This window comes from Pelagibius sp. Alg239-R121 (assembly GCF_947331435.1).
Classification (GTDB): Bacteria; Pseudomonadota; Alphaproteobacteria; order Kiloniellales; family Kiloniellaceae; genus Denitrobaculum.
Genome location: NZ_CAMZOF010000005.1, coordinates 229,560 through 286,465, shown reverse-complemented (window position 1 = coordinate 286,465; position 56,906 = coordinate 229,560). Strand labels below are relative to the sequence as shown.

53 protein-coding genes and 1 tRNA gene (2 of these 54 cut by a window edge) are annotated in these 56,906 nt (G+C 57.1%); 30 read left to right on the top strand and 24 right to left on the bottom strand.

What is annotated here, in order from left to right; genetic code table 11:
- The 3 genes from proC to QMZ18_RS36945 all read right to left on the bottom strand — a co-directional run.
- On the bottom strand, window positions 1-126 hold the beginning of the coding sequence (proC, locus tag QMZ18_RS17695; protein WP_282607655.1) for a pyrroline-5-carboxylate reductase. Its footprint begins 708 nt before the window's first position; the window shows 126 of its 834 coding nt (coding positions 1-126); the start codon lies at window positions 124-126; its stop codon lies beyond the left edge, outside the window.
- Window positions 127-225: 99 nt separating this feature from the next.
- A complete protein-coding gene (locus QMZ18_RS17690; protein WP_282607654.1) occupies window positions 226-726 on the bottom strand; it encodes a YbjN domain-containing protein in 501 nt (166 codons plus the stop codon).
- A gap of 189 nt (window positions 727-915) precedes the next feature.
- Complete coding sequence (locus tag QMZ18_RS36945) at window positions 916-1,314, bottom strand: accessory factor UbiK family protein (RefSeq protein WP_322097227.1); 399 nt, start codon at window positions 1,312-1,314, stop codon at window positions 916-918.
- Window positions 1,315-1,648: 334 nt separating this feature from the next.
- On the opposite strand from QMZ18_RS36945, the gene rfaD reads away from it, so the two are divergent.
- The 10 genes from rfaD (at window position 1,649) to ychF (ending at window position 11,998) form a co-directional block, all read left to right on the top strand.
- Window positions 1,649-2,632 carry an ADP-glyceromanno-heptose 6-epimerase gene (rfaD, locus tag QMZ18_RS17680; RefSeq protein WP_282607653.1) on the top strand — a complete coding sequence of 328 codons (984 nt, stop codon included), beginning with the start codon at window positions 1,649-1,651 and terminating at the stop codon, window positions 2,630-2,632.
- The gene (gene lgt / locus QMZ18_RS17675; RefSeq protein ID WP_282607652.1) at window positions 2,629-3,453 is read left to right on the top strand and encodes a prolipoprotein diacylglyceryl transferase; all 825 of its coding nucleotides are present in this window, start codon (window positions 2,629-2,631) and stop codon (window positions 3,451-3,453) included. Before rfaD ends, lgt begins: the two co-directional genes overlap by 4 nt.
- Complete coding sequence (locus tag QMZ18_RS17670; RefSeq protein ID WP_282607651.1) at window positions 3,437-4,576, top strand: class I SAM-dependent methyltransferase; 1,140 nt, start codon at window positions 3,437-3,439, stop codon at window positions 4,574-4,576. The genes lgt and QMZ18_RS17670 overlap by 17 nt, the downstream gene beginning before the upstream one ends.
- A gap of 78 nt (window positions 4,577-4,654) precedes the next feature.
- Window positions 4,655-5,440 carry a peptidoglycan editing factor PgeF gene (pgeF, locus tag QMZ18_RS17665; protein WP_282607650.1) on the top strand — a complete coding sequence of 262 codons (786 nt, stop codon included), beginning with the start codon at window positions 4,655-4,657 and terminating at the stop codon, window positions 5,438-5,440.
- A 61-nt stretch (window positions 5,441-5,501) separates the two neighbouring features.
- Window positions 5,502-6,653 carry a Xaa-Pro peptidase family protein gene (locus QMZ18_RS17660; protein WP_282607649.1) on the top strand — a complete coding sequence of 384 codons (1,152 nt, stop codon included), beginning with the start codon at window positions 5,502-5,504 and terminating at the stop codon, window positions 6,651-6,653.
- 255 nt (window positions 6,654-6,908) lie between these two features.
- On the top strand, window positions 6,909-7,799 hold the full coding sequence (locus QMZ18_RS17655) for a hypothetical protein (RefSeq protein ID WP_282607648.1): 891 nt from the start codon (window positions 6,909-6,911) through the stop codon (window positions 7,797-7,799).
- 430 nt (window positions 7,800-8,229) lie between these two features.
- On the top strand, window positions 8,230-9,177 hold the full coding sequence (locus QMZ18_RS17650; protein ID WP_282607647.1) for a ribose-phosphate pyrophosphokinase: 948 nt from the start codon (window positions 8,230-8,232) through the stop codon (window positions 9,175-9,177).
- A 124-nt stretch (window positions 9,178-9,301) separates the two neighbouring features.
- A complete protein-coding gene (locus QMZ18_RS17645; protein WP_282607646.1) occupies window positions 9,302-9,970 on the top strand; it encodes a 50S ribosomal protein L25/general stress protein Ctc in 669 nt (222 codons plus the stop codon).
- A gap of 145 nt (window positions 9,971-10,115) precedes the next feature.
- Complete coding sequence (gene pth / locus QMZ18_RS17640) at window positions 10,116-10,811, top strand: aminoacyl-tRNA hydrolase (RefSeq protein ID WP_282607645.1); 696 nt, start codon at window positions 10,116-10,118, stop codon at window positions 10,809-10,811.
- A gap of 89 nt (window positions 10,812-10,900) precedes the next feature.
- Window positions 10,901-11,998, top strand: coding sequence for a redox-regulated ATPase YchF (ychF, locus tag QMZ18_RS17635; RefSeq protein ID WP_282607644.1), 1,098 nt, complete (start codon window positions 10,901-10,903; stop codon window positions 11,996-11,998).
- Window positions 11,999-12,185: 187 nt separating this feature from the next.
- Here ychF and QMZ18_RS17630 read toward each other — a convergent pair whose 3' ends face one another.
- Genes QMZ18_RS17630 through petA form a run of 3 tightly spaced genes read right to left on the bottom strand, consistent with a single transcriptional unit; the run spans window position 12,186 to window position 14,883 of the window.
- Complete coding sequence (locus tag QMZ18_RS17630; protein ID WP_282607643.1) at window positions 12,186-13,049, bottom strand: cytochrome c1; 864 nt, start codon at window positions 13,047-13,049, stop codon at window positions 12,186-12,188.
- A complete protein-coding gene (locus QMZ18_RS17625; RefSeq protein WP_282607642.1) occupies window positions 13,046-14,311 on the bottom strand; it encodes a cytochrome b N-terminal domain-containing protein in 1,266 nt (421 codons plus the stop codon). Before QMZ18_RS17625 ends, QMZ18_RS17630 begins: the two co-directional genes overlap by 4 nt.
- Before the next feature lie 14 nt (window positions 14,312-14,325).
- Entirely contained in the window at window positions 14,326-14,883 is a 558-nt protein-coding gene (petA, locus tag QMZ18_RS17620; protein WP_282607641.1) for a ubiquinol-cytochrome c reductase iron-sulfur subunit, read from the bottom strand.
- Window positions 14,884-15,113: 230 nt separating this feature from the next.
- Here petA and QMZ18_RS17615 point away from each other — a divergent pair, with 230 nt between their 5' ends.
- Complete coding sequence (locus QMZ18_RS17615; protein WP_282607640.1) at window positions 15,114-15,557, top strand: tRNA (cytidine(34)-2'-O)-methyltransferase; 444 nt, start codon at window positions 15,114-15,116, stop codon at window positions 15,555-15,557.
- Between the two features lie 60 nt (window positions 15,558-15,617).
- Entirely contained in the window at window positions 15,618-16,499 is an 882-nt protein-coding gene (gene hemF, locus QMZ18_RS17610) for an oxygen-dependent coproporphyrinogen oxidase (protein WP_282607639.1), read from the top strand.
- A 12-nt stretch (window positions 16,500-16,511) separates the two neighbouring features.
- On the opposite strand, the gene QMZ18_RS17605 is transcribed toward hemF, so the two are convergent.
- The 4 genes from QMZ18_RS17605 to QMZ18_RS17590 all read right to left on the bottom strand — a co-directional run bounded on the left by QMZ18_RS17605 (window position 16,512) and on the right by QMZ18_RS17590 (window position 19,369).
- Window positions 16,512-17,786 carry a CCA tRNA nucleotidyltransferase gene (locus tag QMZ18_RS17605; protein WP_282607638.1) on the bottom strand — a complete coding sequence of 425 codons (1,275 nt, stop codon included), beginning with the start codon at window positions 17,784-17,786 and terminating at the stop codon, window positions 16,512-16,514.
- 56 nt (window positions 17,787-17,842) lie between these two features.
- Window positions 17,843-18,109, bottom strand: a complete 267-nt coding sequence (locus QMZ18_RS17600) for a hypothetical protein (RefSeq protein ID WP_282607637.1) — start codon at window positions 18,107-18,109, stop codon at window positions 17,843-17,845.
- On the bottom strand, window positions 18,099-18,665 hold the full coding sequence (locus QMZ18_RS17595) for a CoA pyrophosphatase (protein WP_322097238.1): 567 nt from the start codon (window positions 18,663-18,665) through the stop codon (window positions 18,099-18,101). Before QMZ18_RS17595 ends, QMZ18_RS17600 begins: the two co-directional genes overlap by 11 nt.
- A 113-nt stretch (window positions 18,666-18,778) precedes the next feature.
- Window positions 18,779-19,369, bottom strand: a complete 591-nt coding sequence (locus tag QMZ18_RS17590) for a DUF1285 domain-containing protein (RefSeq protein WP_282607635.1) — start codon at window positions 19,367-19,369, stop codon at window positions 18,779-18,781.
- A gap of 21 nt (window positions 19,370-19,390) precedes the next feature.
- Here QMZ18_RS17590 and QMZ18_RS17585 point away from each other — a divergent pair, with 21 nt between their 5' ends.
- The 4 genes from QMZ18_RS17585 to QMZ18_RS17570 all read left to right on the top strand — a co-directional run bounded on the left by QMZ18_RS17585 (window position 19,391) and on the right by QMZ18_RS17570 (window position 26,236).
- Window positions 19,391-20,455: a MoxR family ATPase gene (locus QMZ18_RS17585; protein WP_282607634.1), complete on the top strand. Its 1,065-nt coding sequence runs from the start codon at window positions 19,391-19,393 to the stop codon at window positions 20,453-20,455.
- A gap of 123 nt (window positions 20,456-20,578) precedes the next feature.
- Window positions 20,579-21,376 (top strand): DUF58 domain-containing protein, encoded by a 798-nt coding sequence (locus tag QMZ18_RS17580; RefSeq protein WP_282607633.1) that lies wholly within the window; start codon window positions 20,579-20,581, stop codon window positions 21,374-21,376.
- 1 nt (window position 21,377) lies between these two features.
- Window positions 21,378-24,164, top strand: a complete 2,787-nt coding sequence (locus tag QMZ18_RS17575; RefSeq protein ID WP_282607632.1) for a DUF4159 domain-containing protein — start codon at window positions 21,378-21,380, stop codon at window positions 24,162-24,164.
- Window positions 24,161-26,236 carry a hypothetical protein gene (locus tag QMZ18_RS17570; protein ID WP_282607631.1) on the top strand — a complete coding sequence of 692 codons (2,076 nt, stop codon included), beginning with the start codon at window positions 24,161-24,163 and terminating at the stop codon, window positions 26,234-26,236. The genes QMZ18_RS17575 and QMZ18_RS17570 overlap by 4 nt, the downstream gene beginning before the upstream one ends.
- Window positions 26,237-26,251: 15 nt before the next feature.
- On the opposite strand, the gene QMZ18_RS17565 is transcribed toward QMZ18_RS17570, so the two are convergent.
- The 3 genes from QMZ18_RS17565 to QMZ18_RS17555 all read right to left on the bottom strand — a co-directional run bounded on the left by QMZ18_RS17565 (window position 26,252) and on the right by QMZ18_RS17555 (window position 29,034).
- Complete coding sequence (locus QMZ18_RS17565; protein WP_282607630.1) at window positions 26,252-26,737, bottom strand: GNAT family N-acetyltransferase; 486 nt, start codon at window positions 26,735-26,737, stop codon at window positions 26,252-26,254.
- Between the two features lie 489 nt (window positions 26,738-27,226).
- The gene (locus QMZ18_RS17560) at window positions 27,227-28,117 is read right to left on the bottom strand and encodes a DMT family transporter (protein WP_282607629.1); all 891 of its coding nucleotides are present in this window, start codon (window positions 28,115-28,117) and stop codon (window positions 27,227-27,229) included.
- Window positions 28,114-29,034: a LysR family transcriptional regulator gene (locus QMZ18_RS17555; RefSeq protein WP_282607628.1), complete on the bottom strand. Its 921-nt coding sequence runs from the start codon at window positions 29,032-29,034 to the stop codon at window positions 28,114-28,116. Before QMZ18_RS17555 ends, QMZ18_RS17560 begins: the two co-directional genes overlap by 4 nt.
- A 158-nt stretch (window positions 29,035-29,192) precedes the next feature.
- Between QMZ18_RS17555 and QMZ18_RS17550 the strand changes: the two genes are divergently transcribed.
- The 4 genes from QMZ18_RS17550 to QMZ18_RS17535 all read left to right on the top strand — a co-directional run bounded on the left by QMZ18_RS17550 (window position 29,193) and on the right by QMZ18_RS17535 (window position 34,432).
- Window positions 29,193-29,897, top strand: coding sequence for a pirin family protein (locus QMZ18_RS17550; RefSeq protein WP_282607908.1), 705 nt, complete (start codon window positions 29,193-29,195; stop codon window positions 29,895-29,897).
- Window positions 29,898-29,991: 94 nt separating this feature from the next.
- Entirely contained in the window at window positions 29,992-30,975 is a 984-nt protein-coding gene (locus QMZ18_RS17545; protein ID WP_282607627.1) for a glutathione S-transferase family protein, read from the top strand.
- A 212-nt stretch (window positions 30,976-31,187) separates the two neighbouring features.
- Window positions 31,188-33,650, top strand: a complete 2,463-nt coding sequence (locus QMZ18_RS17540) for a mechanosensitive ion channel family protein (RefSeq protein ID WP_282607626.1) — start codon at window positions 31,188-31,190, stop codon at window positions 33,648-33,650.
- 149 nt (window positions 33,651-33,799) lie between these two features.
- Window positions 33,800-34,432, top strand: coding sequence for a pyridoxamine 5'-phosphate oxidase family protein (locus QMZ18_RS17535; protein ID WP_282607625.1), 633 nt, complete (start codon window positions 33,800-33,802; stop codon window positions 34,430-34,432).
- A gap of 176 nt (window positions 34,433-34,608) precedes the next feature.
- On the opposite strand, the gene QMZ18_RS17530 is transcribed toward QMZ18_RS17535, so the two are convergent.
- From QMZ18_RS17530 to QMZ18_RS17520, 3 genes are all read right to left on the bottom strand, one after another.
- Window positions 34,609-34,950, bottom strand: coding sequence for a hypothetical protein (locus tag QMZ18_RS17530; RefSeq protein WP_282607624.1), 342 nt, complete (start codon window positions 34,948-34,950; stop codon window positions 34,609-34,611).
- Window positions 34,951-34,985: 35 nt separating this feature from the next.
- Window positions 34,986-35,531, bottom strand: a complete 546-nt coding sequence (locus tag QMZ18_RS17525; RefSeq protein ID WP_282607623.1) for a DUF924 family protein — start codon at window positions 35,529-35,531, stop codon at window positions 34,986-34,988.
- Window positions 35,532-35,665: 134 nt separating this feature from the next.
- On the bottom strand, window positions 35,666-35,830 hold the full coding sequence (locus QMZ18_RS17520; protein ID WP_282607622.1) for a hypothetical protein: 165 nt from the start codon (window positions 35,828-35,830) through the stop codon (window positions 35,666-35,668).
- 213 nt (window positions 35,831-36,043) lie between these two features.
- Between QMZ18_RS17520 and QMZ18_RS17515 the strand changes: the two genes are divergently transcribed.
- Window positions 36,044-36,370, top strand: a complete 327-nt coding sequence (locus QMZ18_RS17515; protein ID WP_282607621.1) for a hypothetical protein — start codon at window positions 36,044-36,046, stop codon at window positions 36,368-36,370.
- On the opposite strand, the gene QMZ18_RS17510 is transcribed toward QMZ18_RS17515, so the two are convergent.
- Complete coding sequence (locus tag QMZ18_RS17510; RefSeq protein WP_282607620.1) at window positions 36,364-37,278, bottom strand: hydrogen peroxide-inducible genes activator; 915 nt, start codon at window positions 37,276-37,278, stop codon at window positions 36,364-36,366. The two genes, QMZ18_RS17515 and QMZ18_RS17510, sit on opposite strands and share 7 nt — an antisense overlap.
- 151 nt (window positions 37,279-37,429) lie before the next feature.
- Here QMZ18_RS17510 and QMZ18_RS17505 point away from each other — a divergent pair, with 151 nt between their 5' ends.
- The 4 genes from QMZ18_RS17505 (at window position 37,430) to QMZ18_RS17490 (ending at window position 43,458) form a co-directional block, all read left to right on the top strand.
- A complete protein-coding gene (locus QMZ18_RS17505) occupies window positions 37,430-38,887 on the top strand; it encodes a catalase (RefSeq protein ID WP_282607619.1) in 1,458 nt (485 codons plus the stop codon).
- A 241-nt stretch (window positions 38,888-39,128) separates the two neighbouring features.
- Window positions 39,129-39,590: a YtoQ family protein gene (locus tag QMZ18_RS17500; protein WP_282607618.1), complete on the top strand. Its 462-nt coding sequence runs from the start codon at window positions 39,129-39,131 to the stop codon at window positions 39,588-39,590.
- 203 nt (window positions 39,591-39,793) lie between these two features.
- Complete coding sequence (locus QMZ18_RS17495; RefSeq protein ID WP_282607617.1) at window positions 39,794-42,679, top strand: response regulator; 2,886 nt, start codon at window positions 39,794-39,796, stop codon at window positions 42,677-42,679.
- Window positions 42,680-42,786: 107 nt separating this feature from the next.
- The gene (locus tag QMZ18_RS17490) at window positions 42,787-43,458 is read left to right on the top strand and encodes a Fe2+-dependent dioxygenase (RefSeq protein ID WP_282607616.1); all 672 of its coding nucleotides are present in this window, start codon (window positions 42,787-42,789) and stop codon (window positions 43,456-43,458) included.
- Between the two features lie 353 nt (window positions 43,459-43,811).
- Here QMZ18_RS17490 and QMZ18_RS17485 read toward each other — a convergent pair.
- Window positions 43,812-43,886: transfer RNA gene (locus tag QMZ18_RS17485), tRNA-Gln, on the bottom strand.
- 243 nt (window positions 43,887-44,129) lie between these two features.
- Here QMZ18_RS17485 and QMZ18_RS17480 point away from each other — a divergent pair.
- The gene (locus QMZ18_RS17480; protein ID WP_282607615.1) at window positions 44,130-45,689 is read left to right on the top strand and encodes a peptidoglycan-binding domain-containing protein; all 1,560 of its coding nucleotides are present in this window, start codon (window positions 44,130-44,132) and stop codon (window positions 45,687-45,689) included.
- Window positions 45,690-45,745: 56 nt separating this feature from the next.
- Here the strand turns inward: QMZ18_RS17480 and QMZ18_RS17475 are convergent, their stop codons facing one another.
- From QMZ18_RS17475 to QMZ18_RS17465, 3 genes are all read right to left on the bottom strand, one after another.
- On the bottom strand, window positions 45,746-46,621 hold the full coding sequence (locus QMZ18_RS17475) for a 4-(cytidine 5'-diphospho)-2-C-methyl-D-erythritol kinase (protein WP_282607614.1): 876 nt from the start codon (window positions 46,619-46,621) through the stop codon (window positions 45,746-45,748).
- Window positions 46,622-46,704: 83 nt separating this feature from the next.
- Window positions 46,705-48,459: a tetratricopeptide repeat protein gene (locus QMZ18_RS17470; protein ID WP_282607613.1), complete on the bottom strand. Its 1,755-nt coding sequence runs from the start codon at window positions 48,457-48,459 to the stop codon at window positions 46,705-46,707.
- Between the two features lie 536 nt (window positions 48,460-48,995).
- Window positions 48,996-49,835, bottom strand: a complete 840-nt coding sequence (locus QMZ18_RS17465; protein WP_282607612.1) for a phytanoyl-CoA dioxygenase family protein — start codon at window positions 49,833-49,835, stop codon at window positions 48,996-48,998.
- 129 nt (window positions 49,836-49,964) lie between these two features.
- Here QMZ18_RS17465 and QMZ18_RS17460 point away from each other — a divergent pair, with 129 nt between their 5' ends.
- On the top strand, window positions 49,965-50,597 hold the full coding sequence (locus QMZ18_RS17460; RefSeq protein WP_282607611.1) for a TetR family transcriptional regulator C-terminal domain-containing protein: 633 nt from the start codon (window positions 49,965-49,967) through the stop codon (window positions 50,595-50,597).
- Window positions 50,598-50,676: 79 nt separating this feature from the next.
- Here QMZ18_RS17460 and QMZ18_RS17455 read toward each other — a convergent pair whose 3' ends face one another.
- Window positions 50,677-52,338, bottom strand: a complete 1,662-nt coding sequence (locus tag QMZ18_RS17455) for an electron transfer flavoprotein-ubiquinone oxidoreductase (RefSeq protein WP_282607610.1) — start codon at window positions 52,336-52,338, stop codon at window positions 50,677-50,679.
- Between the two features lie 359 nt (window positions 52,339-52,697).
- On the opposite strand from QMZ18_RS17455, the gene QMZ18_RS17450 reads away from it, so the two are divergent.
- The 3 genes from QMZ18_RS17450 (at window position 52,698) to moaB (ending at window position 56,234) form a co-directional block, all read left to right on the top strand.
- On the top strand, window positions 52,698-53,606 hold the full coding sequence (locus tag QMZ18_RS17450) for a uracil-DNA glycosylase family protein (protein ID WP_282607609.1): 909 nt from the start codon (window positions 52,698-52,700) through the stop codon (window positions 53,604-53,606).
- A gap of 91 nt (window positions 53,607-53,697) precedes the next feature.
- Window positions 53,698-55,686, top strand: a complete 1,989-nt coding sequence (locus QMZ18_RS17445; RefSeq protein WP_282607608.1) for a lytic transglycosylase domain-containing protein — start codon at window positions 53,698-53,700, stop codon at window positions 55,684-55,686.
- A 2-nt stretch (window positions 55,687-55,688) separates the two neighbouring features.
- Window positions 55,689-56,234, top strand: coding sequence for a molybdenum cofactor biosynthesis protein B (gene moaB, locus QMZ18_RS17440; RefSeq protein WP_282607607.1), 546 nt, complete (start codon window positions 55,689-55,691; stop codon window positions 56,232-56,234).
- Here moaB and QMZ18_RS17435 read toward each other — a convergent pair.
- Together QMZ18_RS17435 and QMZ18_RS17430 are read right to left on the bottom strand one after the other, a co-directional pair.
- On the bottom strand, window positions 56,206-56,838 hold the full coding sequence (locus QMZ18_RS17435; RefSeq protein ID WP_282607606.1) for a TIGR04282 family arsenosugar biosynthesis glycosyltransferase: 633 nt from the start codon (window positions 56,836-56,838) through the stop codon (window positions 56,206-56,208). The genes moaB and QMZ18_RS17435 overlap by 29 nt on opposite strands.
- A gap of 4 nt (window positions 56,839-56,842) precedes the next feature.
- A protein-coding gene (locus QMZ18_RS17430; protein WP_282607604.1) for a TIGR04283 family arsenosugar biosynthesis glycosyltransferase crosses the window boundary here: on the bottom strand, window positions 56,843-56,906 show its final stretch. It continues 623 nt past the right edge of the window; the window shows 64 of its 687 coding nt (coding positions 624-687); the start codon falls outside the window, past its right edge — the gene reads right to left on this strand; the stop codon is at window positions 56,843-56,845.

Here is a 56,906-nt window from a genome sequence, read left to right as displayed (position 1 = left end):
GCTGGATTCAAAAGGCTCGATGATCGTGACTGCCTCGGGCTTAACACCTTGAGACAACCAACCCTCGAGCAATGCGCCGCCCATTTTGCCGCATCCAACCAGCAGCAGGGATCCGTCAATTTGCATAATTTACGCTCTTAAGCCGTAGATTTCGGACTTTGTATGGACAGCGCAAGCCCATCTCTTGAGAGAAGAACCTGAGATACCGTCTGGCTGTCGTACAGATTAGGCTTCGCCAACCGTTTCCATCAAGGCCGCCGCCAAGGCATTCTGAACCGATTGCCCGCCCCACACGACCATCTGGATAGCCGGGTAGAAACGCTCGCATTCGACAACTGCGGTATCGACCAGATCTTCCAGCTGCTCGACGCTTGCCGCCTGGAGGCCACGCAGTGGAACAGTATGACGGAACATTGCCGTGCCATCGTCGGAGAGCAGGTCGAAATGCCCCAGCCAGAGCTTTTCGTTCACGGAACCGATCAACTCGTAGACCGCAGACCGCTTGGTGTCCGGCACCCGCAGATCGAACTGGCAGGTAAAAATCACGGCGCTGACCTCGTGCTGCCACACAAAATACATGTGATAGTCGCACCAGCGCCCTGCCACCTCGACGGTAAGCTCTGAATCATTATGGCGATCGAAGCTCCAGTCATTCGCAATGACCAGTTCCTCGAGAATATCGAGAGGATTGTGAGAACTACCAATTACAGTCGTATGCGTGTCCATTGCAATGCAGTCCCCTAGCTGATGTGGCGGCTATCTGCCGTCCAGAGGTAGACCGCATTACACGTCTGTTACCGAAATATGGTTAAAGCGCGACTGCAAACTACCAAATGTAGCGTGCCATCTTCGATTCAGCGGCGCAATAGCTGAGTCGGCCTCGTCAGCGATTACATGCGATACTTCTGTGGATAACTATTCTGATTCTGAGGTAACGGCGCCATCTCCGGACGCGGTCGGCTTCGAAGCCGGTTTTTGAGTGGATTTAGCGCCCGGCTTGGCTTTCTGCTTAGCTTTCTTGGCAGAGGATGCACTTTTTTGGCGAACAGATCCGGAAGTCATCTCTTTTTCAGCGAGCAAAGCTTCCAGTTGTGCCAACCGTTCGCTAAGCACCTCCTGTTCGCTGCGCGCTTTGGCAGCCATAGCCTTCACAACTTCAAACTCTTCACGCGGGACAAGATCCATCTGTGCCAAGACGCGTTCGAGCTGCTCGCGCACACGAGCCTCGACTTCACCCCGTACGCCGGCAGCGACACCCATTGCGCCGGAAGTCACACGGGCGAGGTCATCCAAAAAACGGTTCTGAGTTTGCATGTCACAGGCTCACAGCAATAAAAACGATGTTGAATCCGGTTCGCCGCTGCGTACAAGATGTACGCTGGCAGAAAAACGTTATCCGCTTTGCCACAGACAGCGTTCCATCAGCACTATGACCAGTGAAGGCAGCGGGTTCAATTACTTCACAGCGAATGCCACCTTTTGCCGCAGTTTCATTCCCGGTTTTCGCTGGCGTTTTGGCAGAAGTGCCTGCGCAGCCAAAAAGCGCCCTTCTCTCACCCGCCTTGGCCTTATATAAGAGGAGCCGCGATTCTCAGGCCCTCGTGGGATCGCATACCGATCGCTGGCCCAGCAGGAGAAATCTTCAGTTATGATCCTCATTACCGGCGGTGCCGGTTTCATTGGCTCAAACCTCGTCGCAAGCCTCTCCGAACGCGGTGAGGGCGTCATCGTTTGCGACTGGCTTGGTCAAGGCGACAAGTGGCGCAACATTGCCAAAGCCGAAATCGAGGACGTGGTCCCACCGGAGCAGGTCGCCGATTATCTGGAGCAGCTCGACCAGCCCCTAACCGCGGTCATACATCTCGGCGCCATCTCGGCAACCACCGAAACCGACGGCGATGCCCTGATGGCCAATAATTTCCGCCTGTCGAAGTTCTATTGGAACTTCTGCACAGCAAAAAGAATACCTTTGATCTACGCCTCCTCTGCGGCGACTTATGGTGATGGAGCGCTCGGATTCCGCGACGATGCCTCGATCGATTCACTGGCCCGGCTGGAACCCTTGAACGGCTACGGCTGGAGTAAGCATCTTTTCGATCGCTGGGTTGTTCGTCAGTTGACGAACGGAGCCCATCATCCTCCACAATGGGCCGGCCTGAAATTCTTCAATGTCTACGGACCGAACGAATATCATAAGGGCGGTCAGGCCAGTGTCGCCTCTCACCTTTTCCGGCAGCTCAAAGCTGGAGAACCAGCAACACTCTTTCAATCGCACCATCCGGATTACGCCGACGGCGGTCAGCTCAGAGATTTTGTTTGGGTTGGTGATTGCGTCGACGTCATGTTGTGGTTGCTCGATAATCCCGAGGTCAATGGGCTGTTCAACCTGGGGACAGGCGCCGCCCGAAGTTTCGCCGATCTGGCCCGCGCCGTCTTTACCGCGCTCGAACAACCGGAAAACATCCGCTACGTGCCAACCCCTGAAGCGATCCGCGACAAATATCAATATTTCACCGAGGCAGATATGACGCGGTTGCGTTCCGCCGGTTACGACAAGGCCTTCACGACGCTGGAGGCCGGGGTCGAGAGCTATGTCTGTGATTTTCTCGCAACGCCGGATGCTTATCGATGACGCTGGCGCTTGCTTATCCCGATATCGGGCCTATCGCGTTTGAAATTGGGCCCCTTGTCATCCGCTGGTACGCACTGGCCTACATCGTCGGTCTGCTGCTTGCCTGGCGCTATTGCCGCTGGCTGACGGGGAAACCACCTAAGGCAGTCGAAGCCATCGCCTTCGATGACTTTCTCCTCTGGGCGACGTTTGGCGTCATCATCGGTGGTCGTCTGGGCTATGTGCTTTTCTACAAGCCCGCTTATTTCCTCTGGAACCCGGCGGAAATCCTCGTGATTTGGCAGGGAGGGATGAGCTTTCATGGGGGGCTGCTCGGGGTCATCGTCGCGATGTACCTCTTCACCCGCCGCCACGGCATCCGATTTTTCGCACTGACCGATATTGTGGCTTGCGCCGCCCCGATCGGCCTCCTCCTGGGGCGCATTGCAAATTTCGTCAATGGCGAACTCTACGGACGCGCCACGGATGCTGAGATCGGTATGATCTTTCCACAAGATCCGACCCAGTTGCCGCGGCACCCCAGCCAGCTCTATGAAGCCGGACTGGAAGGGCTGGTTCTCTTCCTCGTACTGTTCCTGTTGGTCCAGGGTTCGGCCCTGACACGCAGCGGATTGCTGTCCGGAACGTTTCTTATCGGCTACGGCCTTTCTCGGATCATCGTCGAGTTCTTTCGCGAACCGGACGACCATCTGGGCTTTCTCTTCGCAGGCGCCACCATGGGCCAACTGCTATCTCTTCCGATGATGCTTCTCGGGATCGGCCTCGCCATCTGGTCGCTTCGCCAAACAGGTCCGGTGCCGCGAGATGGCTCGACCGGATAACCTGCTCGCCGAATGGCTTGCCGCACAGATCCGCGAAGACGGCCCGATGACGGTTGCCGACTTTATGTCCGCAGCCCTGACGGCGCCGCAAGGCGGATACTACATGACGGGGGACCCCTTCGGGGCCGCGGGCGACTTCATTACGGCGCCAGAGATCAGTCAGATCTTCGGTGAGTTGATCGGTCTTTGGTGCGCCCAATGCTGGCAGGCCATGGGATCGCCCAAAGCAATCAATCTGGTCGAACTAGGCCCCGGCCGCGGCACACTCATGTCGGATGCTCTGCGCGCAGCAGCGGTTCTACCGGCATTTCGTGGTGCAATCCGCGTCCATCTCGTCGAAGCCAGTCCCAGCCTCAAGGAGAAGCAGCGGGATGTTCTGCACAACGTCGACGTTACCTGGCATCAGGACCTGACATCGCTTCCCGAGGAAGCCATGATCGTGATTGCAAATGAGTTTTTCGATGCTCTGCCGGTCCGACAGTTCGAACGCACCCTGCGGGCATGGCATGAGCGCCTCGTGACCCTTTCGCCGCTCTCGACAAAGAATGCCCCCGCTTTCGCCTTTACGACTGGTGCTGCCAGTAAAGAAGCAGTTGCAATGATCCCGCAAACGCTTCGCGACACACCGGTAGGCACCTTGGTCGAAATCTCGCCGGCCGTGACGCAGGTGGCAGGCAATCTGGCGCACCGCCTGTCCAGGTATGGTGGAGCGGCAGTCATCATCGACTATGGACGCGCGCAGCATCAAGCCGGCTGGTCGCTGCAGGCCTTGCGCAGCCATGAACGTCACGAACCGCTTATTGCACCAGGCGAGGCAGATCTGACGGCACATGTCGATTTTGCCGCCATCTCCAAGGCATCGAAAGAAGCTGGAGCCCGCGTCTGGGGACCGGTGACGCAGGCGGCGTTTCTGAACGCCATAGGTCTCCGCGAACGCGCGGACAGCCTTTGTGCCCAAGGCACGCCGGCGCAAGCGCGCGACATTGAAAACGGCGTTCAGCGCTTGATCGAGTCGACACAAATGGGTGATTTGTTCAAGGTTCTTGCCATCGGACACGCCGATCTTCCCACGCCTGCCGGCCTGCCGATTTCTTCCGCTGACAGAGGCGGGCGGGCATCATAGAGTGGCGTATCGTGGTGACACTTCGTCACCACGCCACCCTGTCGACCGCAATGCCATTCCAGGAGCGACTTTCGAGCCATGCTGACCATTGGGTCCCTGAACGAACAGCCGGGTATCCGGCACGGTTTCTTTACCCGCAACGGCGGTAGCAGCCAGGGAATCTACGCCTCGCTGAATTGCGGCTTCGGCGCGGACGACGACGCTGACAAGGTCGCCAGCAACCGGCAATCCGCCCTTACGATGTTGAATCCGAACGCATCCCACTTGTTATCTGTATATCAATACCACTCGGCCGAGGCGGTGGTGGTCGACACCCCCTGGTCGCCCGAAAACGCCCCGCGCGCCGATGCCATGGTCACCAACAAACCCAATCTTGCTTTGGGGATCCTGACCGCTGACTGTGTACCCGTGCTTTTCGCGGATGCCGAAGGCGGCGTGATCGGCGCAGCACATGCCGGCTGGCGTGGCGCCCTGACCGGCGTACTGGATGCGACAGTTGAAGCCATGGAAAAGCTGGAAGCTCAACGCGGGAGAATCACTGTCGGCATCGGCCCGGCTATTGAACAGCGTTCTTACGAAGTCGGCCCCGAATTTCCAGGCGCCTTTCTCGAAAAAGACAAGGAAAACGAAGCCTTCTTCTGTCCGGCACAGCGCGAAGGGCACTTTTTCTTCGACATTAAAGGCTATGTGGCGCGCAGATTGGCTCAGCTCGGGTTGCGGGACGTTCACGCCCTGCCCTGCGACACCTATGCCGAGGAAGAACGTTTCTTTAGCTATCGGCGCGCATGCCACAAAAATGAAACCGACGGCAGCGGCAAGATCGACTACGGCCGCGGGCTATCGGCCATCTGCCTCGCGCCCTGATCTAAACGGCCCTGTTAGGCAACCTTACCAAAATCATTGAAGTGAAGACGGAACACTCAAGATGCAGATTCATTTTTCAGAAGCCGAACTGTCCGAACGCCGGGCGCGTTGCTGTGAAGTCCTGCAAAAGCAAGGCCTCCACGGCTTACTGATCTTCCGTCAGGAAAGCATGTTCTATCTGACCGGATACGACACCTTCGGATATGTCTTTTTCCAGTGTCTCTACCTTGGGGCCGATGGCAAGATGACCCTGCTGACCCGCGCACCGGATCTGCGCCAGGCGCAGCACACCTCCGTCATCGACGATGTTCGGATCTGGGTTGACGGACCGGATGCAGAACCCGCCGAAGACCTTCGCGATGTTCTTGATGGACACGGCTGCCGCGGTAAGCGTCTTGGCGTCGAATATGAGGCCTACGGCCTAACGGCACGGAACGGAAAGCGCCTGGACTCCGCGTTAGACCAATTCTGTCACCTGAGCGATGCCTCGATGTTGGTCAGCGAACTTCGAGTCGTAAAAAGCGCTGCCGAAATCGAATACGTTAGGCGCGCTGCCGAACTTGCGGACGATGCCTGGGACGAAGCCATCGCTCTGACCCGGCCCGGAGCCGACGAAGCCCATATTCTGGCGGGGATGCAAGGCGCCGTCTTCAAGGGCGGCGGGGACTATCCAGGCAACGAGTTCATTATCGGGTCCGGACCGGGCGCTCTGTGCTGCCGCTACTTCACGGGACGCCGGGTGCTCGACGACCAGGATCAGCTGACGCTGGAGTGGGCTGGCGCCTACCGCCACTACCATGCCGCTATGATGCGGACCATTCCGATTGGCGAGGTTCCCGATCGCCAGCGAGAAATGCACGACGTGGCACGTGATGCCCTACTGGCGGTCGAGGAGGCCTTGCGGCCAGGCCTTACGATCGGAGACGCTTTCGACGCGCACAGCCGGGTTATGGACGCTGCCGGTTATGAAGCCCACCGCATGAATGCCTGCGGCTACTCCCTCGGCACGACCTTTTCGCCCAACTGGATGGACTGGCCCATGCTCTATCACGGCAACCCGGTGGAAACCCGGCCGGGCATGGTGATATTCGTGCACATGATCATTTTTGATAGCGAAAGGGGCCTCGCCATGACCCTTGGCCGGACCAGCCTGATCGGCGAAACGAGAGCAGAGCCGCTATCGCGGATGCCTCTGGATTTTATTTCTGCCTGACCTAGGTATAGAAAGCCACGACTTCCAACCGTAAACGGGGGAACAACAGATGCCCTACATGGTCATTTTTCTGGTCCTTTGTTTTCTGGGACTGATGGCAAGCTGTGCCCTGATGTAACGGATCCAGTTTCCGATGCCCTTCCTCCGACAGAACGAGCCCGCGACAGATAATCGACATCGAGCATCTGCCGGTAATATATACGGCGTCCCGGCGTCAGGTTTGACACAGGACCTTTACGTGGTGCTCGCGCAAGCATGATACGGGTCCGGCACATCTTCATAGCCTTATTGGCTGGCGCACTCGCCGCCTGTGGACCGCTCCCGCGTCCATTTCAGCACGAAGCCGGGGAAAATAATGCACTCCTGACATTGAAAGACGGGACCGGCATCGTCGTTCTGCAGCCGGAATCCGAGTTGGTACCCGACCCTTCGGCCTGGGCGGAAGCCATGGCGGAGGCCCTTAGAGCCCGCGATGTTCCGGCGTCAACTAATCATGCAAATGCCGGCAGCCGGTATCTCTTGAGTCACGTCACCGAAGTCAGCGACGGTTCCCGGGCAAAATCCATTTCAGTACTCTGGGACCTTTACGCACCTGACGGCAAGCTGGCCGGCACCTATGCCCAGGAAATGAGACTGTCTCGCGAGGCATTCCAACAGTCGTCGGTGGCCGATACCCAGCGCGTGATAGAGCAAGCAGCAGACAAACTTGCAGCGCTAGCAGGGACGAGACCTCGCGCAACCCGCAGCATTCCTGGGTTCCCGGACGCCAAAATCCATGTTGCCCCCTTCGGCGACGTTCCCGGAGATGCGGCAATCAGCCTGCGCAATGCGATCGTGGCTGAGTTAACCGACAGCCGGCTTCCGTTGGCCGGCAAGGCCAGTGCCGATGATCTTTTGCTTTTATGCGACATTTCGCTTGGTCCAATCCAGGAAGGCCGACAAAAAGCGACCATCTCCTGGACTTTACGCGCTGTCAGAGACAGTGAAGAACTGGGCGTAGTCGATCAAAGCAACTTTGTGCCTGCCGGAAGTCTCGACGGTGTCTGGGGCCCGACGGCGCGTGATATTGCGCGCGGCGCGCGCGAAGGCCTCCTGGATCTCATCGGCCAGCTCCAATCGGGCCGACAGGCGCAAAAGTTGCCCTAAAACGCTCTTTTGGCCACTTCAGGTGGGGAATTTAACGCCCCCTGCAATGCTTCGTTAACCAAACCATTTTTTTATTCAAACTTTATTGCAATTAAGCGACGCGAAGGCCGTTTACAGAGCGGGGGCACGTTGATAAGTTCCGCTCGTCTCAGGGCTGGGCGGCGGAAGCGGATCTGATCCGGTCGGGGCGACTTGATTTGGCTCGAAAGAACCGAAAAGCCGGGTCGCTCGCGCGGGGCTTTAGAGCGCGATCAATCCTGGCTGAAGCAGTCAAGATCGTGGATCGCCTCTGAGATGTAGATTAGAGGCTGCTTAACGTTTGTCTTTGCTATGAAGAAAAACAATCAGCCTCTAGTGGGCGGGACCAAGTAGAGAAGGCCGAGACGTCCGGCAATGGACTTTATTGCCGCACAGAGCCGGGGAAACTGGAATGAAAATCCTTACTGGCAACAGCAATCGGCCTTTGGCCGAGGCTATTTCGGCGTTCTTGAACCTGCCGCTTACCAAGGCAAGCGTCCGTCGATTTTCCGACATGGAAGTCTTTGTTGAAATTCAGGAAAACGTCCGCGGCGAGGATGTTTTTGTGATCCAGCCGACCTCCTATCCGGCGAACGACAATCTGATGGAGCTGCTGGTTGCGCTGGATGCCCTTAAACGCGGTTCTGCGCGGCGCGCGACAGCGGTGATTCCCTACTACGGTTACGCCCGTCAGGACCGGAAGTCAGGGCCAAGAACACCGATTTCGGCCAAACTGGTTGCCAACCTGATCACTTCGGCCGGCGCAGACCGCGTCCTCACCATGGATCTGCACGCCGGTCAGATTCAAGGCTTCTTCGACATTCCGACCGACAATCTCTTTGCGGCGCCCGTCTTCACCAAGGATATCATGGAGCGCTACAACGGCCGGCGATTGACCATCGTTTCGCCCGATGTCGGCGGTGTTGTCCGGGCACGCGCCATCGCCAAACGACTTGACGCTGACCTTGCAATTGTGGATAAGCGCCGCGAGAAAGCTGGCGTTTCCGAGGTTATGAACATTATCGGCGACGTGAAAGACAGCACCTGCATTCTGGTCGACGACATTGTCGATTCGGCCGGCACGCTGTGCAATGCCGCCGTCGCACTGATGGATTCCGGCGCTGATTCGGTGTCGGCCTACGTCACACACGGCGTGCTGTCGGGTGGCGCCGTTGCCCGTGTTTCCGCCTCACCGCTGGAGGAGCTTGTCATGACAGACTCCATTCAGGCGACGGAAGCGGTGCGGGTTGCGCAGAACATTCGCCAGATTTCGATCGCTCCGTTGCTTGGCGACGCCATGCAGCGTATCAGCGATGAACGCTCGGTTTCGAGCTTGTTTGATTTGCCGGCCTCAAGTTAGAGCGGCCAGAAAGATCAGCCGTTCAATACCATGGACGGCGCCCGGCAGCAGCACCCCTGGAGGCTGCGTCGGCCCTAAGCGGCGGGAATGATCTCGCCGTTAATTTTGCTTAAGGAGCAATGCAATGAGTGACGTACTAAATCTCGTCGCAGAACGAAGGGAGCGGGCCGGAAAGGGGGCCGCCCGTGCTGCCCGCCGTGCTGGACGTATTCCCGGTGTGATCTATGGCGCAAAAAAGGACCCGGTTATGATTAACCTGGACCCCAAGGCGCTGAACAAGGAACTGAACAAGGCCGGCTTCTTTGCCACGCTTTTCGATGTTGAAATCGAAGGCAAGAAAGAACGCGCCCTGCCCCGTGACGTCCAGTACGACCCGGTTACTGATCGCGCGATCCATATCGATCTGCTACGTGTGTCGGCAGCTACCGCAGTTACCGTCAACGTCCCCGTCAACTTCATCAACGACGACCTGAGCCCCGGCCTTATCAAGGGCGGTGTCCTGAATGTGGTTCGCTACGAGATCGAATTGAACTGTCGTGCGGATGCTATTCCTCAGGAACTCGAGCTGGATCTAAGTTCGCTGGATCTGGGTGATTCCGCTCACTTCTCGATGATCAGTCTGCCTGACGGTGTAGAACCGACCATCACGGATCGTGACTTCACCGTAGCGACCATTGCCGCACCGAGCGCCATCAAGTCTGAAGCCGCTGAGGCTCAGGAAGGCGAAGAGGGTGAAGGTGAAGGTGAAGAGGCTGCAGAGGCAGCAGAGGACGAGGCGGCCAGCGAGGAGTAATGCCTCGCGATCTCTTTGGGAATCTCGTCAAATCAGAGTGCGATCGTTCTTGATTGAAGCCGTCAAGAATGTGGACCGCTCTCTAACACACCAAAATGGAGTCTGATTCAGCCAAATGTGATCAGACTCCAAAGCGAAGGACCCCATGTTGCTGTTAGTGGGCCTGGGTAATCCCGGCCAGCGTTACGCAAACAACAGGCACAACATTGGATTTATGGCGGTGGACGAAATGGTCCACCGCCATTCCTTTGGACCTTGGCGCTCGAAATTTCAGGGGATGGTTTCGGAAGGCCGGATTGGAAACGAGAAGGTTCTGATCCTCAAACCCGAGACCTATATGAACGAGTCCGGGCGAGCCGTCGGCGAAGCACTGCGCTTCTACAAGCTTCAGCCCGAACAGATGTTTGTCATTTACGATGAAATCGATCTGGTTCCCGGGAAAATAAAGGTTAAAAAAGGCGGCGGTGCTGGTGGGCACAACGGCCTGCGCAGCATCGACGCCCATATTGGCCAAGATTATTGGCGGGTGCGTTTGGGGGTCGGCCACCCTGGCGACAAAGCGTTGGTTCACAGCCATGTCCTTGGTGACTTCAGCAAGGCCGATCAAGCCTGGCGCGATAAGTTACTGGATGTGGTCGCGGCGGAGGTCTCTTTGTTGATCAAGGGCGATAACGGCAGTTTTATGTCGCGCGTCGCCCACGTCATGAACCCTCCGAGACCAAAACCGCCAAAACCGGCTCCACAAAAGCCAGAGTTGGTAAAACCCGCTGACACAACGGCTCAAAAAACAAACACCGGGCTCCAAGCGGACGCAGACAACGAACCGGCATCGAAGCCTTAGAGCGAAGTCAGATTCAATGGCTGAGTGTGCTGTCGGGATTGGTGGAATATCGAATTTCCCCCTACCCCAAACCAATGGAAACGAACGCAATGGGATTTAACTGCGGTATTGTGGGCCTGCCGAACGTTGGCAAATCCACACTTTTCAACGCCTTGACCGAGACCGCAGCAGCGGAAGCGGCAAATTACCCCTTCTGCACGATCGAGCCCAATGTTGGCCGGGTCTCGGTGCCGGATCCACGCCTCTACGCGATCGCCAAGATCGGCAAGTCGGCCAAGATCATTCCAACTCAGTTGGAATTTGTCGATATCGCCGGTCTGGTGAAAGGTGCGTCAAAGGGCGAAGGCCTCGGCAATCAGTTTCTCGCAAATATCCGTGAAGTCGACGCCATCGTGCACGTTCTTCGCTGTTTCGACGGCGAGGTTACGCATGTCGATGGTTCGGTCGATCCCATCCGCGACGCCGAAACGGTGGAAACCGAGCTGATGCTGGCCGACCTGGAAAGCGTCGAGCGCCAGCTCGACAGCAGCGCGAAGCGTGCCAAGGGCGGCGATAAGGAAGCCAAAGACCGGCTCGCCGTGCTCGGCCCGGTCGCGGAAGCCCTGCGCGACGGACGCCCTGCCCGCAGTGTAGAAATTTCCAAAGAGCTGCGACCCGTCTTCCGGCAGCTTCAACTGCTGTCGGCAAAGCCCGTTCTCTATGTCGCCAATGTGGAAGAAGATACGGCAGCTAGCGGTAATGACTACTCTGCCAAGGTTATTACCCGCGCCGCCGAAGAAGGCGGTGCCTGCGTCATCATCTCCGCCGCGATCGAAGCAGAGGTCGCGGCGCTTTCAGACGACGAGGAAAAAGCCGAATTCCTGGAGACTCTGGGCCTTACGGAAACCGGCCTAACGCGCATCATCCGCGCAGGTCACGAATTGCTCGACCTACTGACGTTTTTCACGGTTGGTCCCAAGGAAGCCCGCGCCTGGACCGTACAGCGCGGCGCTAAAGCCCCCAATGCCGCCGGCGTGATTCACACTGATTTCGAACGCGGCTTCATCCGGGCGGAGACCATCGCCTATCCGGACTTTGTGGCGAACGGTGGCGAACAGGGCGCCAAGGATGCCGGCAAAATGCGGCAGGAAGGCAAAGAATATCTGGTCGCCGACGGCGACATCTTCCATTTCCGCTTCAATGTTTGACCGATAGCGAGATTGGTTTTAGCGGAAGCGATCACGAACGGGAATCAGCCTCCAACAATATGGAACAGAGGGTGCATCGAGATCTACAATAGTTCAGTGAAACACGGACAGCTTCTGATCTTCTGCACACAGGCACAAAAAAGGCCGCTCTTTCAGGAGCGGCCTTTTTCTATAGATCTGTCGGATCTTAATGCAGATCAGCCCAGCACTTACGTTTTGCGGCATAAAGCACGCCCGAGAAAATAAGGAGGAAGATGATGACCTTAATCCCCATCTGCTTCCGATCGTCCAGCGCCGGTTCGGCAGTCCACATCAAAAAGGCCGCAACGTCAGCAGCGTGATTTTCCAGAGTGGCCGGCGTACCGTCAGCATATTCCACCGCTTCGTCACCCAACGGCGCCGCCATGGCAATCCCGTAGCCAGGGAAATAGGCGTTAAAGCTTGAGGTGTCGGGGAGTCCCAGATCCTCGACGCTCTCAACGCGATTGTAGTCAGTCAGCCCAATTTCTTCCGCCCGCTTTCGATTCTTTTCCGTTTCAATCTCGAAGATCTGCTGCAACACAGATTCGGGAACGTCCTCCTCGTACCCCATCAGCATTGCCTTGAGGTAATCGGGGCCGGCGGCGCGTGCTTTCGCCATCAAAGACAGATCCGGCGGCACAGATCCGCCATTCGATGCTGCCGCTGCCTTTGCGTTGGGGAATGGATTCGGGAAATAGTCCGAAGGCCGTGCTGGCCGATCAAACATCTCACCCTCATCATCGGGACCATCGGTCACGTCGTACTCGGCGGCGATCGCTTTGACCTCATCCTCATTGTACCCCAGTTCGGCCAGGTTACGGAAGGCAATGAGATCCATCGCGTGACAGCCAGCACAGACTTCCTTGTAGACCTGATAGCCACGTTGCAACTGTGCCTGATCAAAGGTTCCAAAGATGCCCGAGAACGACCAAGTGGACTTTGGTGCTTGAATGCCCTCCGCCGCCTGCGCAGCACCAAGGCTCATAGCGACCGCTGCGGCAGCGGCAGCAAATACCAGCTTCTTCATCATGCCTTCTCCATCGGCTTTGCTGCTGCGTTGCTCCAAACTTCTCCACCGCCCAGGACCGGTTCCGCAATCGAGGCCGGTAAAGGCTTCGGTCGTTCGATAACCCCCAGCAACGGTAGAAGGACGAGGAAGTGAAAGAAGTAATAAGCAGTCGCTACTCGACTAATGTACAGCGGTGCACCTTCAGGTGCTTCTTGACCGGCCCAGCCAAGTGCGACGCAGGCAATCAGAAGAACCCAGAAGAACCATTTGTACACCGGCCGGAACTTACAGCTGCGTACCGGCGAACGGTCCAGCCATGGCAGGATGAAGAGAATGCCGATCGAGGCAAACATCAACACCACCCCAAGAAGCTTATCCGGAACAGATCGCAGAATTGCGTAGAACGGCAGGAAGTACCATTCGGGCACGATATGCGCCGGTGTCGAAAGCGGGTTCGCTGGGATGTAGTTGTCAGGGTGCCCCAGGAAGTTCGGCGCGAAGAACAGGAAGACGCTAAAGATCAAAAGGAAAACACCAACGCCGAAGGCATCCTTCACCGTGTAGTAGGGATGGAACGGAATCTTGTCCTGCGGTCCCTTGGCGTCGATGCCCAGTGGATTGTTCGAGCCGAAGCGATGCAGCGCCCAAATATGCAGAATGACCACACCGACGATGACGAAGGGCAGAAGATAGTGCAGGGCGAAGAAGCGATTCAAAGTTGGATTATTGACCGAAAATCCACCCCAGAGCCAAGTGACGATGCTCTCTCCGACCAGCGGGATCGCCGAGAAGAGGTTGGTGATCACGGTCGCGCCCCAGAAGCTCATCTGACCCCAGGGAAGCACATACCCCATGAAGGCCGTGGCCATCATCAGCAGAAAGATGACGACGCCGAGAATCCAGAGAATCTCGCGGGGTGCTTTGTAGGAGCCGTAGTACAGTCCCCGGAAGATGTGAATGATCACGGCAATGAAAAAGAACGACGCCATGTTCATGTGGATGTAGCGAATCAGCCAGCCGCCGTTCACGTCGCGCATGATGCGCTCTACCGAGTCGAAGGCGTAGTCAACGTGCGGCGTGTACTGCATTGCCAGCACAATCCCGGTCACAATCATCACGACCAGCGCAAGCCCGGCCAGGGAACCGAAGTTCCACCAGTAGTTCAGATTTCGTGGCGCTGGGTAATCGACCAGCGTGTCGTTAGTCAGCGAAAAGATCGGTAGGCGGTGATCGATCCACTTGATGATGGCATTGTTTGTTTGAAACGGCTGCCCACTACTCATGGTCTCGTTCCCCCTCAACCAATCTTGATGGTGGTGTCGTCGAGGAACTCGACGGGCGGCACCGGCAGGTTCAGCGGCGCGGGGCCTTTGCGGATACGGCCCGAAGTATCGTAATGAGAGCCGTGGCAAGGACAGAACCAGCCGTCGTATTCGCCTTTTTCATCACCAGTCTTCTGCCCCAGAGGCACGCAACCCAAATGGGTGCAGTTACCGCCAACGATCAGCCATTCCGGCTTTACTACGCGGTCTGCATCGGTTTGCGGATCCGGCAATTCGTTAATCGCCACATCGTTCGCGGCCGCAATTTCGTCTTCCGTGCGATGCCGGATGAAAACCGGTTTATCTCGCCAGACCACAGTCACGCTCTGCCCGACCTCGATCGGTGTCAGATCCACCTCGGTCGAAGAAAGCGCCAGCACATCAGCCGACGGATTCATGGAATTAATCAGCGGCCAGGCGAAGGCGCCGGTACCGACCGCCCCCATGGCGCCTGCTACCAGATAAAGGAAGTCGCGGCGGGTTTCTTCCCCATCCGGCGAATGCTGTGAGGCATGAGCGCTGTCTGCTGCCATGTTAAATTCCCTCTTAAGGTCACCTCTCGGGCGTTTTCAGCCCGTTATATTGTGGCGTATCTCGCACGTTACGTAAAAGAACACCACTAATACTATTGCTAAGCCCCCAGGCGAAGATGCGACACCCTGTCGCACCAACCCCTTGCCGAATCGTACTTTGGCAGGGATATAGATGAAAACCTAACATAAGGCAAAGGCGGTGACGCCTTTAAAAGTGGGAAAATCTTTCAATGCGTCTTGCGCTCTTTCAACCCGATATACCGCAAAATACCGGGACACTCCTGCGCCTCGCCGCCTGCACCGGGCTGGCAGTGGATATAATCGAGCCCTGTGGCTTCATCCTGGACGACAAACGTCTTCGCCGCGCCGGAATGGATTACCTTGAAGGCGTCGATATGACGCGTCACATATCCTGGCAACGCTTCCTCGAAGAACCCCGTGGACGTATCGTTCTCTTGACCACAAAGGCCGACACGCCTTACACCGAATTCGACTTTGCCGCGGACGATTGCCTGTTGGTTGGACGGGAAAGCGCAGGTGTACCACCGGAGGTTCATGAGCGGGCCGATGCGCAGCTCGTGGTGCCGATGAAGGCCGGGTTCAGGTCTTTGAACGTGGCCGTCTGCGCCGCCATGGTGGTGGGCGAGGCCTTGAGGCAGGTTGCGTTAAAATAGACCGATTGCTTTAAGGCCAATTTATTTAAGACAGACCGGCGGATTTCCAAAAGGATCATCATGACCTCAACGACCGAACAGCGACAAGATCTTGCAACCGTCTGGTTCAGACAACTTCGCGACGAAATCTGCAGTGCTTTTGAACAGATCGAAGACGATCTGCTTGGCACAAATGCCGGACAACTTGCTGAACAGGCGCCGGGTCGCTTCGAGCGCAAAACCTGGCTGCGTGAACAGGAGGGTGAAACCGGCGATTTCGGTGGCGGCGAGATGTCACTGATGCGTGGCCGCGTGTTCGAGAAGGTCGGCGTCAATATTTCGACGGTCAAGGGTGAGTTCTCGAAAGAGTTCCGCGCGCAGATGCCCGGCGCAGAGGAAGACCCCAGGTTCTGGGCCAGCGGGATCTCGCTGGTTGCGCATATGCATTCGCCAATGGTGCCCGCCATTCACATGAACACCCGCTTCATCGTTACTACAAAATCCTGGTTCGGTGGGGGTAGCGACCTCAACCCCATGTACCCGGACGAACAAGACACCGCCGAATTCCACGACCGTCTCAAAGTCGCCTGTGATAAACACGATCCGGAGTACTATCCACGCTTCAAGGAATGGTGCGACGAGTACTTCTTCATTCCGCACCGCAACGAAGCACGGGGTGTAGGCGGCATTTTCTACGACAATCTAGATAGCGGTGACTGGAACGCCGACTTCGCCTTCACCCAGGACGTTGGACGGGCTTTTCTGGATATCTACCCACTGCTGGTACGACGGCATATGGAACGCCCCTGGAGCGACGAGCAACGCAGGCATCAGCTTTTTCGCCGTGGGCGCTATGCGGAATTTAACCTGGTTTACGATCGCGGAACTCAATTTGGTCTGAAAACCGGCGGCAATGTTGAGGCAATCCTGATGTCACTTCCCCCTGAGGCTGCCTGGCCGTAAGAGCCGTTTGAACTATCGCTTCCGGGTGTTTGACAGTTCTAATTTCAGTTGCTTAAGGCAGTCCTCGCGCTGAGGCTCGAAATCTGCCTTCCGCCACCAAATCTCTACGCGGTCCAGAGCATCGCCGAGTTGAGGTCCCGTCTCAAAGCCGATTTTAAGAGCATCCCGCCCGCGCAAATGAAAGACAGGATGTTCCCAAGCTTGGCCGACGGCAAGATTGGCATTCAAAGCATCAAGGTCCGGATTTAAATGACCAGCGTTGGTCACTGCCCAATCCAGGCGTAGGATATCGCCTGTCAAGCCAACACCCAGATCGTAGAGTGCCTGGCGGATAACTCCGACATCGCTACCTACTTTTGGCGGATAATCACTGAGATCATCCCCTGCCGTTCGCACGGCCACCAAGCGGTCGGTTTGGGCACGTGAGAATCGGAGACGTTCGGCAACCGCTGCAGCCTCCCGCGCACCACCGTCGAGAAGAGCTGCCAACCGGAGCAACGCGTCAGGAACCTCCTCAACCTTCATTAAAGCCTTAAGGATTGCAGTATCGTTCCGGGCTTCAGGCAATAGGATCGCTGTCACGCCGGCATTAAGCATCGACGCCAGAGTCGACAAAGGATCGCCCGTCGAAAGCAACCGCAGTAGTTCAACTCGCACACGCTCACCCGAAAGGCTCGTAAGATTTGGTGCCAGCTGTTTCGCTGCGGCCAAGCCCTCCCCATCCAGTTCGCCCGCACCATAAAATGCGTGAAAGCGAAAGAACCGGAGCAGCCTGAGATAATCTTCGGTTATCCGTTCACTCGCGTTGCCGACAAATCTGACCCTGCCATTGCGAAGGTCTTCGAGGCCGTCGAAAGGATCGAACAAGGTACCGTCCGACCGGCAGGACAAGGCGTTGATGGTCAAGTCCCGCCGCGCCGCGTCACGCACCCAATCGTCCGTATAGGCCACTTTTGCGCGCCGGCCATCGGTTTCGACATCTTCCCGAAGGGTTGTTACTTCATAGCTTTCGCCGTGGGAAATGGCGGTTACCGTTCCGTGGTCGATGCCAGTGGGGATTGCCTTTAGCCCGGCCGATTCAAGCAGATAGACAACCTTTTCCGGCCGATCGGGTGTCGCCAAGTCAATATCCTTAATCGGGAAACCCTTGATCGCATCCCGGACACATCCACCGACGAAGCGGACTTCGCTCCCATTGGCTTCCAGCGCCTTCAGCAATGCAGAGGTTGCGCGAGAGGTCATCCAGGGCTGCAGGGGAAGCCGGTCTTGCGATTGCATCTTACTCATGTCACGCCCCGGAGCCTGCCTCGTTCAGTCATCCGGCGGTCGCGCATTTATCGAAATCACTCCACAGGTCCGGCCGGGATAATCTCGCCATCGACATAAGCCGGCGGACGAACCTTAACGTCCCGATCATGATCAAAAAGGACACCGATGGCGATAATTCCGCCCGTCGCAATAACCAGACCTGAGAGAACCAGCATTAGCCAGGGGGTCATCGCTTCTGATGAAGCGGCACCTTCCAAACGACGTTTCGTCTTGGCGTAGAGCAGATACAGCAAAAATGGGATCAGAAAGAGAAGAAGAGCAACGAATATCCTAGTCAGCATGCCGCAAAACCTCCGTCAGATTAACGAGCATGCCCGCCGTTGCTCCCCAGATGTAATAGTTATCATAGGGGAAAACGTAAAAATGCCGCAGCGCCCCTTGGAACATCCGGCTTTGACGCTGCTGGCTCGCAGGATCAAGAATGAAGCCAAGCGGGACTTCGAACACTTCGGCAACCTCAAAATCATCAGGTTTCAGGTCGAATGGCGGCCTGACCAATCCGACCAGCGGCGATATTTCAAACCCGGTCCGCGTCACATAGGTGTCCAGCTGGCCAACCAGACGGATATGCTCCCGAGCCAAGCCAATTTCTTCTTCTGTTTCCCGCAAGGCGGTGGATTCGGGTCCATTGTCCCCGGGGTCCACCCGGCCACCGGGAAAAGAAATCTGACCGGCGTGATCATGCAGATGAGCTGTCCGTTTGGTCAGTAGTACGGTCAGGCCTTCGCTGCGTTCAACGATGGGAATCAGAACGGCGGCCTGGGTAAGCTTTTCTGCAGGCTCATACATGTCCGGATTAAGGTCATGGTCACCTCGCGGCCGGTCACCGGGTCGCAGAGAAGCCGATGGGACAAGCAATGACTGAGAAGTACGCCGACCAGGACTTCCAAGGCCATCAAAGCGCCGAAGGATTTCGGTGGCGGTCACGTGTAGTTTGGCCGATTCAGCGTTCACGCAGCGTCATCCAGCGGAAAAAAGCTACCGCTGCTCCACAGGCCGAAACGTTTGCCTTGCTCCATGGTCTCCTCAATGGCGAGTTCCGCCAATCCATAATAAACCGACCGGAGAATCAGGGCCTCCAGGCGGTCCCGAACCAAAATATAGGGCCTCGGCTCACCGGTTTCACTATCTACGGCGATCCTTAACGGATGTTCGGAGTCCAGTTCGACCCAGGTGTCCACATTGGTGCGAAAGCGCAGGGCTTGATCTTTTCCGCTTCCCGATACGGAAAACTCTACAGCCGTAAAGGGCGCGTCCTCGACGATAACCCGCCCGCGTTCGACCGGCGTAACCAGCCAGTACTCGCCATCGTCTTCGCGCCTGAGAACCGTGGAAAAGAGTTTTACCAACGGCTTACGCCCAATTGGCGAGCCTTGGTGGAACCAAGTGCCGTCGCGGGCTATTCGAATGTCGAAATCACCGCAAAATGGAAGACTTGGCGTCATCGTCGACGGATTCGGGGCGTCAGACGACTGGTCAGGCGCATCAGAAACACCTATCTTTTGAGTATCATCGGTTGGTCGTGTCGTATCCGAGGTCATAACCTGCCGTCCTGAAGCCTGATGTCCGGTATCATAGACCCGGGCCGCATCAAGTGGGAGTCGAACAGAGTGGCAGCCAACCCTTCAGTCCCTACCGACATCGCGACAGCGGAACAACTTGCCGAAGACATCGACGCACTTGGGCACCGACTGCACTCTGCGCGAGAGAGTATTGGACGAGTCATTTTCGGGCAACAGGATGTCGTCGACCGCACTCTGATTACTCTTTTGGCCGGTGGTCACGCACTTTTGATCGGCGTACCTGGACTGGCCAAAACCAGGCTGGTGGAAACATTAGGCACGGTCTTCGGATTGGACGACAAACGCGTTCAGTGCACCCCCGATCTGATGCCAGCGGATATCCTGGGATCTGAAGTCCTCGAGGAAAGCGAAAGCGGTAAACGCTCCTTCCGCTTCATCCCGGGCCCGGTGTTCGGCCAGTTGCTGATGGCAGACGAGATCAACCGTGCCAGTCCGCGTACCCAATCAGCGTTGCTGCAGGCCATGCAGGAACGTCAGGTCACCGTCGCGGGTGTTCCCCACGACCTGCCGCGCCCGTTCCATGTTCTGGCAACCCAGAACCCACTGGAACAGGAAGGCACCTACCCTCTGCCCGAAGCCCAGCTGGACCGCTTTATTATGGAAATCGATGTCGGGTACCCGGATCTGGAGGCCGAACGGCAGATGTTGTTGGCGACGACAGGCGCCGAAACCGTTGAAGCAACCGGTATCATGAGTGCAGACGAACTGCTTTCCGCCCAAAGAGTTGTGCGGCGCGTCCCCGTCGCTGACGGAATTGTCGATGCGGTTTTGGCATTGGTTCGTGACGGCCGCCCCGAATCCAGCTCAATCCCCGAACTGGGCGAGCAGATCGCCTGGGGTCCGGGCCCGCGTGCCAGTCAGGCACTAATGCTCGCCATCCGGGCCCGCGCCGTACTAGACGGGCGGCTCTCTCCCTCGATGGATGACGTGGTCGAGCTCGCGGCGCCTGTTTTACGTCACAGAATGAGCCTGAATTTCACCGCCCGCGCCGACGGCGTCTCGATCGACGATGTCATCGCGCGGCTGATTGCCCGCTTCAAATAGAGCCCTCGAGGCCTGAATAGGAGACCGACGCTGGCCATCACGCCGAGAGTGAGACTGCCAATCCAGCAAAGAGCAGAGCAGATTGCATCCGCTTTGCCGCCGCTTTTGGTCGAGGCAGAACATGTGGCAACCACTGTAGCCCAAGGTGTGCACGGTCGCCGTCGCGTTGGTCAGGGCGAGACCTTTTGGCAATTCCGCCGCTATGAAACAGGAGATTCCCCTCAATCAATCGATTGGCGTCAATCCGCCAAGTCCGATCGCGTGTTCGTTCGTGAAATGGAATGGGAGGCGGCGCAGTCCGTCTGGATCTGGCGTGACACCTCGCCATCGATGTCCTGGACCTCCTCGCCCGAACTACCCGAAAAGCGACGACGCGCCGATATTCTGGCCCTCGCTCTCTCCGTTCTGTTGATCCGGGGTGGCGAATTCGTCACCTTCCTTGGCTCCGACCTCCGGCCTTCTAACGGGAAAACGACTTTGGAGCGCCTGGCAAAAGTCATCGACCGCGGTGATCGAGAAAACAACGGTCTGCCGCCGGTCCTGCCCCTGCCCCGCTTCGCTCAGGTTGTGATGATCGGCGACTTCCTCTCGCCTCTGGACGAAATCGAAGATGCCGCCCGAAGCTACGCCGCGCGTGGCGTAAAGGGACACTTGCTTCAGGTTCTCGATCCTGCCGAAGAGCTTCTGCCCTACGACGGCAGAACACGCTTCGAAGGACTGGAAGGCGAGCAATCCTGGTTGTTGTCACGCGTGGAATCCGTGCGCGAGCCCTATCGCAAGCGTTTCAAGGCGCAATGCGAAGGCCTGGGTGAAATCGCGCGCCGCCTGGATTGGGGCTATTCGGCGCATCGAACCGACAAATCACCCAACACAGCCTTGTTAGCGCTTTATCTGGCCATGACCCAGGACCGGGGGCGCTAATATGCTTGATCTCGGTCTTCTCGCCTTCACCCAACCCTGGCTGCTTGCAACTCTCATCGGCCTGCCCCTCATTTGGTTTCTACTGCGAGTGACGCCGCCGGCACCAAAAACGCTCGCCTTTCCAGCCGTTCGGCTGCTGCTTGGGCTGGACCCGCCCGAAGAAACACCGGCACGAACGCCGCTATGGCTGATCCTCTTGCGCATGCTGATCATCTTGCTGATCATTTTCGGCCTCGCCCAACCCCTGATAAATCCCGCGGCGCAGCTGCCCGGCAATGGTCCTGTCGTCCTGGTCATCGATAACGGCTGGGCGGCTGCAAAAAACTGGGATGGCAAGGTCAACGCAATGGTCGAAGTGATCGACCGCGCAGAACGCGAAGACCGAGCCGTCGTGCTGCTGCGGACTGCCAAACGGTCACCGGAAAGCCGTGCTGACCTCTCGCCCCTGCTGCCGGCTGGCGAGGCGAGGGAGTTGGCGCAGGGCATTCAGCCCCATCCCTGGCAGGTCGACCGGCTCGCTGCACTAGAGACTCTCGAATCCCAGGATCTCGAAGGTTCCGCCTATATTGTATGGCTGTCCGACGGATTGGCGGATGCTGACAGCAACGCCTTCGCAGAAAGATTGCAGGCCTTCGGAGACGTAACGGTTTTGCAAGATCAGGCCGGCGCTTTGGCAAAGATTGTTCGGAAGCCCGGCGATGATGGCCTGGAGTTGGTGGTTCCGGTTGAACGGGCTTCAAGCGAAGGTATCGAAAATCTGACCCTGACCGCGTTGGCTGAGGGTGGCACGATCGTGGCGCGTGAAGCGGTCGCATTCCAATCGGGTGACAAAACGGCTGAACTCAGACTGCGGCTACCCACGGAGCTGCGAAACCGGGTAACCCAACTTTCCCTTGAGAGCGAAAGCTCTGCGGCTGCCACTTATCTGCTTGACGAATCCTCCCGGCGTCGTCCGGTTGGCCTGGTCACCGCGGGAAGTGCACAGCAATCCCAACCCCTGCTCAGCGAAGTTTACTACCTTCAGCGGGCGCTGGAGCCCTACAGTGAGGTCAGACAGGGCAGCATTGACGAACTCCTCGCCCGCAAACTTGCGGTGCTCGCTCTCCCCGACATCGGTAACTTGACGACTGATGAAAGCGATCGGCTCGGCAACTGGGTCGAGAGCGGCGGCCTGCTGCTGCGATTTGCTGGTCCCAGGATGGCGGCGGACAACGATGACGATCTGCTCCCGGTCCGGCTGCGCGGCGGCGACCGCATCCTGGGCGGCGCGCTCACCTGGGACAGTCCTGCGACGCTTTCCGACTTCGCGGCTGGGACTCCTTTCGCCGGCTTGGATATAGCCGGTGAAGTCACCGTGGAGCGTCAGGTTCTGGCCGAACCTTCGTTGGAGCTTGGCGAAAAAACCTGGGCCCGCCTGAGTGACGGCACGCCACTCATCACCGCTGATCCGCGCGATAAAGGTTGGGTAGTTTTGGTCCACACTACCGCAAATACGGACTGGTCGAACCTCGCACTGTCCGGGTTGTTCGTGGACATGCTCCGGCGGATCGTTGCGGTCAGCCAAGGCGTGGCCGACGGCAATGCAAACAGCATTCCGCTGCCGCCGCTAGAAGTCATGAATGGATTCGGAAGGCTTGTGTCACCAGGCGCGAGCGTTATGCCGTTACCCGCCGCAACTCAACCCGAGACGGCTGATACGCCAGATACTGCGGCTCCGGCCGGCGGTGTTGCCGTTGATCCGAATCACCCCCCAGGTTTTTACGGTGAAGACGCGAAGCAGAGAATCGCCCACAACCTTGCCAATCATCTGCCCGCACTCGAACCTCTTGGCGTAATTAGTGGTGTCGAGGCGGCATCATACAGTAAGAGTGAGGAGATTGATCTGAAGCCCTGGTTGCTGCTGGCCGCCCTGATTCTTGCACTCGCTGATATGCTGTTGTCACTCTTTATGCGTGGCCTTGTGCGCCCCCAGATGCCCTCCGCGGCAACTGCGATCGCTGTGAGCCTCGGCATCGCGTCCGGCGGCCTTCTTGCCGGCGACGCACGCGCACAGAGTCTCGTCGATGAAGGCCGCGCGTTGGAAGCCACTTTGGAAACCCGCCTGGCCTTCGTGCTCACGGGAGCGGAACGCGTGGATGGCATCAGCGAAGCGGGCCTGCAGGGTTTGACCCGCATCCTGCGCCGCCGGACGTCGGTCGAGGCCGGCGCCCCGCTGGGCGTAAACATCGAGCGTGACGAGCTTGCTTTCTTTCCACTGCTCTACTGGCCCATAACGACCGATCAGCGAAGCCCCAGCCCGGACGCGGTCCGCAAGCTGAACGATTACCTGAATAACGGCGGAACGATTCTCTTTGATTTACGCGACCCAAGCGCGACGGCTCGCATTCAAGGGCAGCAGAGCCAGACCAACCTGGCTCTGCAGAGACTGACCTCGGATGTAAACATCCCCTCGCTGGAACCGGTGCCGCCGGAACACGTGCTGCGCAAATCCTTTTATCTGATGCAGGAGTTTCCGGGTCGCTACGCCGGCGGAAACCTCTGGATCGAGACCAGCGAAAGTCAGGCAAATGACGGTGTAGCGCGGGTGATCGTCGGCAGTAACGACTGGGCGGGAGCCTGGGCGATCACCGATCTGGGGCGGCCCATCCTGCCTGTGGTTCCCGGCAAGGAAGCACAGCGGGAAATGGCCTATCGCTTCGGTGTCAATCTGGTGATGTATGCACTGACCGGCAATTACAAGGCGGATCAGGTGCATATTCCCTTCATTCTGGAGCGCCTCGGCCAATGAACGCCGTCTCGATACATTGGGCACCGCTGTTGCCATGGGAGCTCCTGGCTGCTGTCGGCGCTCTGTCGGTCTTACTGGTGACTTTCAGTCTGTTCCGACGGGCCAAGGGCAGCATTTGGCGCGTTCTTGCGCTTGGTGGACTGTTACTTGCTCTCGCCAATCCCTCGGCAGTCGAAGAGCAGCGTGCCTCCCTCAATGACATTGTCTTTGTCGTGGTCGATGAAAGCCAAAGCCAGGGTATCGGCCCGCGACCGCAGCAAACCGAAGCTGCTCTCGCTCACACGCTGGAGAAGCTCGAGGCACTTGAAGGCACCGAAGTCCGCGTAATCCGGGCGGGCGCGGACGCCATTGGGATCGAACAGGACGGCACCAAGCTCTTTTCCGCACTGGGTGAAGCCCTCTCAAGTGTCTCGCGACAACAGGTTTCCGGTGTCATCGTCATGAGCGACGGCCAGATCCATGATGTGCCGGAAAACCTCTCTGCGCTCGGCATCGAAGCGCCGGTACACCTGCTGCTCAGCGGCGAAGAACGCGAATTCGACCGGCGGCTGAGCGTTGTCCAAGCGCCCGGCTTCGGGATTGTGGGTCAGCCGCAGAGTCTCAGGCTGATCGTGGAAGACATCGGCAGCAGTCAGCCGAACGGACTTGTCGAACTGAAAATCCGCCAGGACGGGCAAGAAGCACGGAGCGTGCGCGTTCCCGTCGGCATCGAGCAGGAGATTGCATTCGAGCTGGAGCACCGCGGTCCGAGCGTGCTGGAAATCGAGGCGTCCACCCTCGCCGGTGAACTGTCCCTGGCCAATAATCGCACCGCCGTTTCCGTTGACGGCGTGCGCGACCGGCTGCGTGTTCTGCTGGTGTCGGGTGAACCCCATGCAGGTGAGCGCGCCTGGCGCAACATCCTGAAATCTGATCCCTCGGTAGATCTCGTCCATTTCACCATCCTGCGGCCACCGGAAAAGCAAGACGGCACACCGATCCGGGAGCTTTCCCTGATCGCCTTTCCCACACGGGAGCTCTTCGAACTCAAACTCGATGAGTTCGATCTGGTGATTTTCGACCGCTACCGCCGCAGGGGCGTCCTGCCATCGATCTATCTCGACAATATTGCGCGCTACGTGGAGCGAGGCGGGGCGCTGCTGGAGGCCGTCGGCCCAACCTTCGCCACCCCTCTGTCGCTTTACCGCACACCGCTGGGCCGCATCCTGCCAGTCGAACCCACCGGCGATATTCAAGAGGCCGCCTACCGTCCCAAAATCACCGAACTGGGTGAACGTCACCCGGTTACGGCGACTCTCGGTGGACGCAAAGCCAACGACCCGCCGGAATGGGGACAGTGGTTCCGGCATATCAGCGGTGATTCTCTGCGCGGCTCGATCGTGATGAGCGGGCTCGACGATCGCCCTCTACTCGTTCTCGATCGCGTCGGCGAAGGCCGGGTTGCCCAGTTCATGAGCGACCATATGTGGCTCTGGTCGCGCGGCTTCGACGGCGGTGGCCCTCAGGCCGAACTTCTGCGCCGTATCTCTCATTGGCTGATGAAGGAACCCGAGCTGGAGGAAGAAGACCTTCGCGCAAGTGTGGTCGATGGGCGCCTTCAGATTACGCGCCGGTCGCTTGTGATCGACAATCCGGAGATCGATGTCGCCTTTCCCTCTGGCAAGCAGCAGAAAGTCACGCTGGAACCGGGAGACGACGGCGTCGCCCGTGCGTCGATCGATGCGGAAGAGGCCGGCCTTTACCGGATCACAGACGGCGTTCTCTCTGCGGTAACGGCTGCCGGCCCCCTCAACCCGCGTGAATTCGAGAATGCCCTTTCCAGCGCCGGTCCAATGCAAGCTCTGATGAAAGATAGCGGCGGCACCGCGATCCGCCTGGCCAAGAACAACACGCCGGGCCTACGTAAGGTCAGACCGAGCAGAGATCAGTTCGGAACGACGTGGCTCGGTATCCGGGATGCGCAAGGCTACGTTGTAACCGGCGTGAACCAGGTCCCGCTGCTGCCGGCGATCGCCCTGCTGCTTCTGTTGGTCGGCGGCGCCATCGCAGCTTGGTTCCGCGAAGGTCACTGAGACCCGTAGATTCGGTTAAGCGACATCCGAACTGGCTGAAGGTTCGATTTCCGGTGCCCGCTCAATCACGCCCCGAATCCCTTCGATGGCCCCAGCGACCAGCTCCAGCACCTGAAATCTCTCCGGATCGACAGGCCCAGGCAGAATCAGGCCGTTGGGACATGCCGGTATGAAACCATAAGGCGCATAATATGCAGGTTCACCCACGACCAGGCACAACCGATGGCCCTGCTGTTTCGCCGCTTTAAGCCCCCAAGCCACCAAAGCCCGCCCCATGCCTTGGCCCTGATATCGTGGTTCGACAGCCAAGGGGCCAAGTAGAATTGCAGGTTCTCCGGAAATCGACACCGCCCAGAAACGCAACGAAGCGATGAGCTCTCCTTGGCCGCCTTCGGCGATAAAAGACAGGCCTTCAACGGCCGGCAAGCCCTCACGGAGACGATAGACCGTCTTTTCCTGCCGCTCGGATCCGAAGGTCCGGTCCAGCAGATCCTCGATCATAGGTTCCGCATATCCCGGTTGCGGAGAAATTTTAAAAGGAATTTGCGATGAAGCGTTTGAGAAAGTCTCGAAGGTCATTTGTCTGCATCCCTCTGACCGCCAGCGGCGGTTGATCAACGAAAGTCGTTCGTTTGGGACCGCTGTCTTTCGTTGCTTTCCGGCTCTAAATCGCAGGAATTAGCGCAGAATCGCGACAGAACGGCGCCCTGTGCGCAAAGCGCACTGGCGTCGGCATCGTCGTCGCAATTTTCCGCTAAGGGACATCTAAATCAAACCTTAGTTTTCGCTCTCATTTCTCGATTATCACACCTCGCAAAAAAGTCCAAGCGCTTTGATCCAGGCAATTTCGAGGATTCGGCCCGCATCCAGTGTGTGATGTCCTTGACGAAAACAGTCGGGAACGATCGCACTCCAGCTAATTGGAAGAGTGTCCGAAACACGATTTGCACTAAAACCCTTAAAAAGGTCGAAGCATCTGAAATGCCGTATTCAGGCCTGGGTAGGCCGGAACGCAGGCACCGCTTCCATCAATCCCGCACATAGAATCAGTGCACACCCAAGCAATTCTCGTAAGCCAAGAGGTTCCGAGGCGAGCAAAGACGAACTAAGTGCCGCAGCAACGACCTCTAGCAACAGCAGGATTGCAACGCGGCCCGGATCCAGCAGCGCAGCCCCCCAGAGCAGCAGAGCTGTGGTCGGCAGCAGAAAAATCAGTGCAACAGCCAAAGCCACCGCCACCAGTGATCCAACATCCTTCGAAGGCGGCGGTGTGTCGGTTAAAACAACAAAGAGCAGCGCGGCGCCCGCAGCCACGAAGACAGACACAAAGGTCTTATCAAGCTCCCGCACCGAACCGTGCATCCGGGTTGTGGTCGCCGCGAGGGCAAAACAGACACCCGAGAGGAGCGCCATAACATCGGCGAGAGAATAAGCTGCAGACACAGTATCGGATGCTAAGAGGTCGAGTTGTAGGATGACAGCGGCCCCGGCCAATCCCAGCGCGATCGCAATCCATCGTGTCAAAGGGATCGGCGCTCCTAACATGAACCGTCCCATGAAACTGGCCCATACCGGCGAAAGGTAGAACAGCAGAACCACGCGGATGACGTTGCCGTTGATGACGGCATGATTCCACAGCACCATGGTGACGCCGAGGGGAACGCCTATCGCCAGGAGTGGTAAAATCTGATCGGAGAGCCCGCGCCGACGCCAGACGAACGGCCCGAGCGTCAGCGACGCAAGACCGAAAATCATAAAACTGGCCCAGTCCCCCCTTAGGCCGTGGTCATCAAGCCAACGCAACGGGATCCACCAAAGGCCCCAAAGCACCGCTGATGTCGCCACCGCAAAGCCGGGCAGCAATGACCTGTCAAGCTTCACTCCCAAATGCCTGCATCCCAATAGGGGGCATCACCGAATCGTTCGACCAGAAAATCGACAAAAACCCGCACTTTGGGCGAGAGGTTGCGGTTGGCCGGAAACACGGCATGGACAGAGGATTCATCGCCGACCTGATAGGGCTCAAACAGTCTAACCAGCCGGCCACTGCGCAAACTGTCTCCAGCAATGAAGCTGGGCTGAATTGCGATCCCGCAACCGGCAAGCAATGCAGCCTGTATGACGTCACCGTTGTTGGCTGTAAACCTTCCTCTCACGTTCACTTTGTGGCGTCCTGCGTCATCTCGAAAGTGCCAGGTACCGGGCGTCTTGGAGTAGCTGTAGCCAAGGCAATTGTGCCGCTTCAGATCGTCCGGTTGGCGCGGTGTTCCGTGTTTTTTTAGATACGATGGCGCAGCGCAGGCAACAAGACGATTGGGCGCAAGCCGCCTCGCGATCAGGCTGGAATCCAGCATGCGGGTGATTCGTACGCCGACATCGAACCCCTCATCAATCAAATCGACCACCCGATCGTTCAGAACCATCTGCACATTCAATTCGGGGAAACGCTCCAGAAACTCCGGCAAGGCCGGCCCCAAGTGCATAATTCCGAAAGACATAGGGGCATTGACCTTAAGCTCACCGCGCGGCGCTGAGGCCAGATGAGACACAGCCTCTTTGGCCGATTCCGCTTCTGTAAGAACCCGCTGGCATCCTTCGTAGAAGGCCGCCCCCGCTTCCGTCAGTGATAAACGTCGGGTTGTCCGGTTGAGCAGGCGCACACCCAGGCGGTCTTCCAGCCGGCTAACCTGTTTGGAAACCGACGATTTGCTGACGCCGAGATCCCGGGCCGCCTTGGAAAACCCTCCGGCTTCGATCACGCGGGCGAAGATGGCCATGCTGGCCAGATCATCGATCATATCGTTTCCTCAGAGAAACAAACTAATTCCACGTGAACATATAACGCGTCCTTGGGAAACACACCATCTCTGCGTAGAGATGTGAGGTCAGGATCATGAGGGGCATGAATTCCCGCTTCAACATCGGATTACAGCGCACCAGGAAGGGAACGAAGAACGTGATTGACGTTGCCGAATTCAACCGTCTCGGCCGATTTGAAAATGACTGGCTCACTGCACGCCATCACTTCAGCTTTGGTTCATACTTCGATCCCAGCAGAAACGGCGTCGGCCCGCTGATCGTATGGAACGACGACGCCATTGCACCGGGCACCGGATTCGATCTCCACGGGCACCGGGACATGGAAATCATCACCTACGTCCGCAGCGGCGCAATCACGCATCAGGACCATTTAGGGAACCAGGGCCGGACCGAAGCAGGTGACGTTCAAGTCATGACCGCCGGTAAAGGCATCATGCATGCAGAATACAATCGCGAAGATGAGGAGACGACGCTGTTTCAGATTTGGATACGCCCGGCCATCGACAATCTTCAACCTCGATGGGACCAGAGCCGCTTTCCAAAGTCCGATCGTGCCGGAATTCTAGTGCCGCTTGCTTCCGGACGCAGCCGGCACCAAGGCGCACTCGAGATCCATCAGGATGCCGCCCTGCTCGGCGCAACGCTCACAAAAGGCCAAAGCCTTCGGTACGACCTTGGTCAGAATCGTCAAGGCTATCTGGTTGCCGCCAGCGGTGAGGCAGTCATCAACGGCACCCCTGTTCAAATGCGCGACGGGGCAGCGATCCGGCAAGAAGACCACGTGGATATAGAGGCCGTAGTGGACACGGAGATTCTCTTGGCTGATCTGCCAGCAAACTAAAGGCATTGGCAGGCCCTTGGCGTTATCCGACTGACAATTAACCAAAAATCTGCTTTGCGAGCAGACAAAAGCGTGCATAAAGAGGAAGCAAGAAATGGGTCTTCTGGTAGACGGTGTATGGCATGACCAATGGTATGACACGGCCAAAAGCGGCGGGCGTTTTCAACGCAACGAATCGATCTTCCGCAATTGGGTCACGGCCGATGGCACGGCGGGGCCGAGCGGTAGGGATGGTTTCGAAGCGGAAGCAGGCCGCTATCATCTTTATGTCTCGCTGGCTTGTCCCTGGGCACATCGGACCCTGATCTTTCGGGCACTCAAAAAACTCGAAGACGTGATCACCGTATCGGTCGTGCATTGGCACATGGGCGAACAGGGATGGGTATTCCAGGAAGGCCGCGGCTGCACGGCGGATGCAATCGGTGGCGCGAAGCACCTTCACGAAGTCTACACACGAGCCCTCTCCGACTACAGTGGACGGGTCACCGTTCCGATTCTATGGGATAAGAAAACCGGCACCATCGTCAGCAATGAATCGTCCGAAATCATCCGAATGCTGAACACCGCGTTTGATGCCTGGGGAGATGCTGCGATTGATTTCTATCCGGAGGATCTGCGGCAGGAGATTGAGGCGGTCAACGAGCGCGTCTATCACACGGTGAATAACGGCGTCTACAAATGTGGTTTTGCGACCTCTCAGGAAGCTTACGAAGAGGCGTTCGCAGCGCTCTTCGATTCTATGTCCTGGCTGGAAGACCGTCTTTCGCAGCAGCGCTATCTGACCGGCAATAGAATTACCGAAGCAGATTGGCGGCTCTTCACCACTATGGTTCGTTTCGATCCCGTCTATTTCGGACACTTCAAATGCAACCGGCAACGATTGGTGGATTTGCCCAATCTCTGGGGTCATACCCGTGAACTTTTTCAAATTCCCGGGGTTGCCGGAACGGTGGATTTCCATCACATCAAGCATCACTACTACGGCAGCCACGTAAGCGTGAATCCAACCGGTGTCGTTCCCCTGGGGCCCGATATCGACTTCCTTGCGCAGCACGGACGGGAACCCCTGACCGTCTAACAGTCGGTCGCCACCTCGGTTCGATAACAGATAACTTTCTGGCGTCCACACAATCCGCACAGCTACACTGCAAGAGTCCGAACGTTTTTCACTGGATCAGAGAAAAATGTGAATGCAACTCCGCTCAAGATGAATGGAGGGCGTTTCATGTTCTTGATTACATTAATGACAAACGATCGCACTCTGCGAGTTAATCACAGGCGGTGTTACGCGTGCCGGCACGAAATCTAGTCTGTATTCTATTCCTGTTTGCTATGGCGACCTTCGCCTCGCCGGTGCTTGTAGCCTCTTCAACCTACGCGGCGGATCCCCACGAACCCTTTGCAGCCAACGCAACGAGATGGAGCCGTCTGCTCGATTCTGCTCAGCAAGAAATCGCACGAAATAGCATCCCCAAGGAAAGGCTCAACCAGATTCGGACGAACCTGTCCAACATCCGGGTGGAAGCCGAAACACTCCGCGATGAAACCAACGACAATATTGAGCCTCTCCGTCGTCGCCTCAAAGCACTTGGTCCCCCGCCAGAAGAGGCAGAGCCGGCGGAACCCGCCGCAATCGCTGCACAGCGCACGCAGATTCTGACCGACATTTCGCTCCAGGAAGCCAAGCTGAAACAAATCGAGCTGACTTTGTCGCGAGTCACCGAGGCGGAAACTCTTGCAATCGCTGTCGTGCGCGAGCGCAGGATCGCCGGCTTTCTGACGCTTTCGCCCTTCCCGCTAGCACCTTCGACAGTGGAAAAAGCGGTTCCCGAATTCTTCGAGATGCTTCGCCTGATTGCCACTTCGCCGGCGATCTGGTGGGGCACCCTCACGGAAGAGGAACGCCAGAGCTTTTTGTTCTTCAGGCTGGCCGTCCGTATTTCCATAGCAATCGCTATCGGCTGGGTCGTACGCCGCCTGCTGCTGCGATGGTTTGGACGCGATGCGTCTCTTCAGAACCCGTCGTATGCCCGGCGCCTGACAGGCGCCATTGGTGAAGGTCTCGCCAACGGTGTCGTCCCGGCGTTGATTCTTGCCGCATTTCTGCCCAGGGTGCTGGGCGAACAATCAGTGCTCAGCGGGTTGCTCCAAGCCATATCCGTCATCTTTTGCATCGCGGCTATTTTTGTCATCTTGGCCAGCGCCTTACCCCGGGCGGTTCTCGCACCGAATCTTCCCAACTGGCGTTTGCTACCGGTTACACCACAAAATGCGCGCTACATCAGCCGTGTTACCATCGTTCTGGCGATCATCTTTGCGATTGACGCCTTCTTCGTCGAGCTCCAGCCGGCACTCCGCCAGTTCGCCGACTATCAGGCTTCGGATGAACAGGCTTCACTGTACCTCTTCGTCACCAACATTCTGGAAGCCATCGGCGTCCTAAGCCTGTGTCGTGCCGCCGTCTGGCAGGCAGATCCTTCGGCCCCGGGCATAACCGCAACTGAAATAAAGCCGTCCAGCCCGAGCCCCTGGCGCGTCTGGTGGATCATCCGTTATCTGGCGGCAGCTCTGGCCGCGATCACCCTTTTGAGCTCGCTGTTCGGATACCTTGTTCTCGGCGCTCAACTGATCAACAACCTTGTCGTCAGCGGCGCCATTATCGGCGGGCTGTTTTTGGTCCGGGGGCTGGGCCGCGAGATCATTGGCGCAATTTTGCGCACCGAACTGGTCCGCATCAGTCTCGGTATTCCGCATCCCACGAGAAAACTTCTGAAGTTCTGGATTCGAGCGGCCTTCGACTTCGTGGTCTTCATTACTGGCTTTATCCTGATCTCGCCGCTTTGGGGCTTGCCTTTCGAAGATGTCGCCCGCCTGGTTGTGAGCGTCCTAAAAGGCGTTCAGATCGGCAGCGTCACTATCTCTCCTGGTGATGTCCTTGCGGCCATAGCCGTCTTCCTTGTCGTCCTGCTGGTCACCCGCTTCATCCAGCGCCTGCTGTCGGAACAGGTACTACCAAATACCAGAATGGACTCGGGGGTTCAGAACTCCCTGACCGCCGGAACCGGCTATATCGGGTTGATCGCAGCGGCGACCCTCGCCATCACGACTCTGGGACTCGACCTTTCCAACATCGCGATCATCGCGGGCGCCTTGTCGGTTGGTATCGGATTTGGCCTTCAAAACATTGTGAACAACTTCGTCTCTGGACTGATCCTGTTGATCGAACGACCGATCAAAGTGGGTGACTGGATCGTCATCGCGGGACACGAGGGATTCGTCAAAAGAATCAAGGTGCGCGCCACCGAGATTGAGACCTTTCAGCGTGCGTCGATCATTATTCCCAACAGCGAACTCGTTGCCAATGCCGTTACCAATTGGACGCACAAAGACCGTTACGGCCGCGTCGAAGTCGCGGTTGGAGTCGCTTACGGCTCCGACATTGATAAAGTGATGGATATCCTGATGGCATGCCTGCGCGGCCATGAAAGAATATTAACCTGGCCCGAACCCCAGGTGGTTTTTCAGGACTTCGCGGACTCGTCTCTGAACTTTGAAGCGCGCGGCTTCATCGCACAGGTTGAATGGCGCGTTATCGTCGCGAGCGAGTTACGCGTGTCGATCAATCGGGCTTTTGCAGAGGCCGCGATTGAAATTCCGTTCCCGCAACGCGATATCAACATTAAGGATATCGATCGATTGGAAAAAGCCCTTATCAATCGTGGAGAGAATCCGTCGCCGCAATCCACTTCGTAAAGGCATTAGTTGACTCTGCGTTGAAAATATCGGATCAGCCATGATAGGCATTCGATGATATAACCCAACTGTCCAATTTTTTTTGCTATTGTTGTTTGTGCTCACTGCCGGCGTAGACCGGACCCTATTTGTAAGTGAGGATTTTTTTGATGGTAAGCTTGCCACTTGATATCTGGAGCAGCGACGACGAGCCGCGGCTTGGTGTTGTGCTGGATGAGATCTGGACCCTTCTGGAAGAAGGCGTTTCCGATCGACGCCACGGCTTCCATACACCGGTTGCTGCGACCATGCGCGACTCGGCCGGCGCGGCAATGCGCACTGTCGTTCTTCGGCATGTCGATCGGGAATCACGTTGTCTGCACTTCCATACGGACATCCGCAGCCAGAAAGTCGACGACCTCAAAAAGGATCCGAGGATATCGTTTCTTTTTTATGATCGCGGTGCACAAACCCAGCTTCGGGTCGACGCCATCGCAACAGTTTCCCACGATGACACCGTTGCCGCAGAAGCTTGGAAAAAGCTTACGCCGGACTGCCGCCGGGAGTATCTTGTTTCCGAGCATCCCGGCAAACCGAGTGCCTGGCCGACCTCCGGTCTATCTCCCGAACTTCAGGACAGAGATCCGACCTTGGAAGAATCGGAAAAAGGCTACCCGGAATTTGCCGTAATTTCCGCGACTTTCAGCCATTTGGAGTGGCTGTATGTCTGCCACGAAGGCCATCGGCGAGCCCGCTTCGATTGGTCAAAAGGCGAATTGGATACGACCTGGCTGGTTCCCTGACTCCCCCGAGTCCGGTCGTTTTACGCCGGACAGGCGAAAAACGCGAACCAAGCTCTTGTTCAAGAAATTCAAGCGCAATCGTATTCCAAGTTGGAGACTGACAGCGCTCCGAAGCGCGGCTACGGCATTAGGTCAATTGACTGATGCCACTGACACTACATGACTCCGTCCAAGAATCACTTCAATTCGGTGTCATAGATTTGCAGAAGTTCGCCGGCCTCCGAACTATCGCAGCCTTTTGCTTCAACCAGTTTACGTGCATCTTTTTGAGCCGCGAGTAGGAGCGACAGCCGCTTGGCACCAACCTCGTGATTGACCTTTTTGTTGATGATCTCGCCCATGCGATCGTATTCGCCATCGGAAAATCCAATCTGACGGCACTGTTTGGTCACTTCGATCGCCTGTTGATAACGGCTGAACTGCTGTTCGGCATTCTCGTCTGCCACCACAGGGTCGAAAACGCCCTGCAACAGCAGCAAAGCAGCTGCGAAGGTAAGTGTTAAGGTCGGATTCTGCATATTTCCTCCAGCAAGCCTATCACTGCAACTAGGTATCAGAACGAGGAGTGTGGTTCAGTCAAAAACGCAGCCTCTTCCGCCGTCGCATCGCGGCCGAGTATGAGATTGCGATGGGGAAACCGACCAAAACGCGCGATGATATCCCGGTGCATGAGCGCATAATCGTACCAAGTAGGGTCCTCGTCGAGTGCCTTTGTCAGTACGAGGCATTCTTCCTGGTCCTGCAGGTCTTCGCTGTGCTCGAGCGGAAGGTATAGAAAAAGACGTTCCGTTTGGCTCAGATCGTGCTGCAGTCCTAGGCTGAGCGCGTGACGGACGACATCACGCGCCCTGGCATCTGTTGCAAAGGCTCGAGGATCGTCACGAAACAGATTCCGGGGCGCCTGATCGAGCAGAATACAGAGTGCAAGGCAGCCTCGTGCGCTAGACATCCAATCATCCAGGCGTCCGTCGTTTGCCAGCTCATAGCCCGAAAGCAGCGTGCGGCGAACCGCATCATCAAACGCCGGGTCTTTAACGAACCAGCGATCAGACATGCCTTCGCCAAACCAAAAGTCCAGAACGTCGTCAACCGTGACCACTCGTCCTCCCTCTTCACAGCAAGAGACTTACACCGTTACCGGCATAGTCTGCCTTCGGAAGACAGGGAAATCCACGAAAAGGATTACGAGGTCACAAACAGCAACAGCAAACGCTGTGATGACGAAATAGCCAATTACGAACAGTAGCCATCCAGCCCCTGGATGCACCATTCGATTTCGTCGGCACGCTTATTTTGGTCCCCCACGTCATCAAACGACTCTTCACTATTTCGGCCCAGGCGCTCTGCAAAGTCACGAAGCCTCTCCGCGAGGAAACGATAATTGGGTTCAATCGCCATGGTTTCGAAGTCCCGGATAGGTCAGCAGATGACTTCTGATACCGGCTGGCTGTGAAGGACTCATGACAGCAGTACGAAATGTGGGTGACAGTCCATTGCGCAGAGTGCGGGTTGTTTCACGAAGACGTGACGGGGATCGCGCTGGGCAGACATTACATTTTCGACAGACGCGATGTCTCCGGACGGCGGAAACACGATAAACGGAGAACCTCCATGCTACGCAGAACCTCAACAGCCCTTCTTACCGGTGCGCTCATTTTGGCGACGGCTTTTCCTGCGGCCGCGCGCTTCAACGAATGCCTGCCCGAGGTTGAGCATAAACTTGCCGAACTGGGGGTCGACGAATCTACCATCAGGCAAATTTCCATCCTGCCTCGGCGGCAACCAGGTCAATCCGTCAATACGATCGTCGGGTATGATGCTACGGTAAGTTTCAAGAATTGCCGTGGCCATCTCGCGATAGACATGAACCGGGCCTGCCACGTCCGGCAGGTATACAGCCGCAACGAATGCAGCTTTCCGGGCGTTCCTTCTTACTGAGAAGAGCCGATCACCCCCATGTCAATCTGGCGGCTGATGATTTCCGCGAAGGCATGAAAATCGGCTTTGCGCATTGAACTGCGCCGCCAGAGCAACCCAATCTGCCGACTCGGTTGCGGCTCTTCAAATCGTCGAATTTCAAGGCCACTGTCGGCGCGCAGTTCGACGTTCAGCGCCAGAGACGGCATCAGCGTGAGCCCTAATCCGTTGGCAACCATCTGGACCAGCGTATTGAGGCTTGTCGCGCCAAAGTCTGCAACATTTCCCGCACCGGACAAGGCACAGACCTGGAGGGCATGATCCCGCAGGCAGTGACCGTCATCCAGGAGCAGGAGCTGCTGCTCGATCAGATCCGTCTCGCTGACTTTTTGCCGTTCGGTCAGCACATGTCCCGCGGGCATGGCAAGCACAAAGGGGTCCTCGAACAGAGGCATCGACTGAAGATCGGCACCTGCAACGGGCAAGGCCAGCAAAACCAGATCAATCTGTCCGGCCCGCAGCTGTGTAACCAGTTCAGCGGTCTTGTCCTCACGCAGGTACAGCTCGACCTTGGGAAACAGGCTCCTGACCCGCGGCAGCAAGGCCGGCAGGACGTAGGGGCCGACCGTTGGGATAACCCCCAGGCGAAGTGTCCCGCTGAGTGGCGGCGCCTGATCACGCACAGACTCCCGCAATGACTCGACGTCCGCGAGAATTCCACGCGCCCGTGCCACCACATCGCGGCCGATTGGGGTCAGGATCACCTTGCGCTGGCTTCTTTCCACCAGTTGGGCGCCAAGCCCCTCCTCAAGCTGCTGAATCTGCGCGCTTAAAGCCGGCTGGGAGACGTTACAGGCCTCAGCCGCACGGCGAAAATGCAGGGCATCGGCGACAGCCACCAGATACTGGAGTTGGCGGAAAGAGACCATTGATAGTTTTTTCCTATCGAAATGCAAATTTATCTATATTAGAGATTATAATTAGAATGATTATAATACAACTCATCAAATGCCTCAGCGCCCTGAAGGGGGTGATGACAGCGGGTTCCTAAACATCGCACGACCACAAGCGGAGAAAGAAATGAGCGACAAAAAACTGACAACGGCTGCAGGCGCGCCGGTTCCCGACAACCAAAACACGATGACTGCTGGCCGCCGAGGCCCTGCTTTACTGCAGGATGTCTGGTTCCTGGAAAAGCTCGCACATTTCGATCGGGAAGTGATACCCGAGCGCCGCATGCACGCCAAAGGCTCCGGCGCCTACGGCACCTTTACGGTGACCAACGACATTACGAAGTACACTCGCGCCAAGATTTTCTCCCAGCTTGGCAAGAAAACCGACATGTTCCTGCGTTTCTCCACGGTTGCGGGCGAGCGCGGTGCGGCTGACGCCGAACGGGACATCCGCGGATTTGCCGCCAAGTTCTACACCGACGAAGGAAACTGGGACCTCGTAGGCAACAACACACCGGTTTTCTTCCTCCGGGACCCCCTGAAGTTCCCGGATTTGAACCACGCCGTTAAACGCGACCCGCGTACCAATATGCGCAGCGCAGACAACAATTGGGATTTCTGGACCCTGCTACCTGAAGCTTTGCACCAGGTGACGATTGTCATGAGCGAACGCGGTATTCCGAAAACCTACCGTCACATGGACGGTTTCGGCAGCCATACCTTCAGCTTCATCAATGCAGACAACGAACGCTTCTGGGTCAAATTTCATTTCAAAACCCAGCAGGGCATCCAGAACCTCACCGACGAAGAATCTGCACAGGTCATCGCGCAAGATCGTGAGAGCCATCAGCGGGATCTCTTCGACAGTATCGAAAACGGCGATTTTCCAAAGTGGACCCTGTCAGTACAGGTCATGCCCGAAGCCGACGCTGACAGCTATCACGTCAATCCTTTCGATCTGACGAAAGTCTGGCCACATGGTGATTACCCGCTGATCGAAGTCGGCGAGATGGAACTCAACCGCAATCCAGACAATTACTTCGCCGATGTCGAGCAGGTCGCTTTCAACCCGGCAAACGTGGTTCCAGGTATCGGTTTTTCCCCGGATAAGATGCTGCAGGGCCGCCTCTTCTCCTACGGTGACGCACAACGCTATCGCCTTGGCGTGAATCATGGGCACATTCCGGTCAATGCACCGCGCTGCCCCTTCCATTCCTATCACCGTGACGGCCAGATGCGCATGGACGGTAATGCCGGCGCCCGGATCGGGTATGAGCCGAACAGCAAGGGCGAATGGGCCGAACAACCTGACTTCTCCGAGCCGCCACTCCGAGTCGACGATCACGCCGACCGCTGGAACCACCGCGAGGATGACGACTATTACTCGCAACCTCGCGCACTCTTCAAATTGATGAGTGACGAGCAGCGCAGCATCTTATTTGGGAACACGGCCAGATCCGTTGGTGGCGCAAGCCTGGAGATCCAATACCGCCACATCCAGAATTGCTACAAGGCGGACCCCGCCTATGGCGAGGGCGTCGCAAAAGCTCTGGGTCTCTCGATCGACGAAGTAATCGCGGCCTGAGTTACAGCCACCAAAACCTCGGCCCTGGGGCCTTCAGAACCCCCTCAAGCCGAGGCTGTCTAGGGCAGCGTCCTGAACCCACCGCTGCCTTAGTCTCTGGGCGCCGCCCTCTGCGTTTTAAGCGCAGGGGGCGGCGTTTTGAGTCAAGAACAACCACTTCCTTCCATGATGCGGAATGCCTCTTGCAGCGGTGGTGGTTCCCGCTTAACACAACGCGGCAGATTTAACTGAGGAGCAGCAGATGGCAGACCAGCGTATCTGGACAGTGTACCTGTCCGGTGAGATTCACACAGATTGGCGGGACCAGATCGGCAAGGGTGTTGAAGAAGCCGGTTTGCCGGTCGAACTCGTATCTCCGGTAACCGACCATGCCAGCAGCGACGACTGTGGCGCCGAAATCCTTGGCGCCGAGACGTCCACTTTTTGGCACGATCACAAAGGCGCCAAGGTCAACGCGATGCGCACGCGGACCCTGATGGACAGTGCCGATCTGGCGGTCGTCCGCTTCGGCGACAAATATCGTCAATGGAACGCCGCTTTCGATGCAGGCTATGCTACAGCCCAGTCCATTCCTTACATCACGCTGCATGATGCGGCCCTGAATCATGCCTTGAAGGAAGTCGACGGCGCAGCCATGGCGGTCGCCGAACACCCCGAACAGGTAGTGCGCTTGTTACGCTATGTAATTCAAGGTCAACTCTAATCAACGGCGAAAAAATTTCTGTAAACGGCCCCGAAAAACAACATACAAAAAATCGTAAATTATTGATATAATTTCGGTTTTCAGATTTATACGGCCTACTGCAGGTAGCACCGCGAACAGAGCTTCAGCAGAAGCATCATAAATCTTTATTTACCTCCGCGCGGATACACTCCCAGCCTCACGCTTTCCGAGGAGGTCGGGCGATGTCCCGAGACAGGAGTGAGCCGGCCACCGGCAAAGCTCTCAAGGCTGGGTTCTGGACGCTGCGCAAGGCACTATTCTGCCTTGCGTTGTTGCTGTCTCTTGGTGCTATTGCTAACGAAATATGGTTAACCAAAGCTTACGAACGCTTCGCGCTCAGCACATTGACGGACGCCCAGGAAGATATGGTGCGCGCGGCGATCGACGATCGCATCCGCTTGGGATACTTGGAACGCGTTCGGCCTTTCGTCAGTCAATTCGCACGAGATCCGGCCCTCATTGAGGCGATAAGAACCAAAGACAGCAATGAAATCATCAGGGCCGCCAATGCGGTTCATTTCGTTCCTATGTTTCGTTTTGAACGTCTGCGGCTGTTGAACGTTGTTATCTATACGACCGAGATGAAAATGCTGGAGTCTTCACTCGAAGGCGGCAGCGACACCATAGGTACCCGCCCCGGTGCCGTAGAACTCATTCTCTCAAGGCCAAAGGCGGAGCAACGCAAACCGACGGGATACTACTGGAAGACGAACAACGGTCGACCTGTGCACAGCCTGATCGTGCCGATCGGCGGGTTCAAAGTTCGAGCCTTCGCAGAATTCGTCGTCGACCCGCGCTACCTGCTCAGCGGTCTTGGAAAACACCTCGGCGGACACTTCACCTTTAAAGACATGGGCGGTTATCTCCTAATCAACGAGGCAATCAGCGATCTTCCGGCCGAAGTGCCCGAGTTGGACGAGGCCGAGTCTTTGCCGCCCGGTCATCCAAAGAGCGTCGACACTAATTTAGTGGCCGTCGTGCTCAAAGACTCTCTCAACGAGGATTGGGCTGTTGCTGAGTTCGGCCGTGACATTAGTGATTTTTCGGGCAACGTATCCTCGCTCACAATGCTGACGCTGCAGTTGACCATATTGGCTTTGTTGTCTTTTTGGGCGCTGGGCTGGTACATGCTGCACCGCTCAATTTTTTCCAAGATCAAGCAGATTTCCTCCGCACTTTTTGCCATCAGCAACGAACAAACCGAGATTGATATTCCCCGGACAGGACGAGATGAGCTCCTGACCATCGCCACGGCACTTTCGATCCTGCGCGACAAAACCAGAACCGCCATCACGACCCGCCACGAGTTGGCCGTCGCAAAAAATGCCGCGGAAGAAGCAAACCGGGCCAAGTCGGAATTCCTGGCGACTATGAGTCACGAAATCAGAACGCCTATGAACGGTGTTCTCGGCATGACCGGACTTTTGCTGGAGAGCGATCTCGATGATGAGCAGCGACAACAGGCTGACACAATAAACCGGTCCGGCGAAGCCCTGCTCAGCATCATCAACGATATCTTGGACGTCTCCAAGATCGAGGCAGGCAAGCTGGAACTCGAAGACATCGATTTCGATCTCCTGACGACCGTCGAATCGACTCTGGAGCTTTTATCTGCAAGAGCCCACGTCAAGGGGATTGAGATTGCATCTTACGTTGAACCAAATGTCCCAATCGCTTTGATCGGAGATCCTGGCCGCCTGCGCCAAATCCTGCTCAATCTTGCCGGCAACGCGATCAAATTTACCCAGCAAGGCGGTGTCAGCATTGAAGTTTCCGCACAAGGCATCAGTGACGATGATGTCGAACTGATGTTCAAACTGCGCGATACTGGTATCGGGATACCTCAAGATTCCCTGCCTACCTTGTTCGACAAATTCACTCAGGCCGATACCTCTATGACACGGCGCTTTGGCGGAACGGGTCTGGGCCTTGCGATTTGTAAGGAGATGGTCTCGATGATGTCCGGCGAGATTGGTGCCGAGAGTGAGGTTGGAACGGGTAGTACCTTCTGGTTCACGGCACTCTTGAAACGCCAGAAAAATGATATCGGCGACAAACGTTGTCAGGTCTCGTCACTTCTGGCGGGCCGGCGCATCCTCGCGGTCGACGATAATGAAGTGAACCGCCTTGTCTTCGAGAAGCAGTTTGCAGCCTTCCGGATCGATGGCGCGGTTGCTCCAGACGCGGTGACGGCGCTCGACATGATCGCCACGTCCAAGGGCGCTGGAACCTACGACGCGATCATCATCGATCATATGATGCCAGACATGGACGGCGTCGAGCTTGCAAGCCGAATTCGAGAGATCCCAGGTTACCGCTCAGTAAAGTTGGTACTTTCGTCGTCTTCGGGGCAGGTAGGGACCGATGGACGCGCAAGGGAGCTTGGTTTCAATGCCGCCATGCCAAAGCCACTCGGCTACGGCGCTATGGCCGGCTGCATAGGGCCTCTGTTCGGCAGCGAGCGGCAAGCCGATCCGGATCTGGACGAAGACGGTATGCTTGAATTGTCCGCTTCCAGCAGCCTGCGTGTTCTGGTCGTTGAAGACAATCAAATCAACTTGATGCTCGCCACGACAATCCTCAAAAAGGCGGGGCACAGCGCCGATGGCGCAAGCAACGGGCTGGAAGCCTTATCATCGATTCGCAACCGGCCGTACGATCTGATCCTCATGGATATGATGATGCCCGAAATGGATGGGCTGGACGCAACGCGGGCAATTCGGCAACTCACTGGGTCGCGGTCGGAAATCCCCATTATCGCAATGACGGCAAACGCGATGAAGGGCGATCGAGAAAAGTGTCTCCAGGCAGGAATGAACGATTATCTTTCAAAGCCTATCGACAAGGTGAAATTATTCGAAAAGATCGACCATTGGTGCGGCGAAGGCGATCCCTTCGATCGCGGTGGTGTTGACAGCTTCGATAGCAACGACATCGCTTTCGAAGACGACGAAGAAGAGACAAAGCTGTCGGACTACACTGATCCGCTTTCGCCGGAAGCCAGAAAGGCTCTCGAAGGTCTTCACGAATCTCTCGACAGTTTGCAGAAAACGATGCGCGCGGGATAACCAGCTCACCTCTCTCAACGTCAGACGGCGGCGGCACGACTCAATATCTGTGGGCCTCGCCCGGACAGTGATGTAACTTCCCTTTTTCGTGCAAAGGGAGGAACTGCATGGTTGCCGTCATATCGGGCATTCTGGACGAACAGCAGGTAAAAACCACGCTCCAGCAGATGGCTGCGGCCCCGTTTGTCGACGGACGCATGAGCGCGGGCCCTTTAGGCCAGGACATCAAGCGCAACACCCAGATGTCGAACAGCCATGCAGCCTACAAACCCCTTGTACAAAGCGTCATGAATCAGATTTCGGCCAATCCGGAATTCAATGTGACCGCCATACCCAAACGAATTCTGCCACCGATTTTCAGCATTTACGACAAGGAGATGCACTACGGCTCTCATGTCGACGCCTCGCTGATGGGGCCCTATCCAGGGATGCGTACCGATCTTTCAATGACAATTTTCCTGAGCGATCCGCAAAGCTACAAGGGCGGCGAGCTGGTAATGGAGACGGTATTCGGCGAACAGCAATACAAACTCAAGGCCGGCGACGCCGTCGTCTACCCCACCCACTATGTGCATCACGTCAATCCGGTCCGCTCCGGCCGCCGCGCTGCAATCGTGACCTGGGTCGAATCAATGGTGCGGGACCCCGCCAAGCGCGAAATCCTTGGAGAGCTGGCGGACGTCACAAAATGGCTCGCAGAGAATCATCCGGAGTCGGACCAGTTTAAGACAGCCGAAAAAAGCCGCCTGAACCTGCTGCGCATGTGGGCCGACACTTGAGAGATTGGCTCAGTTTGCAAAGCCGGCGATGCATTCGCTCATAGACCAGGTTCAGCTGGGCTGACCCTGGTCATCACTGATTCGTCAGAGGACTGCAAGAAAACTGCAATAAGTCGGTTGTAAGGTGTCTTCATCGCTGTCCACCAGCGCTTCAGTGCCGCGGACCGGAGTGATGAATTTAAGGTAGCTCCGGAACCCGCTGCACAGAAAAGCCCGACCAATTTGCAGTCCGCGACACACCCCGTATCGTCGCGGGCTGCTTTTGTCGCACGCTGGCCAGCGTCCAGGCGTAATTTAGGCCAAGGTCGCCCAAAGAGAACAACCGTCCGGGATGGCAGAATCGGGATTGAAGTTGGCTGGGGCGGCAGGATTCGAACCTGCGCATGGCGATACCAAAAACCGCTGCCTTACCGCTTGGCTACGCCCCATCGTCGAATGCGCGCACAAAATAGCGATGAAGTTCCAATTCCGCAACGCCCCTCTTGGCAAAAACCTCGTCTTTTTTCTTGTCGAATAAGGCGTTTAGCCATGAAAAACAGGGTACCGCCTCACCTGCTGGTGCAATTCGCCCCGCAATTTAATGCCGAATGGTTGTATCTCGCTACAAGCATTGCCGACACGCGTCCGATTATGCTTCACTGGCGTTGGATATCACATTGATTCGGCGAGATATGAGCGAGCAATCAGACAAGCCCGCCAAAACAAATAAGACAAATACGACCGACTCCGCATCCGATGCCAAGACCGGAGAGACCGCAGCCAAGACTTCGAACAGAGAAGCAACGGTCAAGGCTGGCAAAGCACGCGAGACGGCAGCGGACACGCGCGCGTCCGACAGTTCCTCGCTAGATATCCCATCTTCGAAGGACACACTCTCCGGCGCTACTGGCAGGGATGCCGCGAAATCGAAGACGGCAGGTAAACGCCAACCAAACAAGAAGACCGCTGAAAAAGGCCTCTTTGAAACTTCCGGACCGGAACCGGAGGCTGCGCCCGTGAAGTCTTCCCGGAAGACTACTGCACCCAACGACAGCGCCGCGAAACCACAGGCGCACGAAAGTCGGGCCGCATCGAGCACATCCTCGTTGAGTACGCAGAAAAGCACCACCGGAAAGCAGCGGTCTGACGAAAAGGAAGGTGCCAAGTCGTCAAAGCCAGCCCTGGTCGGTAAAAACGGTAAAAACGGCAAAAAGACTCTAGATGCCAAGAAACCAAATGCAGGATCGCCCAAGGAGTCGTCAACAGCCGCCAAATCCAAACTAGGCACCAAACAAAAAGTCGGTACGCGGATGACTTCCGGTGGCGATCCAACAATCGAACGCAAACCTGCTCTAACAACAACAACCCCGATCCGTAAGCGCAAGTCGGATGGCGGTGGCAGCGTCTCTGTGCTGGTCGCCTTGCTGTTTGTTCTGGTAGCGGCCGGATACTACTTCCTGACCCAGACCGGAGCCTTGAACTTTGATGAGGACGAGAACGCAACATCCGTCGCCTTATCGGAAGATCAGACATTGGACCAGGAGAATTCCGGGACGCCAAGTGAAACAGAGGTAGCGGAAACCGCTGCCTCTGAACCGGGCACTTCTCAGGTGGTGTCCGACGAATCTGGCAAACCGTCAGGGGAAGCCGCCGAAGAACCTGCGATCGAAACCGCCGCTCCGGCCCCAGAAGCAGCCCCCAATTCCTCGACGACTGAGCCCACACCCGCGGAGAACAAATCCGCAGAAACAACCGAGACTGCAGAAACCGAGGCCGTTGCAACAGCTGGTGATTCGACACAATCCGAAGTCAGTGCATCGCTTCCCGCAGTCCCCACGACCTCCGCGCTGGCCGAGGCGGCACAGGATGCAGTGCCACAGGACGTTGCGGAGCTTGCACCCCAAGACAACGTTGCGGCCAGCGGCGATACGGTCGTCGGCACTGTCTCCGAACTAGCTGACACAGCTGATACAAAGGTCCAGACCACCATGGCCAGGACCGAAACGCCGGACAATATCGAGACTGCGCCAGACGTTCCCACCGAGTTGACCAAGGCAACGTTGGTCGAAATCGAGGAACTGTTGATCCGTCTTCAGATCGATCCCGGCCAACCTGACGGAATCATCGATAATCAGGCCACTACGGCCATCCGCCTGTATCAAGAAATTGCCGGTCTGCCGGTTGACGGCCAGGCAACACCTGAACTGCTGGTCGAATTGCGCGAAGTCGTGGAATTACTGTCGAACGAATAACCCATAGGATTGATCCGACATATTTTCTCTGAATGAGACTTCTGTCGTTCTAGCTCCTAGCTTTTGGGCCGGTCGATCAATCCATCCGCAACCCACCACGCGGGGTGCCTTGCCCGGATTATACGGGCGGAAGCGGCAGCTTCGTCGGGAGAGGCGAAAAGCCCGAAACAGCTGGCACCACTGCCGGACATACGCGCCAACAAACACTCTGAAATCAGTCTCAGCTCCGACAGACAATCGGCGATCTCAGGAACCAGCTCAATGGCCGGTATCTCCAGATCGTTGACACTGGCGGCAAGCTTCTTGAGGAGACCTTCCCGATCATCAATGCCTAATGTCGGGTTGTCCGCTCTCGGTGGCGAAATTCGGCCATCGAGAGCGGCAAAAACACTTGGGGTCGACAGCCCAACCCGTGGATTGATAAGAACCAGCCATAAGGGCGGAAACGCCTTCAGCGGCTTGATCACTTCTCCAATACCAGTCAGATAACAGGGGATACCTGCCAGACACACAGGCAGGTCAGCGCCGAGAGTCAATCCAAGGCCCGCAAGTTGCGCGGTGCCGATATCAATCCCCCAAAGTTCCGAAAGTCCGGACAGGGTTGCCGCCGCGTCGGCAGATCCACCACCCAGCCCGGCCGCCACGGGCAGGTTCTTAGTGAGCGTGATGCGGGCACCCTGCTCACTCTTCGCATATTTCCGAAGCAACTCCGCAGCCCGCAGCACCAGATTGTTCTGCAGCGGCTCGTCGCGGAGTTGGCTGGCGTAAGGTCCCTCAACCCGCAATGTGATGTCAGACGCCGACTCAAAGGTCAAAACGTCGCCGATCGAGCAGAAGGCAATTAAACTCTCGAGTTCATGATAGCCATCGGCACGGCGTCCAATCACACGAAGATCCAGATTGACCTTGGCTGCTGCAAGGCGCGTGATCATGGTTTCGACACAGACCCGCTCGAGCTTCCAAACACCCTAACGGTATGAAACGGTGGCTGAGTCACGCGAAACGGATAAAGCCCTTAAATATCGTTGGACGCGTTCAGACCCCGGGCGACCTTGCCCTGAAGCTCAGGAATCTGGTCTTCTTCCGGCTTCAGGCTGAGCGCGCGACGCCATTGGAATCTGGCCTCCTTCAACCGGCCGACACGCCAATAGGCGTCGCCGAGATGATCGTTGATCACAGAGTCCTGCGGCCGTAATTCAACGGCTTGCTCCAGGTAACCGACAGCGTTCTTATACTCGCCCATGCGGTAGAGAACCCATCCCAGACTGTCGACGATGTAGCCGTCCTCCGGGCGTAGCTCGACGGCACGGACGAGCATCTGGCGCGCCTCAGTGAGGTTCTGCTTCTTCTCCACCCAGGAATAAGCAAGATAGTTCATGACGAAAGGCTGTTCGGGCTCCAACTCCAGAGCCTTCAGGAAGTCGGCTTCCGCCCGGACCCAGTTCTTCGAACGCTCCAAAGCGATGCCGCGGAAATACAGCAGCGTCCAATGTTGCGCCTCCAGTTCGCCAAGGCGCTTGGCGGCACGGTCATAGGCTTTAACTGCAGCCTCGAAGCGTTCTTCGCCACGAAGCAGATTGCCAAGTCGGAACAGGGGTTCGAAGCGCTCGGGGTCTACAGAGGCTAAAGATTCCAGTTCGCTAACCGCGTCATCGACCCTGCCAAGCCGTTCCAGTTCCTCGGCAATACGTAAACGTGTCGTCCAGGAAAACGGCGAATCGGTCGGGACATCCCGATAAACAGCGATTGCTTCATCACCACGCTGCTGCGACTGCAAGACTTCGCCCAACAGAACATTCGCCACCAGGAAATCTGGTTTCAGACGCAGAGCTTGATGCACGTGGACCAACGCAGCATCCTCTGCACGCTCCTGCGAGAGAAGACCAGCGATATTGAACAGTACCTCGGCGATTCCATCCTTGGCATCATTCAGTTCCGGTTTTGCGACCACACCATTGTCGAGCTGTTGGAGTATCGGTTCCATCAGTGTTGAATTTGGCCGACGGGCGAGGAAAGCCTGATAGAGCTCACGCGCTTTCTCGGGCTTTCCTGTGCGTTCGTAGAAATTCCCTACCAGCCAGACGAGCCGGAGAGTCGGATCACCGACGCTTGTCAGAATTTCCTGATACGCGGCTTCCGCTTCCGCGCTTGCCCCCATGACGTCATTGATCAGTGCCAAGTGAAGTTTATAGAGAACGCTGAAACCTTTGTTCTCCTTGAGAACGCCGAGACGCTGCAGCGCAGCTTCACGATCCCCGCGCGCCACCTGAGTCCAGGCCTGAATCATCGGTCCCGTCAGGGTGTTGAGGCCGCGCGAAGGCAGGTCGGAAATGATCTTATCGGCGCCTTCCCAATCATCGCGCGACGCGGCATCGACCGCGAGCACCAGATTGGCAATGCCGTGTGTCGGTTCCAACTCAACCAGGCTTTCGGCGAGCTCCGTTGCCTTCTTGTAGCGGCCGTCGGCGGCTGTCAGCGCGAAACTGCGGCGTAAAAGCTGTGGATTGTTTGGATCGAACCGCAAGGCATAAAGCATGAAATCGGTCGCTGCGGACACATCCCGCTCATAACCGGCGACGATACCAGCGAGATAGGCACCATACGGCGATACGAACGGAGACTGCGTGAGAGCGTCACTGCCGGAACCAGAGTTCGCCGCGAGAATAATCCGGTTGGATACCGCATCTGTCTGCGGTTCGGCTTGCGACTGCGTTGCTTCGCCCCCCGCGCAGGCGGCAGCCACAAAGCCCATCGCCGCGACCTGCATCATGCGGCCTAACCGCCATCTTCCGGACCTCCCGCTCCTTGCAGATCCGCTCAAGGCAGACCCTACATAGGCTCTGGTCACGGAACCGGATTTCCCGTCAACACAAACCGGTCGGTCTGTGTTCGGGTGCGTCTCTGGGCGTAGATCGAATAGGTATCGCGTCAAATCGCTCTCCTGAACAACGGACAGAGAGTGTACCCGAGTCACACCATCGGCCACAACGGCGCAGAATCCGGGCGCTTTGTTATAGCCTTTACATCAAGGTGCCGGGGCTCCCGACGTTTAACCACAATGTCGACTGCTCTGACTGGCCTTTCCACGGATGCCAATCGCGTCATAAGAAAACTGGCCTATTCTCCTGAAATAGGGTTAAGAGGCTCAAAATGTCAGGCAACAAAGTGTCAAATAGAGTTAATCTCGAAATTGTGATCTCTTTTCCGAAAAATATAGTCGAAAGCTGCCCAATTTCGAGGTCTGACCGGAAAAATTTTAACGAATAGAATGATGTTAACCACCAAGCTTATCGTTAATGGCCGGATTCACTTTAGCGGTTTATCACCAAAACCACTGGGATAGGCCAAAGCGGCTTCCAGAGCAGCCAAACCTTCTCTCGTGTAATCAGCGCTTGGGCGCGGCTCCAACACGAAGTGTTCCGATGCCGGCGCACGCCCGCTGATCAGGGTGGCGGAATCCCGCCCCGCTCTGCAGTAGGTATTGCTGGAAATGAAACGCATTACGAAACCAACACGATCGCAACTGCTCCGATTGGGCTGCCCGCCATGTACCAAATCCACATGGTGAACGGAAAAGTAACCGGGTTCCAACTCAACCTCGATGGCGGTCGTTTCGTCGATCAAACCATCCAATTTATGTTCAAAGGAAACCAGATTGCCCGCATCTGCCGTCCGCTCGCCGTCGCTATAGGCATCGTGCGGCGATCCTTCGATGTCGAGCCGACCGATTTGCCCATCGCTGTGACTGCCGGGCAACACGACCAAGGGCCCCATCTCTCCCTTTGACGCTGTGAGCGCGAGCCAAACGCTAACCACCTCGTTGGTCGAGAGATCCCAGTACGGCGAATCCTGGTGCCAACCCACGTATGTGCCTTTTCCTGCGGCTTTGACAAAGAAGTCGGACTCCCAAAGCAATATATCCGGGCCGATCGCCGCTTCCACGGCCGCAACCACGACAGGATGCCTGACAATGCCGTCGAGCCAGGTGGAGACCAAATGAGGTTTGATAAAGGCTTCGCGTCCCCGTCGGGCCTTCACTTCTGTCTGAAAGCTGCAATAGCGATCATAGAGTTTTGCGGCCTCATCGGGTTCATAGAGCTGAACGGGCCAATGGATCCCTGTGGCGTCGTATAGAGCTTTGTCCATCTTTCCGGCCTTTCCGCAATCAGATGCTGTGTCCATCAAAATCACGTAGAATGAAAAAGTTGGACGATCAACAAACATATGTTACCTGTCGAATTCAGGACGTGCTGATCAACGGGAGGAGTATTGGAAATGCCTCAACACATCGCGCGCCCCAGAACACAGCCGGAAATTCGCGTGTATCGTCGTCAGGCGCTGTTGCGCGCCGCTTTGGAAGCCGTTGCGCAGCATGATATTGCCGGCGCTACGGTTGATCGGATCTGCCGGCTTGCAGGGGCGTCACGCGGTCTGATCGGGCACTACTTTTCCGGCAAGGAAGAATTGCTGGTCGCCACACTGAAGGCCTGGTTCGATGAAGGTCTCGAGAAGAAAAGAGAGGTGATTGCCGCAGCCGACCTTGAGCCGCATGAAAAGCTGCGGCGGATAGTTCGCCTCAGCTTCACGCCGCCCACCTATCGGCCAGCAGTGATCGGCGCCATGCAGGCCTTTGTAAATGCCAGCCGCTCGATGCCAGCCTATCGGGAGCCACTCAAGCGTTTCAGCCAGTCCTGGCAAGCCTTGACGGCCCCTCTGTTCAATGAAGCTGCCAAGTTACGAGGATGCCGCTGCGACGCAGAGCAGGCCGCTGTCGGTCTACTAATGCTGTTAGACGGTCTGTGGGGCAGCTTGGCGGTCGGCAAGGACAATATGACGGTCGAACGGGCGATCAAGATCTGTGACGATTACCTCGAAAGCTGTCTATGCGACAATAGAGCCCCAGAATAGCTCTGTAGCGCCGGCAGTAAGAAAAAGAGCACCGGTGAAAAACAGCGGTGCTCTTCTCGTTCAATCTGCAGCGAAGTGCCTACATGTTCGGATAATTCGGTCCGCCGCCACCTTCCGGTGTGACCCAGTTAATGTTCTGTGTCGGATCCTTGATATCACAGGTCTTACAGTGCACACAATTCTGAGCGTTGATCTGCAGTCTCGGGTTGGATCCGTCATCCTCGCGCACAATTTCGTAGACGCCTGCAGGGCAAAACCGCTGCTCAGGAGCATCATAGATCGCCAGGTTATGGTCGACCGGAACACTGGCGTCCTTGAGGGTTAGATGGACCGGCTGGTCTTCCTCATGGTTGGTGTTCGAGATAAAGACCGAAGACAGGCGGTCGAACGAAATGACTCCGTCCGGCTTAGGATACTCGATCTTTGGCATCTCCGCCGCCGGGCGCAGACATTCATGATCGGCGTGCTTGTAATGGAAAGTCCAGGGTGCCTTGCCGCCGAGGATCTTGAGATCGAGCCCGCCGTAGATCATTGAGCCATAGAGGCCCCACTTGTTGAAGGCCGGACGGAAATTCCGGGCCTTATGGAGCTCCTCGTAGACCCAGGAACCTTCGAACTTGGTCACGTAGCTATCGAGGACCGGTGCCGGTGTTTCCTCTTCGCCAACGGCCGTCAAGGCCTCGAAAGCCGCTTCGGCGGCGAGCATGCCGCTCTTCATGGCATTATGACTGCCTTTGATTTTGGGCACGTTCAGGAAGCCCGCGGAACACCCGATCAAAGCACCGCCGGGGAATACCAGACGCGGCAAAGATTGCAACCCACCTTCATTCAATGCGCGGGCGCCGTAAGAGATGCGCTTTCCGCCCTCCAGCATTTCGCGGATGGCGGGGTGGGTCTTGAAGCGCTGGAATTCTTCGAAGGGCGAGAGATGCGGGTTCTCGTAGTCGAGGCCGACCACATAGCCCACATAGGCCTGATTGTTATCCAGGTGGTAAATGAAGGACCCACCCCAGGTGCTGGTGTTCATGGGCCAGCCCGCGGTATGGATGACCGTGCCCTCCTTGTGCTTCTCCGGATCCAGCTGCCAGAGCTCCTTAAGACCGATACCATAGGTCTGGGGATCACAGTCGGCGCGCAGGTCGAAGCGTTCGAACAGGGTCTTGGTCAGCGAACCGCGGCAGCCTTCGCCAAACAGGACGTATTTGCCGTGCAGTTCCATGCCTTGCTGGTAGGTTGTCTTTTGCTCGCCGTCTTTGCCCACACCCATGTCGCCGGTCGCGACGCCTTTCACCCGGCCATCCTCGTGATAGACGACCTCGGAGGCAGCAAAGCCGGGATAGATCTCAACGCCCAACGCCTCGGCCTGTTCGCCCAGCCAACGGCAGACGTTGCCGAGGGACACGATGTAATTGCCGTGATTCTGAAGTTGCGGAGGCAACAGGCCGACCGGCACCGACATTTTGCCCTTCTCGGTCAGAACCATGAACTTTTCGTCCGCGACCGGAATGTTCAAGGGCGCGCCCTGCTCCTTCCAATCGGGAAACAGCTCGTCCATGGCCCGTGGCTCCAGAACGGCACCGGAAAGTATGTGGGCGCCCACTTCGGACCCCTTTTCCAGGACGCAGACCGAAATTTCCCTACCCGACTCAGCCGACAACTGACGGAGTTTAATCGCCGCCGACAATCCGGCAGGACCGGCGCCTACGATGACGACGTCATACTCCATGAACTCACGTTCCATTAATCCGCTCCTCCATCGTGCAGATCTGGCGGCGGTCCGCCCGCGTCAGTCTGCCCATTGTCGTTTCTCCGCCAAATTGGCGACCACCCATATCGCGCATTACGTCACCTTCTTGACGCATACGTCAATTTAGAAACTTTGCGCCCTTCGCAGTCCGGTCCACCAATCGCCAAATGCGCAATAGCTACCTGCCTTCCAAAGCTTCTTCCAATCGAAGCCCTGAAACACAAGCACAATTTATCTTCATCCTAACGCCGGGTTTGTAGACCCCGACCACAAAGACGTCCTATATCAAAGAAATTCGACAATCTCCAAGACTCCGCGTTTCGGAACGCGTCGTGTTTTGGTAGTTTCACGCCATGGTCACGACTCCACCCCCAGATTCTTCACAAAATTCGGAAGCGCTTTCTGCTCTCCAGTGGCTGATCGACGCCGGCGCCGACGAAACGATCGGGGAGGAGGCGATCGATCGTACAGCCGCACCGATACCGCCACAAGCAGCAGCACAACAAAGAACCGCAACAGCTCCGCCGGTGCAGGCGGTGGAGCAGACCAACGCGAAAGGCCGGTTCCAGGAGGCGCCGCAACCGCCGCTTTGGCAGCCCAGCGCAGGCAACCTTTCCTCAACCGAAGACACTCTCGTCAACGCCCGAAAACAGGCGCGCGAAGCAACGACGGTCGAGGAACTGCGTACCGCTGTCGCCGCGTTTGAAGGTTGCCCCCTAAAGCAGACGGCCATGAACCTTTGTTTTGCAGATGGTAATCCGCAGGCTCGTGTCATGCTGATCGGTGAAGCACCCGGTGCCCAGGAGGACCGGCAGGGGCTGCCTTTCGTCGGTGCCAGCGGCCAGTTGCTGGATCAGATGCTGTCTTACATCGGCCTGGACCGAACCTCGGTCTATATCACCAACCTGCTGTTCTGGCGGCCACCGGGCAACAGAACCCCAACCGCCGGCGAAATAGCTTCCTGTTTGCCGTTTGTTGAACGTCACGTGGAACTGGTCAACCCCAGCCATATCGTGATGGTGGGCGGCATTTCGGCAAAAACCCTACTGGATCGCCGGGAAGGCATCCTGAAGCTACGCGGCCACTGGGGACACTATCAGACCGCGGGGCTGGATCGGCCGATCCCGGCGCTTGCGACGCTGCATCCTGCCTATCTTCTTCGGCAACCTGCGCAGAAACGCCTGGCCTGGAGGGACCTCCTCTCGCTGGCGCATGCCATGGAGTCGGGCGAGGATCCAGTCATCGAGGTTAAGGAGCGGTAACCTTAACCCCTTCTTTATCCATATAGTTTAAGCCGTTTATTGCAGTCCTGTGCTGCATTGATTAACCTTTAACGGCATCTTCGGGGGTCTCTTGAATCTGTCCGTAAACTTTCGCGTTTCGACGCTTTGCCGCGCCGGCGCAACACTCGGTTTATCCTCACGCTCGAGTGTTGGCCTCTGCACGGCTGCGGCCCTGCTGGTCCTCGGCGGACTTTTAGTATCAACGGATGTGACTATTTCGCTCGCCAGCAGCGCCCAAGCAGCAGAGCAGGCGAAGACACGCGGCACCACTCAGGTTTCTGTGGCAGCTCCGGTGCAGCCGATGCCCCAAGCTTTACAGCCCCAGACCCCACCGAAAGTACTGACTGAAGATGACGCGAAGCTCTATCGCGATATTTTCAAATTGCAGAAAGCCGGAAAGTGGCGCCAGGCGGACAAAAAGATCGCGCAATTGAGCGATCAACGGCTTATGGGGCATATCCTGGCCCAGCGCTACCTGCACCCCACCGCCTATCGTTCCAAATACAAGGAACTCAGCAGCTGGCTGAAGGCCTATGCCGACCACCCGCAGGCTCCAAGACTCTATAAGCTTGCCCTGAAGCGTCGGCCAAAGAACTACCGGATGCCGACCCCACCTCAGGTTCGCCGGGCCGAACCTCGCTCGGCAGCTCTCGGCACAACGACCACAAAGGCTAAAAAGCGCTTCTACAAACTGCCCAGAAAAAAACTGAGCCGTGCCAACCGACGTGCCGCGAACAGCTTGAAACGCCAGATCCGCCGCAATGCCTTGCGGACCCGGCTGAGCGTCACCGAAAAACTGCTGACCGGAAAAAAGGCGAAGCGCCTTCTTCATCGTGCCGAAATCGATGACGGTTATACAAAGATCGCAGCCGCTTGGTTCTATTACGGCGATGATCAAAAAGCCTACAAACTGGCGAGCGCCGCTGCTGCCCGTTCAAGGCTCCATGTACCGATCGCTGATTGGATCGCGGGCCTCGCGGCTTGGCGTCTCGGCGAATTTCAAAAAGCCGGCGAACACTTCGAGTATCTGGCCACAGCAGAGCGTGCTTCGGGTTGGAACACCGCCGCCGGAGCTTATTGGGCGGCGCGCGTTAACCTGAAACTCCGCAAGCCCGCCGACATGAGCCGCTGGCTGAATCTCGCCTCAGCTTACCCGCGCACCTTCTACGGCCTGCTGGCACGCCGCGCCCTGGGCCGGGATCTGGAGTTCACCTCCCATCTGGAGGAAATCGACACTGCCGAGCTGGCCAGGCTGCAGGCAATACCGGAAGGTGGACGCGCACTCGCATTGGCGCAAATCAACCGCTGGGACGACGCCCAGGGCGAACTCATGCGGCTCGTCGAAGCGAATGATCCGAACCTGACAGAAGCTCTGTTGACGCTGTCCGAGTTGGTCGGGCTGCCGAACCTCGCCTACAAACTAGGGTCGCGCCTCGCCCGCTATCAAACCAATGGTGCCGACAGCGACGCAATCGATGCCGCACTCTATCCAATTCCACCCTGGAGTCCCGAAGGCGGCTTCAAGCTGGACCGCGCCCTCATCTATGCGGTGATGCGCCAGGAGTCTTCCTTCAACCCTCGCGCCAAGAGCCCAGATGGTGCGCGGGGTCTACTGCAATTAATGCCGGCCACAGCGGGTTACATCTCGAAGCAGAGCTTCCGTGGCAAGAAGAAGCGCAAACTCTACGAGCCGACGCTGAATATGAAACTGGGACAGAATTACATCGCCTATCTGCTCAAGCACAATTTTGTGCAGGGCGACCTGTTCCGGCTGACCACCGCTTACAACGGCGGTCCGGGCAATCTCAACAAATGGCAGCGGCGGATGGATTTCAACAACGACCCATTGCTGTTCATCGAGAGCCTGCCGTCGCGCGAAACCCGCTTGTTCGTCGAGCGCGTGCTGGCCAATCTCTGGATTTACCGCACGCGTCTGGGTCAGGACACCCCTTCGCTAGAAGCCATTGCCGCAGGCGACTGGCCGCAGTATGAATCCCTCGACAGCAACCGAACGAGGGTGGCCAGTACAGGTGCAGGAGCCCGTACCGGCCAACAGTAACTATGGCGCGCATCGACGAGAGCATTCCTTTTCTTCCCGTCAACATCGCAGTTCTTACGGTCTCAGACAGCCGAACTCTGGAAGACGACAAGTCCGGTCGAGTCCTCTGTGAGATGATCGAAGACGACAAGCACAAAGTCGCCAAACGCGAGATCATTCGTGACGATTACGATGCGATTGTGGCAAGACTCAGGGCCTATTGTGCCGATCCAGGTATCGATGTGGTGATCACGACCGGCGGCACCGGGGTGACAGGCCGCGATACAACACCGGAAGCGATGAAGGCCGTGCTTGACAAGGAAATCGAAGGATTCGGCGAGCTGTTCCGCTGGTTGAGCTACCAAAAGATCGGCACCTCAACCATCCAAAGCCGGGCGCTTGGCGGTGTCGCCGACGGCACCTATCTCTTCGCACTGCCGGGTTCGCCCTCTGCCTGTAAGGATGGTTGGGGCGAGATTCTCAGGTTCCAGCTGGATTCCCGGCACAAGCCCTGCAATCTTGTTGAACTGATGCCGCGCCTTAAGGAACACCTAAAAGCCGCCGGCTGATCTTCTGTTTATGATCTTCGAGATCAGCTCCGGAATCCACATCGTCCAGCTGCTCCAACAGCCCATAAGACGCCCCGCGCAGACCGGACAGAGTGTCGGAGAGAGTCTGCGGACTAGACCAGCGAACGCCTGCGAAGGGTAAAGGGGCTTTAAGGCAGGGCCGTCGCGTGGCCCCAACCAGCCAATAGCCGCCGTCGGCAGCGGGACCAAACACCCAATTTCGCCTGCCAAGTAGCCTGAATGCCTGTTCCAGATGCGTCACTTCGATGTCTGGGATATCCGATCCGACAATGACGACCGGTCCCGTTGGCAGAGTCTGCAAAGGCCGCCCCATCCGCTGTCCGAGATCTCCCCTGCCCTGCGGAATGACTTTCACTCCGTTGGGGATTCCTGCCACTTTTAACGCGGCCTGATCCGGGGTGATCGCAAGACACACACGCCAGCGACGATCGCGCTGCAAACGCCGCAGCAAGCCATAAAGGGTCTGACGATAGAACCGCCAGGCGGCGATGTCACCGATATCACGTGCCAAACGCCGTTTGCCGACACCGACCTGCGGCAAGCGCCCCATCACCACAACCGTCCCGAGATAGCGCCGGCCCATTGCGCTAATACAACCGGGTCAGCAGGCGCGGCGGTGCGCCCAGGCTGAAGAGCGTCAAAAGAGTAAGA

Bases quoted from the DNA above. Each gene is read 5' to 3' on its own strand.
- QMZ18_RS17470 (WP_282607613.1), bottom strand. From the start codon at position 48,459: ATGATGCAGGTCGCGGCGATGGGCTTTGTGGCTGCCGCCTGCGCGGGG.
- moaB (WP_282607607.1), top strand. From the start codon at position 55,689: ATGGCGCGCATCGACGAGAGCATTCCTTTTCTTCCCGTCAACATCGCA.
- QMZ18_RS17570 (WP_282607631.1), top strand. From the start codon at position 24,161: ATGAACGCCGTCTCGATACATTGGGCACCGCTGTTGCCATGGGAGCTC.
- QMZ18_RS17585 (WP_282607634.1), top strand. From the start codon at position 19,391: ATGTCCGGTATCATAGACCCGGGCCGCATCAAGTGGGAGTCGAACAGA.
- hemF (WP_282607639.1), top strand. From the start codon at position 15,618: ATGACCTCAACGACCGAACAGCGACAAGATCTTGCAACCGTCTGGTTC.
- QMZ18_RS17645 (WP_282607646.1), top strand. From the start codon at position 9,302: ATGAGTGACGTACTAAATCTCGTCGCAGAACGAAGGGAGCGGGCCGGA.
- QMZ18_RS17480 (WP_282607615.1), top strand. From the start codon at position 44,130: ATGAGCGAGCAATCAGACAAGCCCGCCAAAACAAATAAGACAAATACG.
- QMZ18_RS17520 (WP_282607622.1), bottom strand. From the start codon at position 35,830: ATGGCGATTGAACCCAATTATCGTTTCCTCGCGGAGAGGCTTCGTGAC.
- QMZ18_RS17495 (WP_282607617.1), top strand. From the start codon at position 39,794: ATGTCCCGAGACAGGAGTGAGCCGGCCACCGGCAAAGCTCTCAAGGCT.
- QMZ18_RS17655 (WP_282607648.1), top strand. From the start codon at position 6,909: ATGATACGGGTCCGGCACATCTTCATAGCCTTATTGGCTGGCGCACTC.
- QMZ18_RS17605 (WP_282607638.1), bottom strand. From the start codon at position 17,786: ATGAGTAAGATGCAATCGCAAGACCGGCTTCCCCTGCAGCCCTGGATG.
- QMZ18_RS17615 (WP_282607640.1), top strand. From the start codon at position 15,114: ATGCGTCTTGCGCTCTTTCAACCCGATATACCGCAAAATACCGGGACA.
- QMZ18_RS17475 (WP_282607614.1), bottom strand. From the start codon at position 46,621: ATGATCACGCGCCTTGCAGCAGCCAAGGTCAATCTGGATCTTCGTGTG.
- QMZ18_RS36945 (WP_322097227.1), bottom strand. From the start codon at position 1,314: ATGCAAACTCAGAACCGTTTTTTGGATGACCTCGCCCGTGTGACTTCC.
- QMZ18_RS17490 (WP_282607616.1), top strand. From the start codon at position 42,787: ATGGTTGCCGTCATATCGGGCATTCTGGACGAACAGCAGGTAAAAACC.
- QMZ18_RS17575 (WP_282607632.1), top strand. From the start codon at position 21,378: ATGCTTGATCTCGGTCTTCTCGCCTTCACCCAACCCTGGCTGCTTGCA.
- QMZ18_RS17650 (WP_282607647.1), top strand. From the start codon at position 8,230: ATGAAAATCCTTACTGGCAACAGCAATCGGCCTTTGGCCGAGGCTATT.
- QMZ18_RS17600 (WP_282607637.1), bottom strand. From the start codon at position 18,109: ATGCTGACTAGGATATTCGTTGCTCTTCTTCTCTTTCTGATCCCATTT.
- QMZ18_RS17450 (WP_282607609.1), top strand. From the start codon at position 52,698: ATGGTCACGACTCCACCCCCAGATTCTTCACAAAATTCGGAAGCGCTT.
- lgt (WP_282607652.1), top strand. From the start codon at position 2,629: ATGACGCTGGCGCTTGCTTATCCCGATATCGGGCCTATCGCGTTTGAA.
- QMZ18_RS17510 (WP_282607620.1), bottom strand. From the start codon at position 37,278: ATGGTCTCTTTCCGCCAACTCCAGTATCTGGTGGCTGTCGCCGATGCC.
- petA (WP_282607641.1), bottom strand. From the start codon at position 14,883: ATGGCAGCAGACAGCGCTCATGCCTCACAGCATTCGCCGGATGGGGAA.
- QMZ18_RS17455 (WP_282607610.1), bottom strand. From the start codon at position 52,338: ATGGAACGTGAGTTCATGGAGTATGACGTCGTCATCGTAGGCGCCGGT.
- QMZ18_RS17530 (WP_282607624.1), bottom strand. From the start codon at position 34,950: ATGCAGAATCCGACCTTAACACTTACCTTCGCAGCTGCTTTGCTGCTG.
- QMZ18_RS17555 (WP_282607628.1), bottom strand. From the start codon at position 29,034: ATGATCGATGATCTGGCCAGCATGGCCATCTTCGCCCGCGTGATCGAA.
- QMZ18_RS17590 (WP_282607635.1), bottom strand. From the start codon at position 19,369: ATGACCTCGGATACGACACGACCAACCGATGATACTCAAAAGATAGGT.
- QMZ18_RS17535 (WP_282607625.1), top strand. From the start codon at position 33,800: ATGGTAAGCTTGCCACTTGATATCTGGAGCAGCGACGACGAGCCGCGG.
- QMZ18_RS17630 (WP_282607643.1), bottom strand. From the start codon at position 13,049: ATGATGAAGAAGCTGGTATTTGCTGCCGCTGCCGCAGCGGTCGCTATG.
- QMZ18_RS17690 (WP_282607654.1), bottom strand. From the start codon at position 726: ATGGACACGCATACGACTGTAATTGGTAGTTCTCACAATCCTCTCGAT.
- rfaD (WP_282607653.1), top strand. From the start codon at position 1,649: ATGATCCTCATTACCGGCGGTGCCGGTTTCATTGGCTCAAACCTCGTC.
- QMZ18_RS17545 (WP_282607627.1), top strand. From the start codon at position 29,992: ATGGGTCTTCTGGTAGACGGTGTATGGCATGACCAATGGTATGACACG.
- QMZ18_RS17505 (WP_282607619.1), top strand. From the start codon at position 37,430: ATGAGCGACAAAAAACTGACAACGGCTGCAGGCGCGCCGGTTCCCGAC.
- QMZ18_RS17465 (WP_282607612.1), bottom strand. From the start codon at position 49,835: ATGGACAAAGCTCTATACGACGCCACAGGGATCCATTGGCCCGTTCAG.
- QMZ18_RS17565 (WP_282607630.1), bottom strand. From the start codon at position 26,737: ATGATCGAGGATCTGCTGGACCGGACCTTCGGATCCGAGCGGCAGGAA.
- ychF (WP_282607644.1), top strand. From the start codon at position 10,901: ATGGGATTTAACTGCGGTATTGTGGGCCTGCCGAACGTTGGCAAATCC.
- QMZ18_RS17515 (WP_282607621.1), top strand. From the start codon at position 36,044: ATGCTACGCAGAACCTCAACAGCCCTTCTTACCGGTGCGCTCATTTTG.
- QMZ18_RS17460 (WP_282607611.1), top strand. From the start codon at position 49,965: ATGCCTCAACACATCGCGCGCCCCAGAACACAGCCGGAAATTCGCGTG.
- QMZ18_RS17670 (WP_282607651.1), top strand. From the start codon at position 3,437: ATGGCTCGACCGGATAACCTGCTCGCCGAATGGCTTGCCGCACAGATC.
- pgeF (WP_282607650.1), top strand. From the start codon at position 4,655: ATGCTGACCATTGGGTCCCTGAACGAACAGCCGGGTATCCGGCACGGT.
- QMZ18_RS17660 (WP_282607649.1), top strand. From the start codon at position 5,502: ATGCAGATTCATTTTTCAGAAGCCGAACTGTCCGAACGCCGGGCGCGT.
- pth (WP_282607645.1), top strand. From the start codon at position 10,116: ATGTTGCTGTTAGTGGGCCTGGGTAATCCCGGCCAGCGTTACGCAAAC.
- QMZ18_RS17625 (WP_282607642.1), bottom strand. From the start codon at position 14,311: ATGAGTAGTGGGCAGCCGTTTCAAACAAACAATGCCATCATCAAGTGG.
- QMZ18_RS17435 (WP_282607606.1), bottom strand. From the start codon at position 56,838: ATGGGCCGGCGCTATCTCGGGACGGTTGTGGTGATGGGGCGCTTGCCG.
- QMZ18_RS17500 (WP_282607618.1), top strand. From the start codon at position 39,129: ATGGCAGACCAGCGTATCTGGACAGTGTACCTGTCCGGTGAGATTCAC.